47 protein-coding genes and 1 pseudogene are annotated in these 49,918 nt (G+C 63.8%); 22 read left to right on the top strand and 26 right to left on the bottom strand.

Translation table 11 applies throughout. The annotated features are described in order from the left end of the window. Positions 1 to 1,318, top strand: a 1,318-nt coding sequence (locus FH975_RS15405) for an aldehyde dehydrogenase family protein (protein ID WP_162322078.1), incomplete at its 5' end; no start/stop codon positions are given. After that, complete coding sequence (locus FH975_RS15400; RefSeq protein ID WP_162322077.1) at positions 1,318 to 2,403, top strand: zinc-binding dehydrogenase; 1,086 nt, start codon at positions 1,318 to 1,320, stop codon at positions 2,401 to 2,403. The genes FH975_RS15405 and FH975_RS15400, both read left to right, overlap by 1 nt. An 881-nt stretch (positions 2,404 to 3,284) precedes the next feature. Here FH975_RS15400 and FH975_RS15395 read toward each other — a convergent pair. The 8 genes from FH975_RS15395 to FH975_RS16830 form a co-directional block, all read right to left on the bottom strand. Then, positions 3,285 to 4,115: an enoyl-CoA hydratase/isomerase family protein gene (locus FH975_RS15395; RefSeq protein ID WP_162322076.1), complete on the bottom strand. Its 831-nt coding sequence runs from the start codon at positions 4,113 to 4,115 to the stop codon at positions 3,285 to 3,287. A 29-nt stretch (positions 4,116 to 4,144) separates the two neighbouring features. After that, entirely contained in the window at positions 4,145 to 5,704 is a 1,560-nt protein-coding gene (locus FH975_RS15390; protein WP_162322075.1) for a class I adenylate-forming enzyme family protein, read from the bottom strand. 73 nt (positions 5,705 to 5,777) lie between these two features. Beyond that, positions 5,778 to 7,922, bottom strand: a complete 2,145-nt coding sequence (locus FH975_RS15385) for a hydantoinase B/oxoprolinase family protein (RefSeq protein ID WP_162322074.1) — start codon at positions 7,920 to 7,922, stop codon at positions 5,778 to 5,780. Continuing rightward, entirely contained in the window at positions 7,919 to 10,027 is a 2,109-nt protein-coding gene (locus FH975_RS15380; RefSeq protein ID WP_162322073.1) for a hydantoinase/oxoprolinase family protein, read from the bottom strand. Before FH975_RS15380 ends, FH975_RS15385 begins: the two co-directional genes overlap by 4 nt. 770 nt (positions 10,028 to 10,797) lie before the next feature. Then, entirely contained in the window at positions 10,798 to 10,968 is a 171-nt protein-coding gene (locus FH975_RS15375) for a hypothetical protein (protein WP_162322072.1), read from the bottom strand. 716 nt (positions 10,969 to 11,684) lie between these two features. After that, positions 11,685 to 12,428: a DsbA family oxidoreductase gene (locus tag FH975_RS15370; RefSeq protein WP_235928784.1), complete on the bottom strand. Its 744-nt coding sequence runs from the start codon at positions 12,426 to 12,428 to the stop codon at positions 11,685 to 11,687. Between the two features lie 113 nt (positions 12,429 to 12,541). Beyond that, positions 12,542 to 13,714: an MFS transporter gene (locus tag FH975_RS15365; protein ID WP_162322070.1), complete on the bottom strand. Its 1,173-nt coding sequence runs from the start codon at positions 13,712 to 13,714 to the stop codon at positions 12,542 to 12,544. Beyond that, complete coding sequence (locus FH975_RS16830; protein ID WP_268896758.1) at positions 13,714 to 13,845, bottom strand: hypothetical protein; 132 nt, start codon at positions 13,843 to 13,845, stop codon at positions 13,714 to 13,716. Before FH975_RS16830 ends, FH975_RS15365 begins: the two co-directional genes overlap by 1 nt. Positions 13,846 to 14,056: 211 nt before the next feature. Between FH975_RS16830 and FH975_RS16375 the strand changes: the two genes are divergently transcribed. After that, the gene (locus FH975_RS16375) at positions 14,057 to 14,206 is read left to right on the top strand and encodes a hypothetical protein (protein ID WP_202923305.1); all 150 of its coding nucleotides are present in this window, start codon (positions 14,057 to 14,059) and stop codon (positions 14,204 to 14,206) included. A gap of 618 nt (positions 14,207 to 14,824) precedes the next feature. Here the strand turns inward: FH975_RS16375 and FH975_RS15355 are convergent. The 5 genes from FH975_RS15355 to FH975_RS15335 all read right to left on the bottom strand — a co-directional run bounded on the left by FH975_RS15355 (position 14,825) and on the right by FH975_RS15335 (position 20,249). Further along, the gene (locus FH975_RS15355) at positions 14,825 to 15,883 is read right to left on the bottom strand and encodes an AraC family transcriptional regulator (protein WP_202923304.1); all 1,059 of its coding nucleotides are present in this window, start codon (positions 15,881 to 15,883) and stop codon (positions 14,825 to 14,827) included. 200 nt (positions 15,884 to 16,083) lie between these two features. Next, on the bottom strand, positions 16,084 to 16,626 hold the full coding sequence (locus tag FH975_RS15350; RefSeq protein ID WP_162322069.1) for a VOC family protein: 543 nt from the start codon (positions 16,624 to 16,626) through the stop codon (positions 16,084 to 16,086). Between the two features lie 698 nt (positions 16,627 to 17,324). After that, complete coding sequence (locus FH975_RS16370) at positions 17,325 to 17,786, bottom strand: hypothetical protein (RefSeq protein ID WP_202923303.1); 462 nt, start codon at positions 17,784 to 17,786, stop codon at positions 17,325 to 17,327. Positions 17,787 to 18,303: 517 nt separating this feature from the next. Continuing rightward, positions 18,304 to 19,275: an alpha/beta hydrolase gene (locus FH975_RS15340; protein ID WP_328821923.1), complete on the bottom strand. Its 972-nt coding sequence runs from the start codon at positions 19,273 to 19,275 to the stop codon at positions 18,304 to 18,306. A 50-nt stretch (positions 19,276 to 19,325) separates the two neighbouring features. Then, positions 19,326 to 20,249 carry a LysR family transcriptional regulator gene (locus FH975_RS15335; RefSeq protein WP_162322067.1) on the bottom strand — a complete coding sequence of 308 codons (924 nt, stop codon included), beginning with the start codon at positions 20,247 to 20,249 and terminating at the stop codon, positions 19,326 to 19,328. Positions 20,250 to 20,321: 72 nt separating this feature from the next. On the opposite strand from FH975_RS15335, the pseudogene FH975_RS16700 reads away from it, so the two are divergent. Further along, positions 20,322 to 21,551 (top strand): annotated as a pseudogene (locus tag FH975_RS16700) (MFS transporter); the annotation flags it as partial. A 97-nt stretch (positions 21,552 to 21,648) separates the two neighbouring features. Here the strand turns inward: FH975_RS16700 and FH975_RS15325 are convergent. After that, positions 21,649 to 22,641, bottom strand: a complete 993-nt coding sequence (locus tag FH975_RS15325) for a LysR family transcriptional regulator (protein ID WP_162322065.1) — start codon at positions 22,639 to 22,641, stop codon at positions 21,649 to 21,651. Between the two features lie 84 nt (positions 22,642 to 22,725). Between FH975_RS15325 and FH975_RS15320 the strand changes: the two genes are divergently transcribed. From FH975_RS15320 to FH975_RS15305, 4 genes are all read left to right on the top strand, one after another. Further along, positions 22,726 to 23,568: a PhzF family phenazine biosynthesis protein gene (locus FH975_RS15320; protein WP_202923302.1), complete on the top strand. Its 843-nt coding sequence runs from the start codon at positions 22,726 to 22,728 to the stop codon at positions 23,566 to 23,568. 184 nt (positions 23,569 to 23,752) lie between these two features. After that, complete coding sequence (gene thiO / locus FH975_RS15315) at positions 23,753 to 24,967, top strand: glycine oxidase ThiO (RefSeq protein ID WP_328821922.1); 1,215 nt, start codon at positions 23,753 to 23,755, stop codon at positions 24,965 to 24,967. 106 nt (positions 24,968 to 25,073) lie between these two features. Beyond that, positions 25,074 to 25,787 (top strand): flavodoxin family protein, encoded by a 714-nt coding sequence (locus tag FH975_RS15310; RefSeq protein WP_162322062.1) that lies wholly within the window; start codon positions 25,074 to 25,076, stop codon positions 25,785 to 25,787. Further along, positions 25,762 to 26,256: a DUF3995 domain-containing protein gene (locus FH975_RS15305; protein ID WP_162322061.1), complete on the top strand. Its 495-nt coding sequence runs from the start codon at positions 25,762 to 25,764 to the stop codon at positions 26,254 to 26,256. Before FH975_RS15310 ends, FH975_RS15305 begins: the two co-directional genes overlap by 26 nt. On the opposite strand, the gene FH975_RS15300 is transcribed toward FH975_RS15305, so the two are convergent. Continuing rightward, positions 26,228 to 27,067: an SDR family oxidoreductase gene (locus FH975_RS15300; RefSeq protein ID WP_162322060.1), complete on the bottom strand. Its 840-nt coding sequence runs from the start codon at positions 27,065 to 27,067 to the stop codon at positions 26,228 to 26,230. The two genes, FH975_RS15305 and FH975_RS15300, sit on opposite strands and share 29 nt — an antisense overlap. Positions 27,068 to 27,078: 11 nt before the next feature. After that, positions 27,079 to 28,593: a succinic semialdehyde dehydrogenase gene (locus tag FH975_RS15295; protein WP_162322059.1), complete on the bottom strand. Its 1,515-nt coding sequence runs from the start codon at positions 28,591 to 28,593 to the stop codon at positions 27,079 to 27,081. A 169-nt stretch (positions 28,594 to 28,762) separates the two neighbouring features. Between FH975_RS15295 and FH975_RS15290 the strand changes: the two genes are divergently transcribed. Continuing rightward, complete coding sequence (locus FH975_RS15290) at positions 28,763 to 29,689, top strand: DMT family transporter (RefSeq protein WP_202923301.1); 927 nt, start codon at positions 28,763 to 28,765, stop codon at positions 29,687 to 29,689. Here the strand turns inward: FH975_RS15290 and FH975_RS15285 are convergent. Next, the gene (locus FH975_RS15285; protein ID WP_162322057.1) at positions 29,665 to 31,389 is read right to left on the bottom strand and encodes an ABC-ATPase domain-containing protein; all 1,725 of its coding nucleotides are present in this window, start codon (positions 31,387 to 31,389) and stop codon (positions 29,665 to 29,667) included. The two genes, FH975_RS15290 and FH975_RS15285, sit on opposite strands and share 25 nt — an antisense overlap. A 79-nt stretch (positions 31,390 to 31,468) precedes the next feature. Between FH975_RS15285 and FH975_RS15280 the strand changes: the two genes are divergently transcribed. Beyond that, positions 31,469 to 32,326, top strand: coding sequence for a UbiA family prenyltransferase (locus tag FH975_RS15280; protein WP_162322056.1), 858 nt, complete (start codon positions 31,469 to 31,471; stop codon positions 32,324 to 32,326). A 19-nt stretch (positions 32,327 to 32,345) separates the two neighbouring features. Here FH975_RS15280 and FH975_RS15275 read toward each other — a convergent pair whose 3' ends face one another. The 4 genes from FH975_RS15275 to FH975_RS15260 all read right to left on the bottom strand — a co-directional run bounded on the left by FH975_RS15275 (position 32,346) and on the right by FH975_RS15260 (position 36,087). Next, positions 32,346 to 33,458 carry an FAD-dependent oxidoreductase gene (locus tag FH975_RS15275; protein ID WP_328821921.1) on the bottom strand — a complete coding sequence of 371 codons (1,113 nt, stop codon included), beginning with the start codon at positions 33,456 to 33,458 and terminating at the stop codon, positions 32,346 to 32,348. Beyond that, on the bottom strand, positions 33,451 to 34,143 hold the full coding sequence (locus FH975_RS15270) for a methyltransferase domain-containing protein (protein WP_162322054.1): 693 nt from the start codon (positions 34,141 to 34,143) through the stop codon (positions 33,451 to 33,453). Before FH975_RS15270 ends, FH975_RS15275 begins: the two co-directional genes overlap by 8 nt. Before the next feature lie 8 nt (positions 34,144 to 34,151). Further along, positions 34,152 to 35,240: a type III polyketide synthase gene (locus tag FH975_RS15265; protein ID WP_162322053.1), complete on the bottom strand. Its 1,089-nt coding sequence runs from the start codon at positions 35,238 to 35,240 to the stop codon at positions 34,152 to 34,154. A gap of 172 nt (positions 35,241 to 35,412) precedes the next feature. Beyond that, positions 35,413 to 36,087: a haloacid dehalogenase type II gene (locus tag FH975_RS15260; protein WP_328821920.1), complete on the bottom strand. Its 675-nt coding sequence runs from the start codon at positions 36,085 to 36,087 to the stop codon at positions 35,413 to 35,415. A 110-nt stretch (positions 36,088 to 36,197) separates the two neighbouring features. Here FH975_RS15260 and FH975_RS15255 point away from each other — a divergent pair, with 110 nt between their 5' ends. The 7 genes from FH975_RS15255 (at position 36,198) to FH975_RS15225 (ending at position 41,653) form a co-directional block, all read left to right on the top strand. Then, complete coding sequence (locus FH975_RS15255; protein WP_162322052.1) at positions 36,198 to 36,911, top strand: TVP38/TMEM64 family protein; 714 nt, start codon at positions 36,198 to 36,200, stop codon at positions 36,909 to 36,911. Next, positions 36,904 to 37,524 carry a CDP-alcohol phosphatidyltransferase family protein gene (locus FH975_RS15250; RefSeq protein ID WP_162322051.1) on the top strand — a complete coding sequence of 207 codons (621 nt, stop codon included), beginning with the start codon at positions 36,904 to 36,906 and terminating at the stop codon, positions 37,522 to 37,524. Before FH975_RS15255 ends, FH975_RS15250 begins: the two co-directional genes overlap by 8 nt. Positions 37,525 to 37,578: 54 nt before the next feature. Beyond that, a complete protein-coding gene (locus tag FH975_RS15245; protein ID WP_162322050.1) occupies positions 37,579 to 38,226 on the top strand; it encodes a class I SAM-dependent methyltransferase in 648 nt (215 codons plus the stop codon). A 32-nt stretch (positions 38,227 to 38,258) separates the two neighbouring features. Continuing rightward, entirely contained in the window at positions 38,259 to 38,498 is a 240-nt protein-coding gene (gene thiS, locus FH975_RS15240) for a sulfur carrier protein ThiS (RefSeq protein WP_153079058.1), read from the top strand. 1 nt (position 38,499) lies between these two features. After that, the gene (locus FH975_RS15235) at positions 38,500 to 39,288 is read left to right on the top strand and encodes a thiazole synthase (RefSeq protein ID WP_162322049.1); all 789 of its coding nucleotides are present in this window, start codon (positions 38,500 to 38,502) and stop codon (positions 39,286 to 39,288) included. 88 nt (positions 39,289 to 39,376) lie between these two features. Then, positions 39,377 to 40,612, top strand: coding sequence for a molybdopterin-synthase adenylyltransferase MoeB (gene moeB / locus FH975_RS15230; protein WP_162322048.1), 1,236 nt, complete (start codon positions 39,377 to 39,379; stop codon positions 40,610 to 40,612). Between the two features lie 72 nt (positions 40,613 to 40,684). Continuing rightward, on the top strand, positions 40,685 to 41,653 hold the full coding sequence (locus FH975_RS15225) for a carbohydrate kinase family protein (RefSeq protein WP_162322047.1): 969 nt from the start codon (positions 40,685 to 40,687) through the stop codon (positions 41,651 to 41,653). Between the two features lie 6 nt (positions 41,654 to 41,659). On the opposite strand, the gene FH975_RS15220 is transcribed toward FH975_RS15225, so the two are convergent. Together FH975_RS15220 and FH975_RS15215 are read right to left on the bottom strand one after the other, a co-directional pair. Next, on the bottom strand, positions 41,660 to 42,421 hold the full coding sequence (locus FH975_RS15220; protein ID WP_162322046.1) for a CDP-alcohol phosphatidyltransferase family protein: 762 nt from the start codon (positions 42,419 to 42,421) through the stop codon (positions 41,660 to 41,662). Continuing rightward, entirely contained in the window at positions 42,385 to 42,582 is a 198-nt protein-coding gene (locus FH975_RS15215; protein WP_153079053.1) for a hypothetical protein, read from the bottom strand. Before FH975_RS15215 ends, FH975_RS15220 begins: the two co-directional genes overlap by 37 nt. Positions 42,583 to 42,601: 19 nt before the next feature. Between FH975_RS15215 and FH975_RS15210 the strand changes: the two genes are divergently transcribed. After that, positions 42,602 to 43,336, top strand: coding sequence for an ABC transporter ATP-binding protein (locus FH975_RS15210; protein ID WP_162322045.1), 735 nt, complete (start codon positions 42,602 to 42,604; stop codon positions 43,334 to 43,336). Next, the gene (locus FH975_RS15205) at positions 43,333 to 44,640 is read left to right on the top strand and encodes an ABC transporter permease family protein (protein WP_162322044.1); all 1,308 of its coding nucleotides are present in this window, start codon (positions 43,333 to 43,335) and stop codon (positions 44,638 to 44,640) included. The genes FH975_RS15210 and FH975_RS15205 overlap by 4 nt, the downstream gene beginning before the upstream one ends. Here the strand turns inward: FH975_RS15205 and FH975_RS15200 are convergent. The 3 genes from FH975_RS15200 to FH975_RS15190 all read right to left on the bottom strand — a co-directional run bounded on the left by FH975_RS15200 (position 44,637) and on the right by FH975_RS15190 (position 46,867). Further along, positions 44,637 to 44,960 carry a PLD nuclease N-terminal domain-containing protein gene (locus FH975_RS15200; RefSeq protein WP_162322043.1) on the bottom strand — a complete coding sequence of 108 codons (324 nt, stop codon included), beginning with the start codon at positions 44,958 to 44,960 and terminating at the stop codon, positions 44,637 to 44,639. The genes FH975_RS15205 and FH975_RS15200 overlap by 4 nt on opposite strands. Before the next feature lie 63 nt (positions 44,961 to 45,023). Beyond that, positions 45,024 to 45,917, bottom strand: coding sequence for a glycerophosphodiester phosphodiesterase (locus tag FH975_RS15195; protein ID WP_162322042.1), 894 nt, complete (start codon positions 45,915 to 45,917; stop codon positions 45,024 to 45,026). After that, on the bottom strand, positions 45,917 to 46,867 hold the full coding sequence (locus FH975_RS15190; protein ID WP_162322041.1) for a Cof-type HAD-IIB family hydrolase: 951 nt from the start codon (positions 46,865 to 46,867) through the stop codon (positions 45,917 to 45,919). Before FH975_RS15190 ends, FH975_RS15195 begins: the two co-directional genes overlap by 1 nt. A gap of 105 nt (positions 46,868 to 46,972) precedes the next feature. Here FH975_RS15190 and FH975_RS15185 point away from each other — a divergent pair, with 105 nt between their 5' ends. The 3 genes from FH975_RS15185 to FH975_RS15175 all read left to right on the top strand — a co-directional run bounded on the left by FH975_RS15185 (position 46,973) and on the right by FH975_RS15175 (position 49,879). Beyond that, complete coding sequence (locus FH975_RS15185) at positions 46,973 to 48,292, top strand: sensor histidine kinase (protein ID WP_153079047.1); 1,320 nt, start codon at positions 46,973 to 46,975, stop codon at positions 48,290 to 48,292. Between the two features lie 52 nt (positions 48,293 to 48,344). Beyond that, positions 48,345 to 49,046, top strand: coding sequence for a response regulator (locus FH975_RS15180; RefSeq protein ID WP_162322040.1), 702 nt, complete (start codon positions 48,345 to 48,347; stop codon positions 49,044 to 49,046). Between the two features lie 77 nt (positions 49,047 to 49,123). Further along, complete coding sequence (locus FH975_RS15175; RefSeq protein WP_162322039.1) at positions 49,124 to 49,879, top strand: ABC transporter ATP-binding protein; 756 nt, start codon at positions 49,124 to 49,126, stop codon at positions 49,877 to 49,879. Positions 49,880 to 49,918 lie beyond the last annotated feature (39 nt).

The raw sequence follows: 49,918 nt of genomic DNA, 5'->3' as shown, positions 1-49,918 counted from the left end.
CGGAGACGAAGTCGATGTCGATAGGGCAGCCGACGCGGCCCGAGCTGCCTTCCCTAAATGGTCAAGCACGAGCCGCACGGAGCGTGCTGACGTGCTGGCCAAGCTGGCCGACCGACTTGAGGCACGAGCTGACGAGATCGCCGGCCTGATCTGCGATGAGGTCGGCACCCCGCTGCGCACCGCCCAACGGATTCAGGCGAGCCTCCCGGTCACGGTGTTGCGCAGCTACGTGGACCTGCTGTCGGCGGGCGACGAGCCGGAACGTATCGCGAACACGATGGTGCTGCGGGAGCCACTCGGAGTGGTGGCAGCTATCGCGCCGTGGAACTATCCACTGCACCAGGTGGTCGCCAAACTTGCACCGGCGCTGGCGGCGGGCTGCACCGTGGTGGTGAAACCGAGCGAAGTCGCACCGCTCACGACCAGCATCCTGCTCGACGAGCTCGATCGGCTCGACCTTCCACCGGGCACCGTCAACCTCGTCAACGGAAGGGGTCACGAGGTCGGTGCGGCTCTCGCAGCACACCCCGAGATCGACGGAGTCTCGTTCACCGGATCGGTTCGCGGTGGGACTGCCGTGTCGATGGCCGCCGCCCCGACGGTCAAGCGCGTCACCCTCGAACTCGGCGGCAAGTCGGCCAACGTCGTGCTCGATGACGCCGATCTTGACCTGGCGGTCAAGGTCGGGGTCTCGAACGCGTTCCTCAACGGCGGGCAGACCTGCACCGCATGGACCCGGCTTGTCGTGCCGCGACCTCTCATGAGCCGCGCCCTGGAGCTGGCCGAGCAGTTCGCGGCAGCCTTTGCCCCCGGGGATCCTCGAGCCGCGTCGACGAAGCTCGGTCCGATGGCCAGCGCCTCGCACCGCGACAGCGTGCGCGAGTACATCCAGCGTGGCATCGATGACGGCTCCCTGCTGGTGACCGGCGGGCCCGAAGTACCCACTGGCTTCGAGAGTGGCTTCTACGTCAGGCCGACGGTGTTTGGAGACGTCGACCCGAACGCGGCCATCGCGCAGGAGGAGATCTTCGGGCCGGTGCTGTGCGTGCTCGGGCACGACGGTGACGAGGACGCGATCGAGATTGCGAACAATTCGCGCTTCGGGCTGCATGGAAGTGTCTGGAGCGCCGATCACGATCGAGCGATGGCCGTGGCCCGGGCCATGCGGACGGGGACGGTCGACGTCAATGGCGCGTCCTACAACCCGTTGGCGCCATTCGGTGGGTACAAGCAATCCGGCAACGGGCGCGAGATGGGCCGGTACGGCCTCGAGGAGTTCGAGGAAGTCAAGTCCATCCAGGTGAAGGAGACATTCTGATGGTGAAGGCACTCGTCGCGTTCGAGGTCGGCGTGCCGCCGGAGGTTGTGGAGGTGACACTGCCGGAGCTCGGTGCGGGGGATGTCCGTGTCCGCATCGAGGCAGCCGGTGTCTGTCACTCTGACCTGTCGATGGTCAACGGGACGATCACGCCGAAGTTCCCGGTGGTGCTCGGGCACGAGGCCGCCGGCGTCGTCATCGAGGTAGGCCAGGCGGTCGATGATGTCGAGGTCGGCGGCCGGGTCGTGCTCAACTGGGCGGCGCCGTGCCGGTCGTGCTGGTTCTGCCTACACGCTGAGCCGTGGTTGTGTCGGGTCGTCGAGGGCGCGGTGAGCAAACCGGGTGGTGTGTTGGAGGACGGCACGCCCGTTCACGTCGCGCTGGGAACCGGCGCCTTCGCAGAGGAAGCGATCGTCCCGCGGTCCGGTGTGGTCCCGCTTCCCGCCGTCGTCGGTTTCGATGTCGGGGCCGTTATGGGGTGTGCGGTGCTGACCGGTATGGGCGCGGTGCGGAACACAGCCGACGTTCGCTCGGGTGAGAGCGTGGTCGTCCTCGGAGTCGGCGGTATCGGGCTCTCAGCCATCGCGGGAGCTCGGTTGGCGGGTGCCTCTCGCATCATCGCCGTCGATGTCAACGAGTCGAAGGAGGCGTTCGCCCGTGACCTCGGAGCCACCGACTTCCTCCTGTTCGAGGAGAAGCTTCCGAAGGCCGTCCGCGCACTGACTGACGGGCGCGGCGCGGACCACGCCTTTGAGTGTGTCGGCAAGCCGGCAACCATCCGCGCGGCATGGGGAAGTGTGCGACGCGGGGGACAATGCACGGTCGTCGGGGTCGGTCGGGTCACCGACGAAGTGACCTTCAACGCCATGGAGATCTACCATTTCGCGCGGACGCTCACCAGCTCGGTCTTCGGTTCGTGCGATGCGGAGCGGGACATCCCGATCATAGCGGCCCATGCTGCTTCCGGATCAGTGGATCTTTCGCGTCTGATCAGTGACCGGACCCACCTGCAGGGCGTGGTCGAGGCGTTTGCTCGGATGGAGTCCGGTCAGGGTGTTCGCACGCTGGTGACTCCGCAGGGCTGACCCAACCCCGCGTTGTCGCCGCGAGACGAGTCTCGCCTCCGGCCGGCCGACTGGACCGCTCAGCTGTCACTCGGCGGCTGGTGGTTCGCTGGGCAACCACATCTGGGTCGAGCAGCGCCTGCAGTCGATGGTGGCCGGCTGGACGGGTTGGGCGCAGAGCCATTTCTTGAGGGTTGGTGGAACCGTTCGATGCTCCTATGTTCGTCAAGTGGCCCCCTGAAGGGTGGCTTGTGGAGGCGGCGGAGTTCGTGCTCGAAGGTGTTTCGGCCGGGCCTGCTGGCGAACCTCGTGTGGAGACCCTGCCGTTGTCGGTGAACGTTGAGGCTGGGATTCCGGCCTTCATGACGGCACCTCCCGCTTGCGGGGGAAGTCGGACGGCCAGGTCTGGTTCGGCAGGGGCATCGAAGCGGACGTAGGAGGACTTGGACCGCTTCTTGGGTTCAGGGGTGACGAGGCCGACCCAGGTGAGGGTTCGGGCGATCGTTGCCCTGGAGACGGTCGCTGAATGGTGGTGTTCGAGGTGCCAGGCGCTGGTGTGGGGTCCGGCGCTCAGGCCAGCCGTCGACAGCCGCTGCCGCAGGTCCACGATCAGATCGACGACCGCTGGCAGGATGGCGTTCGGTGAGGTCCTCGGGGGTCGAGATCCCGGTTCGAAGCGGCATCACCCTCGGCTCGGAAGTGGGCGACTAGCCGTGAGACCAAGGCTTGAGAAGCCGTAGGTGCGGACGACCTCCGGCTTGGGTGCGGCCCTCGAGAACGACGGCGGTGCTGGCCAGCTTGGCTTTAAACGCCCCAAGTGGCGACGACGAGGCCACCCGAACCGGACTGGAACCAGAGCTGCTGCTCAGTGCAGGTGGCCTCAGGTGCGTAGGTAGCGTCGGCTACCGGCCCAAGAACCGTGGTTCGCGCTTCTGAAGGAACGCATCGAGTCCCTCGCGCATGTCGTGTGATTGCGCGTTGAGTTCACACGCATCGATCTCCATCCGCAGAGCGACGTCCAACGGTGCTTGGACGGAGTCGTTGACCAGTCGCTTGGTCAAGCGGATCGACAGGGGGGACTTCGTCCCCATGCGGTGCATCAAGTCGTCGACGTAGGACTCCAGCTCCGCGGCGTCCACGACGGCGCTTAACAGGTCGGTGTGGGCCAGATCGCGCGCAGGGACCACGTCGCCGGTGAACATCATGCGCTTGGCCAACGACGATCCGACACGACGCGGAAGCCGGATCGACCCACCGGCACCCGGGATGAGGCCGTAGTTGGCGTGGCCATCACCGAAGGACGCGGCTGCCGATGCCACCACCAAATCGCAGCACAGCACCAGCTCGAGACCTCCGGCCACAGCGATGCCCTGCACCGCGGCGACGACGGGCTTGGGGAACTCCTCGAGTGCGTTGAACGTCCGGCCGACGCGATGAAGGAACCCCTGCTGACGAGAACTGAGACCGCGCGGTGTGGGCTCGTCGTCGGAGTTCAGCGACTGCACCAACCGGAGGTCGGAACCGGCGCAGAAGGCACGGCCGCGAGCGGCCACGACGACCCCGTGGACGCTGTCGTCCGCCTTCGCATCAGCCAGAGCAGCGTCCATCGCATCGAGCATCTCCGGGTTGAGTGCGTTCAGGACGTCGGGCCGGTTCAGCCAGACCCACAGGGCCGTGCCTCTCCGCTCGACCTCGATCGGCTCGCCGTGCTCCGTCGGGATGGTGTCATTCATGGTGGTGCCTTTCTCGGGTTTCCCCTGCGTCAGATCTTGCGATCGAGGTCCTGCCAGAAGGCGTCGCGGATTTCGCGCTTCAGGATCTTGCCGGTGCCACTGCGGGGAAGGTGGTCCCACTCCACGATCCGTTTCGGCGCCTTGACGCCCCCGAGCTTACTGCGGAGGTGTCGCGACAGCGCGTTGATATCGAGATCGGAGTCTGGGGTCGTTTCGATGACCGCGGTCACGCTCTCGCCCCATCGCTCATCGGGGATTCCGACGACGGCGCAGTCCATGATTCCGGGGTAGCCCCAGATCTGCTGCTCGACCTCTTGGGGGTAGACGTTGAAGCCCCCGGAGATGATCATGTCCTTCTTGCGGTCGACGAGATACACATAGCCGTCAGGGGCGATGTACCCGATATCACCGGTGTGGTGCCACCCGTGCGCCGACGCTAAGGTGGTCTGCTCCGGGTCCTCGAAGTATCCCTTCATGACGACGTCGCCTCGGATGACGATCTCGCCAGGGGTGTCTGGCTGGAGCAGGTTGCCTTCGTCGTCCATGATGGCGATCCGCGTGTATGGAGCCTCGGTGCCGACGCTGAACATCCGTCGGGACAGGGACTCGTCGTTGATCGCCTCGACGTACTGCGGCGGGGTCATGAAGGCTGCCGTGACCGGTGCCTCGGTCTGCGAGTAGTTGTTACAGAGCACGGGACCGAAGGTCTCGATCGCTTCACGTGCCTTGGTAGCGGACAGCGGGGCGGCTCCCATGATGAGGTATCGCAACGATGAGTAGTCGAAGGAACGGACGTCTGGGTGGTCGAGCATCCCGTACAGCAGGGTCGGAGGAAGAAAGAGCGTCGTGACTTGATGCTCCTCGATGGACCGGAGCACGTCGCCGGGGTCTGTGCTGCGGTGCATCACAATCGTGCCGCCACGGGGAATGAGTGTTCCGGCGAAGTAGCCGGCTCCATGGGTCAGTGGGGCGACGGCGAGTGTCACGGGTGCGACGTCGTATGGCATCAGTGCATCGAAGTTGGCGATGCCGGCGGAGAAGCTCGCATTCGTGAGCATGACCCCCTTCGGCCGCCCCGACGTTCCGCTGGTCGTGGGTATCGACACAACATCCCCGGGGCCTCTGGCATGGCGGCGTTGCCGGGGAGTCTCGGGCGATGGCAGCCAGGAGTCCAGCGATGGGTGGGACCCGGCTGATCGGTCGACGCAGACGGCCTGCTTCAGCGACGGGACTTCCGCGATGATGCGATCGGCCTGGTCGGCCAGTGTGCTGTCGAAGAACAGGAATCGAATCCGCATCCGTTTCAGGATGTCAATGTTCTCGTCGAGGCCGTTGCGGATGTTGACCGGCAGCCACGGAGAGCCTGACCTGATGACGCCCCACTGGCAGATGTAGGCTATGGCCGAGTTGGGAGCCATGGTGGCGACTGCGTCGTCCTTGCCCAGGCCGGCCAACAGGAGTCCATCGGCGACGCGGTGGGTGAGGTCGGCGGCCTCCTGGAAGGTGATGCGTTGCGCTTCGTCGACCAGGAAGTCACGGTTCGGGAACCGCGCGACGCCCTTGTCGAAGTAGTCGATGTACGGAAGCATGCGTCTCTCTCGTTCGTGTGTGTGGTGGGCCGGCTCCGCTCGTGGCGCAGCCGGCCCACCAACCATCGTGATGTCAGTGGGGGGCGAGTTCTGTCACCGCGAGCCGGGTGTCGAGAAGCGATCCGCAAACGGGTGAGTAGAACTGTTCCACCGTGACGCTGATGAACCCGTCTCCGCCCCGCACCTGGGTCCCGTTGTCGGAGAGCCAACCTTCGGCTTCATCCTGCTTGACGATGGCATCTTCTCGCCAGTCGTCCTTCTCGCTGATGACTGCACCGGAGGCTGGGCAGATCCACGCCCCGTCGCGGCGCACCGGCGCCGAACTGACGCCGGCTTCGCCGTTTGCGATCTGCGGTTCGCGCCCGATTCGATCACGTCGGATACTGGTGCGTCGCTCCGCCGTTGCGCCGTGGTCGACCGCACCGGTGGAGCCCAGCTCGACGCCATAGGTCTGTGAAGCGATCGTGGCGGCGAGGTATCCGTCGTGGACGTCCTTCGCGACCTTCTCGGGGTCGCGCAGGAGTGGATCGCCGAATCCGCCGCCACCGGCGATCCACTGGTGGAAGACCTCTCCGGAGGAGAGCTTCAGCCCGGAAGCGTTCAGCGCGGGAATGTCACGGGACTCGAACAACACCGTGCCCTTTGTCACCGCCGCTTTCGAGTTCCGAAGGCTTTCGACATTGGTGCCGCGCAGGATTGCATGGCCGCTGCCGCCCGCCGGCAGTCCGCCACCATGCCCTTCGGCTGGGATCCGAGCGATGGGGGCGAAGACCGTCTGCACGGCCTCGTCGACACCGTGCAAGGTCCATGCGAAGTCGAGGCCCATGCCGCCGCGGAACTGTCCGTGCCCAGCAGTGGTCGGCCCGACCTCCCGCCATAGGTACAGAATGGGGTAAAGCATCTCGTTCATCTCGACATCGGGAAGAACGTTGTTGATCTGGGTCATCAGCCCGGCGCAGTCGACGCCGTCCCCGGTTGGTTGTGCGCCTGCGCCGGATCCGCTGCCGTCCATGTTGAAGAAGACGAAGTACTCGCCGTCTGCCCCGACGCCGGCGGCGATGCCACCGGTCCAGGAGTCGGCCCACTGGCCCTGGGTGCGCTGCTGGATCACGGCGTCCTCGCTGCGCATGCACGCCTGGCTGAAAAGCTTGGCGACGACCCGGCTGACGCGGGACCCGGTCGTCAGATGCCCGTTGCTGACAGGCGCCGGGGACTCAGGATTAACAATGGAGCCGCGCGGCGCAAGGACTGTGAATGCGCTCATCACGCCTTCATTGAAGGGAACGTCCCACGCGAGCACTGGAACGATGACGGCCGCGATGGCGCCCATCAATGCGCCGTAGCTGCAGTTTACGAACCCGTCGGTCTGCGGCGCCGATCCCTCGAAGTCTAAGGTGACGCTGTCGCCCTCGACGATCATGGCGCAGGCGATCTCGAAGGCGCCGTCTCGGTGGCCGTTGTGTTCGGTGAAGTCCGATGTGCGGTAGACGCCGTCGGGGATCGCCGTGATCCGTGTGCGCACCAGACGCTCGGCCAGCTCGAAGTTTAGCGCGGTGTATCGCGTGAACTCGTCCAATCCGAACTCGTTGATGGTCTCCACCAGTCTGCGGATGCCGGTGTTGTTGCTGGCGACCAGGCTTCGTACATCGTTCCAGTAGAGCTTCGGTACTCGTACGTTGTTCAAGATGGTGCGCTTGACCGACTCGACCGGCTCGCCGCGGTCGTAGATCTTCACCCCTGGAGGCATGCGGATCGCTTCGCTGAAGCAGTCGGTCGCCGCTGGGGCGAAGCCCCCCGGGTTCATGCCCCCGACATCGACCAGATGTGCCTGGGAGTGAGCCCAGCCGACGTGCTTGGCTCCGATGAAGATCGGGGAGATGACCGTCGTGTCGGGAGCGTGGCTGGCTCCCGAGGAGTGCGGGTCGTTGCAGATGAAGGCGTCACCGGGGGACAACGGCTCGCCTTCGATGGCCTCCATGAGGAGCTTGACGGCCATGCTCCCGGTGCCGATATGCATCTGCACGAAGTCGGAGTAGGCGTAGATGCGCCCCTCGGCGTCGAACAGGGCGGTGTTGAAGTCGCCTCCCTCGGTGATCACAGGTGATCCGGAGGAGCGAATCATGGCGATCCCCATCTCTTCCACGATCGAGTCCAGGCGCATCCGGATGACCTCCAGGGTCACCGGGTCGTAGCCGGCGGGGATTTTGGCGTCGCTCATGCGCTTGCTCCTTCGAGCTCGAGTTCGGCGACGATCGCTTCCGGAGCGGAGCAATCGTCAAGGGTGATGAGGAGGTCTCCGGTGTCGATTACTCGCACGGTGGCGTCCCGGGGGATGTAGATGGTGGTGTCGGGCTCCTCAATGATCAGTGGGCCGCGGACGTTCTCGGTGCTGGTGAAGCCGCGATAGGCGTTCACCACGCAAGGCGAGGCTGCATTGGGCTCGAGAATGGTGCGCTCCCGGGTTGGAGCGACCTTCTGTCCCGTGCCGTCGTTGGTCGTCGACACCTGGATCTCGCTGCGGCCGACGGCCCGTACTCGCACGTTGACCACCACGATGTCGACCTCCGTCCACGCCGTGCCGGCGCCGAACTCCTTCTCATAGTCGCGAACGAAGGCCTCGCGGAGGCGGGGCTTGGCCTCCTCGTCGAACTCGCCGTCGTCGAGGTGCGTGGTCACCTCGAAGATCTGGCCGGCGAACTTCACATCGGCCTCGCGGTACACCTCCCGGCGCTCCTGCGGAGTCCCTTCCGCGTCGAACCACTGCTGAGCTGTCGCCTCGAGCTCGGCGAATTCGGCCTCGAGTGCTGACGCTGGCATGTCGACCGACCACGGGGTGGTCTTCACGCTCGAGAACACGGAGTCGGCGTGCATGAGCCCGTAGGCGGAGAACACCGCAGCACTGCGCGGTACGACAATCTCTCGCACCCCGGCCTCTCGGGCCAGCGGAGCCGCGAACAGGCCACAGGCGCCCCCGAAGGCGACCAAGGTGAACTCACGCGGGTCGTGGCCCCGGTTGACGGTGATCCGGCGGAGGGCGTTCGACATCTGCGAGGTCGCGAGCCGGTATACCCCTTGTGCTGCCTCGGCGGCCGAGAGCCCGAGTTCGATGCCGACGTGCTCGATGAGTGACTTTTCGGCCAGGGTCTGGTCCAACGACACGGATCCACCCAGGTAGTAGTCCGGGTCGATGAGCCCTAGGACGACGGCGGCATCGGTGACGGCCGGCCTCGACCCACCGTTGCTGTAGCAGGCTGGCCCCGGGTTCGAGCCCGCACTGTGCGGGCCGACGCGGAGCAGTCCGCGCCCGTCGACCCAGGCCAGGCTGCCGCCACCGGCGCCGATCGTCTCGATGTCGACCGCGGTCAGGCTGGTCGGGAACCCGCCGACCTCGGCGCGGGGAAGCAGACGGAGCTCGCCGTCAACGATAGCGGCGGCATCGAGGCTGGTGCCGCCCATATCAGCGGTCAGAATCCTGCTGCGCTGGAGGGTCTGGCCCAGGATCTTCGCTCCCGTGACTCCGCCGACCGGGCCGGAGTTGAACATCGAGATGGGGGCTTTGGACGTCTCCTGGACCGAGAGGAACCCACCGTGCACCTGCATGATCTGAACTGGCACCTGGAGTCCGTCCTCACGAAGCCGATCCGCGAGTTGGGCGAAGTGGTCCGCGACCAGGGGCTTGACCGCGGCATCGAGGACGGTGGTCACCGTACGCTCGTACTCGCGGTACACGGGAGTCAGTGAGCTGGACAGTGAGAAGGGGATCCCCGGATGATTCTCGGCCAGGAAAGCGCCCACTGCTTGTTCATGGACTGGGTTGCGAAATGACCAGAGTAGGCACACGGCGATGGCTTCCGCCCCGGCATTGACGGCCTGCTGGACTACGTCGGCGAGCTCCTCGTCCTGCAGAGGAGTGAGCACCTGCCCGACGGAGTCGATTCGCTCGTCGAGTTCCAAGATCATGTCGCGTCGGACGATCTCGGCTGCAGGGGCCATGGCGTGCGGGTCGCGCTCGTTGGTGCGAGCCGAGCGGGCGATTCGAAGCGTGTCGCGGAAACCCTTGGTGACGATGAGCGCCACCTTCGAGTACTTCTGCTCGTCCACCGCATTCGTCACGATGGTGTTGCCCAGGACGAACCGCTCCACGGTCGGCAGGAGCGTCGTCGTCGTGAGGTCCAGGCGTTCGCTGAGGACGTCCAGAGCGGCGAGGATGCCGGTTGTGACGTCTTTCGTGGAGAAGGCCTTGGCTCGGAAGGGGACGCCGTCGCGTACTGCGACTGCGTCAGTGAAGGTCCCGCCGACATCGATACCGACATGGGTCGTCATGAGTTCTCCTTGGAGCGCAAGTTCTGCCAAACGGTTGTTTGAACTACAAGGATAAGTGTGACACAGGTCATGGTGTGGCGCAAGGGGTGGGTGTATATTCGCGCGGGTAGGTTCGTGCCCTGGCGCGCTTTCCGGCGTTGAGAGGTGCGTGCCGCGAATCGATCCCACGTCGGCGGTTCCGACTTTCGCGGCTCGTTCCGGTCGGTCAGTCCCGTCCCGATTCTGGTGCTGAACCGGCTGCGTCTCCACTCTGAGTCACTTACGTAGCAGCTGCGCACCACAGTGCAATATCGAGCCGGTGCCTGCAGCGTCGGGGCATCTGCACCGGCCACCGCGAGTGAACCCGCTCAACTCAGGTGGCGTGCTCGCTGTGCTTGTTCTGGCGCATGCGTCTGGGGGTTCGCCGATCGGGACCCACACCGGTGGTCCGCGCCAGTCCCTTCAACTCGAGGCACTCACGGTCTTCCGCCCCGTGCTCAGTGCGTCCGCACCTCGGCAGAGGCCGGCGCGAAATCGATCACCTGAATGCGGCGGGATGGTGCGAAGGGACGGTCTGGTGGGGCCCGTCAAGGCCCAGACGTCCCTCATGTGTCGAACTTCAGGAGTCGGCACCGCGACGCGGGGCGCCACCGCCACTGGTCAAACCGAAGGTGGCGCCCTCCTGGTGCTCATCTGGCACCGTGGGTGTCAAGTAGCGCCACGGTGGGGTACTTCAGCATCCTGGTGCACTGGCAACCGGGGGTGCCCAGGCCTGGGATCCTGCTGTTGGCTCAGCGCGACAGCATCAATTGGTAGTCGCCATAGCCTGTCCCTCCGGTGGCATCGCCCCAATGCATCAGGCTGAGGTGACCGATCAAGTTCGGCCAGTACGGCATCGGTAGGCTGGACACCGCCGTGCCACGCAGTTGATGCTGCTCGCCGGTTTCGTCCTCGAGCCGCACGATAACCTCGTCGAGGTCTCCGTAGGGGGCCAGCAGGGTTGCTTGTCCACGCGAGTGAGCTTGAGCTCAGTTTCACCGTCCCAGAACACCGGTGTCCTCCAGGTGACCGGGGTGAAGGTCTTGCCCTCTGAGCGTGGTGAACCGAAGGACCGATTCGGTGTGAAGAAGCCATCGACGCGGTGTTTCCGGCCGCGGAGTTTCAGCCGGCCCGTCGTTGCCATGACTTGGGCGAAGTGTCCGCCTCCCGGTCGATAGAGCGGCGGGGAGACGGCCTCGAACGTGATCTCGAAGTCGGTTGCTCCGTCCCCTGATCGCTAGCGTGCCGTGATGCAGCCGACGTGACGCTTGATCTGGACCGCGACGCCGCTGGCGTACTCGACCTCGTCAAGATCTCCCTCGGGATACGGAAGGTAATTTCGATAGTCCACGTGGTCGGCGTTCCCAGTCCAGCGCGGGCGGCGGGAGCGGTTATCGACTGTTTCTAGGCCCCCTTCGCGGTACCGGGCCAGCAGCGGTACACGTACCCATCGAGGTGAGATGAGACTCCGAACCGCTGGGCGGCCTCGGGTAACAGAAGCTTCGCTTCAATGACGGCCAGGACGATAGAACGGTTCTTGGAACCGGCCATACCAGGAACCATGTCCTGGCACACCCCGGAACGATGTCCTCACACCAGACACCGTCAGCCGCTCTGCGCAAAGACCCCTGAATGGCATTCAGCGAGTTCTCACTCGCTCGGACCAGGCCTGTTCTAATACGTTCTCGATGGTGGCTGGACTCTTGACGCCAATCAGGGCGTGCGTACCGTCCACGATGAGGAACGGAACGCTGTTGACACCTAGCGAGCGGGCGAGATCGTTGTCGGCGCGGAATCCGGCGAGGTGCTCGTTCTCGGCGAGGGAGCGGGCCGCGTCTGCTCGGTCGAGTCCGATCTCATCGGCGATGTCGGCGAGCACCTCGACGTCGCCGAGGTTCCGTCCGTCCGTGAAGTACGCGGTGAACAGCGCCTCCTCCGCAGCGAGCTGCCTGCCGGCGGCCTTCGCGTAATGGACCAGCTGGTGCGCAAGCGCCGTGTTCGTCACGTGCATGGCATCGAAGTTGTACTCGATGCCGGAGCGGCGTCCGAGCCGTGTCATACGGTCCAGCGCATCTCTCGCCTCCTCGGCGGGCAGGCCCTGGCGGTTCACCTGGAACTCCATCATCGACTGGGTCTTTCCGACGGGGAGGTCGGGTGCGAGTTCGAAGCTGTGGAACTCGATCTCCACTGCCCGGTCATCATCGGACCCATTCCTGATGAAAGTCGCAACTGCGTGGTCCAGGCGCCGCTTTCCCAAGTAGCACCACGGGCACGCTATATCCGCCCAGATGTCGACCTTGATGTGATTTCCGGCATCGTGCAGATGCTTCACCTCCTCACGGCTCGAGCTCGTACCAGTATCAGTATCAGTTTGGTTCGTCATGCTCATCACAGACGTGACCTTTCAGTTCGTGTTTCGATTGATGTACTTCGGATTCCGTGTGCGCTACAGGTTTTGGATACTCGCGTGGAACAGGATCCCCGTTGCCCTTCCTGTCAGGGGCGGCGGCGCAGGTTCGCGACCAGCACGCCGCCAGCGATCGTCGCCATGCCTCCGGCGAGAAGCAGCGCGCTAACCGAGACACCGTCGACGAGAACACCGCCGACTGCGGCGCCGATCGCGATCGCGACGTTGAACATCACCACAAGAAGTCCCCCGATCTGTTCTAGTCGCGTTGGCTCGGTCCTGGCGCCCCAGGTCTGCAAGGATGTCGGCACTCCGCCGAACCCGAAGCCCCACAGTGCGACCGCGATGAACAGCCCGACGGTTGACCCCCCGGTTGCGAGCATGACCAGCATTCCCGCTCCCATCACTGTCGGGAACATCAGCAGGCCCAGTCGCAGCGCGCGGTCGGCGAGGGGGCCCGCCAACGCGGTGCCGAGGATGTTGGCACTGCCGAACATGAGCAGCATCAGTGCGACGCCACCGGCATCGATGTCGGAGAGACTCTCAGCGACCGGGCGTATGTAGGTGAACCCGGCGAAGTGGCCGCCGGCGATCAGCAGGGTCGCGAGGAGACCGAGTAGCACGATTCCCGAGCGAAGTGCGGCGCCGAGGGCGCGAAGTCCGCTAGTCTGACCGGGCATCATCCTTGGTAACGAGACGATCTGCAGCACTAGGGCGGCAACCCCAGCGGCGGCGCCGAGCACGAAGACTGCACGCCAGCCCCACACTTCACCCAGCCACGCCCCGAGCGGCACAGCAGCAATGGTGGCGACCGCGACTCCGGCGTTGACCACCATGAGCGCTCGGCCGAGGCGATTCGCGGGCACCAGGCTTGCGGCCACCGCGATTGCCAGCGCCCAGAATCCCCCGAGCGCGATGCCGAGCAGAACCCGCGCGGCCAGCAGTACGAACAGGTTAGGGGCGATCGCGACGATGAGATTGGAGACGATTGCAAGGATCATGAGGTTGATCATCACCCGGCGCCGGTCGGCACGAGGCAGGATGACCGAGATGAACAGCGCCGTCACTGCAGCGGTCGCGGCGGTCACCGAGACGCTCTGACCCGCAGCCCCGGAGGTGACTCCCAGAGTGTCGGCGATCCGCGGAAGCAGGCTCGCGGGGAGAAACTCCGCCATGACGATGGAGAAGATTCCTAGGCCGAGGGAGATAACGCCAGCCCAGTTCGCCGTTGTCTGCGGCGCCGTTTGGGTCGAAGTGGTCATCAGATCAACTCCTCCGAGGGATTCGGAAGGGCTCGTCGGCCAGCGGGCCCGGCTGTGATGTCTGTGGCGAAGGCGGGCGGGATGGTGGAATGGACCAGGGAGCTGGTACTCCCAAGGGCGTTGTGTCTCATTTCTGTTCTCCTTTGTTCGAGGATGTGAAGGGCGGCCGACCCGGACCTCCCAACTGTGGGTGTGTCGGTCATAGTTGTCATATCGAAATAGTCGGCTTGGGCGGGTCGTGGGAAACGATATGAGCCACGGCAGATCGCAACCAGACCCCTCCCTAGCCCAGGGTGTGACAGGGCCCCTCTGGCTCACCGGCCCGGGGGCCGCCCTGGACTCATGAAAGAGACGACGAACGCTCTGGGCTCCTATCTGCGGGCTCGGCGCGAGCAGGCCATCGCTCGCGTGCTCCGGCTCGACGACGAACACGTCGCATATTTGCGGACGCTCGCCGCGAAGCCTCCGCGCGCTCGCAGATGTCGACTGTGAAGGGAGACCGGACCGCCCGGCGCGGCACGGCCTTCACCGAGGCGCTGCCACGGATTGCCTCGTCTCAAGTCTGCGACAGACAGTGGGTCACGACATCGACGATCCGGGCTACATCGATCTCGTCGGACCACTCACCCTCGCCCGTACCCGCTTCCACCAGCGCTGGGGCCCGTCATGAAGTCGCCGCTCAACGCGGCGCATCGATCTGGATCGCCCACCCCAGGTCGGCGGTCTCACCCTCAACCGCTAACGGCTGAGTATCAACGGCGCTGAGGAGCTCATGCTCGTCGTCTACCACGCCCATGCAGGATCCAGCGATGCGGAGAATCTAGCCTTACTCGCATCAGCGGATCTTCCTGCAGCGTCCGCATTTTCACCGCGCCGGATACCTGGACCATCAGTGAAATCGCGGGGCGCTCCCTGTATCTTGCCCAGGCGAGGCTGCTACGACCGGGACCCTCTTTTGGACAGAAACCTTCAATCCTGAGCGGCGATCCTGCCCGCTGAGGAGCGTTGCGCTCTTCTTCCAGCTACTTCTGCGGGCACTTCTCGGCGTTCTCGCCTTGGCTGCCAGCGCATTGTTCAGGGAGGCGCCTATCGGGATGAAGGCCACACTCTTCAGATCCCTATGGCCGCGAGGTCCCCAGCCGGTGCTTCCGATTGTCTCCAATCCCCGAGGTCTTCGTGACCGACGCGTTCCGCTCCGTCACGCACGGTGGAGGCACGGTGGCGGGAATCATGGCGGTACTGGCTTGGGGTCTGACCGCGGTGACGGCGAAAGGCTCGACTGAACGCATTGGGCGAGATGTACCCGACGGAGTGCGCGATGTTCAGGACCGGCTCGTCGGTGTCGCGCAGGCGGAGCGCCGCAAGGTCCATGCGCCAAGTGGTCAGGTAGGCGCCCGGCGCCTGGCCGAGGGCTGCTGTGAAGTGCCGGTTCAGGCTGGCCCGGGAGACACCTGTGGCTGCCGCGAGTGAGTCGATCGTCCAATCCTTGTGCGGGGCACGGTGAATCAGATCCACGGCGTCCCGTGAGATCGGGTCGAGGCGTCCGTCCCAGGATTCTGGGTCGCCGGGGCCGCCCGTGGCGAGCAACGCCCGCATGAGGTGAACCAGCAGGAGGTCTACGAGGCTGTTGGCGGCTGCCGTTGTTCCTGTCTGCTGCTGGGCCAGCTCATGGTCCAGCAGCTGGTTGATTGCGGAAAGTGCCGGATAGTCCTGGGCGTCCAGACGCATCGGGGCGGAGAGCGCGAGGATTGCCGAGGAGCTCACCTCGGGGTCGTGAGAGTAGTGCAGAGTCAGTAGTCTCGTTGTGGGTGGCGCGTATCCCAGGCGCATTGCAATTCCGCTGCCGACGGAGTGTCGGGCAGCCGTGTGGTTGCACGCACGGTGCTTCGCATCGGGCCGACCCGCGAGCCCGTGAGGCAGATCCGGCGGTAGCCACATCACGTCCCCGGCGCGCAGGAGCTGGGCGCCCACCCCAGGCAGGTCGAGCCACACCTCTCCGGCGAGCACCGCATGGAGGGTGGCCCCGGGGTAGCCGGGCGTGCGCACCCCCCAGGTCCCACCCGCCTCGACCCTCACGCCGAGCGTCCTCCGCGCGCCAGCGACTCGGATGGCTTCGTTGAGTGCACTGATCGAGCCCGCCACGGGCGGGGCCGAATTCTCAGGGATCAATTGCCTGGTGCTCCTCTGCGGACCTGGACGTCATGAGACATGTCAGTGAGGGGCCAGTAATGGCCCGCTCACAACGGCAACTCCCATCCGGTCTTGTGCATTCCCTGGCTCATCTCTCCCGGTTTCACAAGACGGACCCCGGGGGTCCGCATTGCTCAGTGTCGCGGCGCTACGATCCTCGTCAGGAGTCAGGGCGTCCTCTACAGCGACAGCGCGCGGAACGCGTCGCTGCCGTCCCAGTTGATGCTCGCGTCCTCCACCATCTGGAAGAAGGCCTCGAAGTCCGGCGTCCGATGGTGGACCTCGATGTGGTGACCAAAGAGGTCCGAGGCGTCGTGGTAAGAGGTGTGCATCGTGCCGAATCTGGCCTGCATGTATGAGGGCGCGCCTTCGGCTTCGAGCGTGGCGACCACATCATCCCAGTCTTCGACGGCCCACGCGACGTGGTGCAGCCGGGGCGTGCCGGGTACAGCCAGAGCTTCTCGAACAGCACTCGGTGCAGAGTCGTGGATGATCATGAACTCGATGCGCACGTCACCGAGCTGACCGATGGCGCTGGAATGGTCGAAGAGGGCGGGTTTCCCCCCACTTGTCACTTCGCCGAGTTGGACGTGTTCGGCGAAGAAAAACGGGCCTGCTCCGGTCGTTCGTACGGCGTGATCGACAGCGACCTTTAGGTCGTCGACGACATAGCCGAAGTGGTGGACCTGATGCAGCAGGGGGCGGATGGGTGATTCAGTCATGTGGGGACTCCGATCTCGTGGAATTATCTGACTTCTCAAGCCTATGAACTGATGCGATAAACGGACCGTGAAATCGGTGCCGCCCGGCTCAGATGTGTGCCTGTTCTGCTCGCCGAAAGGTGGTTTCCTAGGCGCGTACCGTGAGCTGGAACCTGCCACCGACTTTGAGGCGGACACCAACAGGCCGGAGCCAGCCATAGTTGCATGGTTGCCTCTGACAATCCCCTTGATCTTTCCAGCGAACTCCACTAGATCCTTATCGAAGAAAAAGATATCTTCCGAGTGCTCAACTCGATCATGCAGCTGGCTGTGAAACACCTCTCCGTAGAACGTCGAGTGCGGTGCGGTATGGTCCTCAAGCGGACTTGGAGGAACATTGTCGTCGCCCGCGCTGCCATGATTTTTTACACCGTCGAACCCGGGCTTTCAAAATCACGATGCAGTTTCCGCCCAGGACCGCCGAATCGCGATGGAATCACCCACCACAACTGACCTGGCTGCGGGCATCATGATGGGGCAAACCGGCGCAACCAAGAGGAATCGATCGACATCCTGAAGAGAACGCCCAATCGCCGCAACATCAAACCACGCACACGGGCCCAGCAGATCATCACCTCCGCCGGCGGGAAGGCTCCAATGACTAGCTTCGACGTCCAAGAGGGCCGGTATTCGCAGCAACTTATGCTCTCGTCGACACGTCAGGTGTGGTCGCGGGGGATTCTTGAGTCCCAGGTCTTGGAGGCGCCGCGTCGCTGGCCCTCGTAAGCGTCCAGCTCGGCGTAGACGTGGTACTCCTTCGGTGTGGAGCTCAGGACCGTCTTGGTCCGGATCTCCACTTGCCAATCGCGACGTGCGAAGTCCATGATCCAGTGAGTCTCGCCGCGCACGGAGTTGAAGTCCCTGTCTGTAAAGCTGTACCGCTCATGTGCTCGGCGAGTCACATCGAGGTCGATGTCCTCGAAACGTACTACGCCGGGATCTTTGACCACTTCCAAAGTGCCCGAAAGCTCAACTAGGTTCGGTGAGACCGTCCAGTCCTGCTCTCCGGGGTGGATCTGATCGGTGTGCAGCGGCGGTGCTCCTTCGGGCTCTCCGGAACGTGGAATGAAAGATTTATCCTCGGGCGCGACATCGGAAAGCCGCACAGGAACTGGGGCCACGGGCTGATCCACTGATAACCTCAGCTCGACGAGGGAGCGCCTAACAGCTCGAGCCTTTCGGTCAACGGTTCGGTGTCGAAGATCATCGCCCCGCCGTCCTCCTCGCGCTGATCGTACGAAAGGTCTGGTGGCGCGTTGTAGGAGCACCATTTGCCACCGAACTGCCCCCTGAGAGCGGAAACTGGATGCTCACCTCAGGACTGGGTTTAGGGTCATCGGGCGGCCGGATGCTGTGCCGGCCCAGGGAATGCCGGACATGCTCGATGCGCGGACGGGGCCAGCACGGTTCGATCAATGACGACTTCTCTGCCGGGCTCCCGGGACCTGCTGCAGAGCCTTGTGGTTGAGGGCGTCAAGACCAAGGACAAAAATATTCTTGTTCATGTGGTTTCCCCCAGCCGAACGGTGGCTGGTGGTCCCCTCTGGGTAAATCCTTGCGTCGCTTGAACAGGCAGGCTCGACGCAGCGCGGACTCGACCAGGCACCGTCAGCCGCTCTCTCGCGCGGTCGCTGGCGCCTACTCTTTCAACGCTCTGCGGATGAATGCCTCACGCACGGCCGTCGCAGTCCGGGAAACCAGCGCCTCCGGTGCAATCGAGTCGAAACCATGGAAGCCACCGCCCCACATGTGCAGATCAACGCTGATTCCTGCCCCTGAGAGCCGCTGAGCGTAGGTGAGAATCTCGTCCCGGAACGTCTCAGAAGACCCGCAGTCAAGGTAGGTGCGCGGCAGACCCGACAAGTCCTCCGCCCGTGCTGGGGCTGCATAGGGAGAGACGTCCGGTCCGCCGCAGTGGGAGCCCAACAGGGCGGTCCACCCGACGAGGTTTTCATGCCGGTCCCAAAATCCTTCGCCGTCCAACATCTGACTGCTTGGTGTCTCCAATCGGTCATCGAGCATAGGGGCCATGAGCACCTGGTGGGACAGCGCCGGATAACTGAGGTCCCGGGCCATGAGAGCAGTGCCGGCTGCAAGGCCGCCGCCCGCGCTGGCCCCGACGATCATCAGACGATCTGCGTCAATGCCGAGCTCCGCAGCATTCTGCGCGACCCACACCAACCCGGCGTAACAATCCTGAACGGGTGCGGGGTGCGGGTTCTCCGGCGCAAGCCGATACTCCACTGATATGACGGTCGCGAGACCTTCGGCCGCAAAGCCAACCATGGCATCGACCCCGTTGCGGCGAGTCCCCATCATCATGCCACCACCGTGGACGTAGTAGATCCCGGCGCGGGTGGTGGGCGCGGCGGCTGGCCGGAGGATCAGCACGGTGATGTCCGGATCGCCATAGGGCCCGGGGACTGTACGGTCCTCCACCAAGACCCTTCCGCCGGCAGTGAGGTCAGGTACCGGCTCGTCGGGCGCGCCGTCCACCATGGTGCGGCGTTTCTCCTCGAGAGTCTCCAGCGAGATCGGAGGCATAGCGGCACGGGCGTTGGCCGCCTCAACCAGTTCCGGGTCCCATGGTGGTGTGGGATAGGCACTCACGGATGTCCTCCTCATGACATGACAGGTCTGCTCACTCTATGTGATGTCCATCAACTTTGGCTCGAGCCAGAAGCGCCCACTTTCGCCCGGGAGGCCTCCAAGGCGGCGATCGCCGCATCGATCCGCGGGTTGTTCCGGGAACCGGAGCGCAGGGTGAGCATGATCCGCCGATGCGGCCGGTGCTGTCCGGCCAGTGGGATTCTGCGCACCTGCGGATGAGTGATGTTCTGCGCGATGCGCGGCACGGCCGATATGCCCAGTCCCGCCGCCACAAGGGCGGAGGTGGCGGCGAGGTCCTGTGCGTAGTGACTGCTCCGGGGTGCGTATCCAGCGGAACGGGTGGCTGCGTAGAGCTCCTTATACGAATCCTGGTGCGGCAGTCCAGTGATCCACTCCTCGTGACGTGCTTGTTCCAGCTGGATCTCAGCATAATCAGCGAAGGGGTGATCCGCCGGCACCAGCAGATCGATGGGATCCTCCATAAAGTCGACCACCTCTAGGTAACTGGGCATCCGGCTGGTGGATTCATCGGCCACGAACAGTCCCACATCAATCACCCCCGTTTCGAGCGCCTTGGAAATGTCCTGTGAGTAGATCTCCTTAGCCACGGGTTTCACGAGGGGGTGAGCGGTACCCAGGCTAGCCACCGCAGGAGTGACCACCGAGGTCAGAACAGTGGCGAACCCCCCGATATTGATGGGCCCACATAACTGCGTAGCTGCGGCAGCAGTGTCGCTGAGCGCAGACTCCCACTGCGCATTCAACGCCCGGGTATGTTCTACCAGCCGCTGACCGGCAGGGGTCAACTTCACCCGGCGTCCCTCGTGCTCCAACAGGTCAAGATCCAACTCTGCCTCGAGCTGCTTGATCTGGCGGGAGACGCCTGAAGGGCTGCGGAACAGTACCTCTGCGGCCGCGGTCACGGTGCCGTACTCACAGACAGCCACCAGCAGCTGCAATCGCGAATCAATCATGCACTTATAGTGCACGATTACTTGGACTAAGTGAACCTGGACGTCAGCTTTGAGTCTCGGTGAACTGGGGGCATGGCACCTTCACCTCATACAGCGCCCCAGCCCCATCCGCCGCTCACAGTGAAGCGGCTGACCGCCATCCTGCTGATCTTCACAGTGGTGCTCACTCTGGGGGGAAGCGACATGACAAAGGTCGTGGTCGCGTTGCCGGTGATGAGCTCAGAGCTCGGACTGGGCCCACTACAGACGCTGTGGACAGCCGACATCTACGCGCTTGCGACCGGTGTGGCGATGATTCCCAGTGCCGTGCTCGCTGATCGGTTGGGGAGGAAACTCTGGTACTCCACCGGGCTTGCCCTCGCGGTAGTGAGTGCGGTCATCGCTGGTGCGGCTCCCGGTGCGGAGTTCTTGATAGCAGGAAGGATCGGACAGGGCATCGGTGCCGCAATGCTGATTGCGGGAACAGTCGCGATCATCCGCGTGTCATTTCCCACGGCCAGGTCCCGCGGTTTTGCATATGGCCTGTGGGTGGCAAGTTTCAGCGCCGGGATCGGCCTGGGCCCGCTGATCGGAGGGTTCATCGTGGAGAGCCTCACCTGGAACTGGGTCTTTTGGATGAATGTCCCCGTGCTTGGACTCGCACTTCTCGCCGCGCTTGCGGTGCTTCCAGAATCGAAGAACCAGGATCCGCCGAGCCTCGATCCCCTCAGCATGGTCGCTTCCACAATCACCATCATGGCGCTCATCCTGGCTCTGAAATCGGTGGCCCAGGAGCACTCAAGCGTCAACGCAGTGGCGCTCCTCGGCGTCGGACTGGTTGCTCTTCTCGGATTCTGTCTGCGGCAGAGGAGACTGAGCCGGCCCTACCTGGACATTGCGCTCTTCCGGAACCCCCTGCTGGCGGTCTGCGCCCTGAGCATCGCCGCTACGACAGGCCTGTTCAATGGGACTCTCTACCTTCTCAGTCAACAGGTGCAAGTGGTGGGCGGACAGTCGCCCACAGATGCCGGCCTCGCGCTGCTCCCACTGGCTGCTGCCAGCGTCCTCGGCGGCGTTCTTGCGCCTGCGCTGCGACGTTGGGTCTCCGGCGCGCACACTATGGTCGCCGGGTTCATAGTCGCCACCATGGGCGCGCTGGTCCTCATCGCCCTGCCGCCAACAGAGAACCCCTCCGGACTATTGCTCCTGGGCCTCGGTGCAGGAGCTGTCATGGCAGTCGCCTCTCATATGCTCATGAGTTCTGCGCCTACCATCCGGACAGCTGATGCTGGCGCGATCCAAGAGAGCGCCTTCGCGCTCGGAGCCGGAGCTGGCATCGCCGCGCTGGGGACGTTCGCGCTGCACCTCGAATCGATCTACGGGTACAGCCAGGCCGAGGCTATGGAATCCGCCATGGGGTTCAGCGCCTTCCTCTACGGCCTCCTGGCGCTTGCCGCTGGGCTGGTGGTTCTGGCTCAGGGGTCCCGCAGTCATGAGCAGGAACCAGGTCTTCCGTCGGCGCCTGGGTCGACGACGCCACCGCGGTGATGGTTTCCATTACGCGCTGCACCGCCAGGGGCATTGCTCGCCGCGGATCAGTGATCATCCGGAGAGGCTCCTCGGGCCGAGGGAGCCCAGAGACCCGGGCCACGCGATGTTCACGTTCGCTGGCGGTGCAGGCCACAGTCGGCAGAACAGTCAGACCCAGCCCGGCCTCGACGCATGCTCGAGCCGCCTCAATGCTGCCGAATCTGGTCACTCTCGGCGCTGCCGGAAGTGCCTCCGAGAGTTCCTTCAACAGTCGGTCTGAGTAGCTGCACCCCTCCTCCAACAGGTAGAACGTTTCCTTCCTCAGTGCCGCCCACTCCAAGCCATCGGCACCAGTAAGCGGATGGCCGAAGGGGGCGAACACCGCGACGCGCTCCTGGCCGATCTCCACGCTCTCCAGCCGTGATTCCTCCGAGGCCGCATCCAGCACTAACCCAATGTCAAGCCGCCGGTCAGAGACCCCGCGCGCCGCCGATGAGGTACCGGATGGCACCAGATGGATGTCGATCAGCGGATAGGAACGGCGCACCGCCGCCACCACGGCAGGCAGCCGATACGCGCATATCGACTCTGGTGCACCCACGACGACGCCGCCTTGAGCCTCTGTGCCCCTGCCCCGACTGCTGCGGACCATTGCCTGCTGCAGATCGAGAATGTGTTGTGCCTGATCGCGGATTCTCGCTGAGGCTTCTGTCAGATGTGTGCCCGTCGGAGTGCGTTCGAACAACTGCACGCCCAGTTCACGCTCCAGCAACTGCACCCGAGCCGTCACTGTTGATTGAGCCACATGGAGTTCCTCAGCTGCAGCAGTGAACGTGCGCCACCGCGCAACAGCGAGGAAGGTCTCAAGAAGTGCCGTATCCATCTCTACAGGCTATCGGTTTCTTCGATGACAGCCATCAAAAACTATCACTTGAAACGATAGGTATGTGGAGGGAGACTCATGAGCATGGTCGAAACACTTCGCTACTCCGCATTCACTACTGAGCCTGACGGAGGAAATCCAGCCGGCGTCGTTCTTGACGCTTTGGACATTCCGGTAGAGGACAGGCAACGCATCGCCGCAGAGGTGGGGTATTCCGAGACGGCTTTCGTCGAGCCAGGTTCGGGCCCCGCGGAATTTTCCCTTCGGTATTACAGCCCTTTGGCGGAAGTGGCGTTCTGTGGGCACGCCACCATCGCGACCGCCGTCGCGCTGGCTGAGCGCGAGGGGGTGGGTGATGTGGTGTTTGAAACCCGCGCTGGCCGCATAGAGGTGAAGACTGAGCAGGTCCATGGTGTGCTCCGTGCAGCGCTGACCAGCGTGGAGACCTGGAGCCGACCCGCGGAAGCGCAGCAGGTTCGCGCGGCCCTGGCTGCTCTGGGCTGGTCCGCCGGCGACTTGTCAGGCGAATTTCCCGCTCATGAGGCGTTCGGTGGGGAGAAGCATCTTATTCTGGTCGCGGCGACTCGCGAACGCCTGGCGGATTTGGACTATGACTTTGAAACGCTCAAAGCCGTGATGAGTGACCAGGGGTGGACCACGATGCAACTGATCTGGCCAGAAAACGGGCAGATCTTCCACTCACGGAACCCCTTTCCAGTGGGTGGGGTGGTGGAGGATCCGGCCACAGGTGCCGCGGCCGCCGCATTCGGTGGTTATCTGCGCTCACTTGGGCGTATCCAGGGCGTCCGGGAGCTTACGGTGTTGCAGGGTGAAGACATGGGGCGGCCCAGTCGGCTGGAGGTGCGGGTTGATGAGCACGCTGCTCGGGTCGTCGTCGCTGGCTCCGCAGTCCAGATTTCGCGCTAGGCCTCGGTTCCGTCGCCGCAGGGCCTCCACGGCCACCCGTAGCGCCAGTCATCGCCCGGGCCTGGAATGACCTCATCTTTTGGGCAGTACCCTGCGCTAGAGCGCGTGGTTCAGTCGGTAAGGCAGGGTAATCCGGTGGGGTACCCAGACGGAGAACGTAAGCTGAGGGGCTATGGCGCACTCTGTGGCATCGCAATCTGGCGAACTCAACACGGCAGTCATCGGGGGCGGTATCGTCGGGTTGCTGACCGCCTGGCAGCTGAGGCTCACCGGCCACACCGTGACCATTGTCGACCCGGAGCCGGGCGCGCAGGCGTCCTACGCTGCTGCCGGAATGCTCGCGCCGATCAGTGAGGTCCAGTACGGCCAACAGCAGCTCTGGGACCTCATGACTGCATCTCGTGCGGAGTACCCGGAATTCATGTCAGTACTTGAGCGCGCGGCAAACACCAGCTCCGGCTACCGAGAGAATGGGACGCTCCTGGTTGCGGCCGACCCAGGGGATCGGGCCGCGGTCGCCGACCTTGTGACTGTGCAGCAGGCACAGGGTATGGATGTCAGTCCGCTGACCAGTTCAGCGCTGCGCCGCCGGGAGCCCGCGCTGCGGCCGGGCCTGGCCAAGACCTGGGACGTTCCCGGTGATCACCAGGTCAACCCGCGTCAGCTCATCCGCTGCGTCACCCAGGCGCTGGAAGCAGAGCTCGCTGAAGCAGACTTCCCCGGCGCCGGCCAACCCGCTACGTGGGTCGCCCGCCGGGCCGCAGGCGTGGAGCGCAACGGTGACGGCAGCCTGCGCGTGGAGTACGACGACGCCGCCTCCGCCGACTTTGCCCAGGCGCTGGTGGTTCCGGGGTTGGGTTACGAGCACATTGCGGGGCTCCCTCAACGGCATCCGCTGAACCTGCGGCCGGTCTACGGTGATGTTATTCGGCTGCGGGTGGGCCGCGATCAGCTGGGTCCGGGGGAGGACCGCCTCATTTCTGCGACCGTTCGAGCCCGGGTGGGCGGCCGTTCGGTGTACTTGGTACCACGGGCCTCGGATGACCCGCTGGAGCCGGGGGGTGTGGTGGTCGGAGCCTCCTCACGTGAGGACGGCATGCCAGGTACGCATGCCGGCAGTGTGGCGGAACTTCTGGAGGACGCCGCCGCGGTGCTGCCGGGGGTGCGGGAGATGGAACTGATGGAGATCACCACCCGTGCACGCCCCGGAACTCCCGATGATCGTCCCTACCTGGGAGTCCCCGAGGCAGGAACCTCCCTGGTGGTCAGCACAGGGTTCCACCGGCACGGGGTGCTCTTGGCACCGCTGGCCGCGCGGTTGGGCGCGGCACTGCTCAACGGAGAGCAGCTCACAGCGCGGGATGCTCAGCTGGTGCAGGCCTGCGCACTGCGCCGCTGATTCTGCGATTCACCAGGCCCGCAGGCCAATTTCGACGCCGCCGCGCTACCATTCCTACAACCTTCCGGAACACGGCAGGTCTGATCAGACTCGGTGGAGGAACCCCATGACATCCGCACAGTTTTCTGGACTGAAGGCCATGATCTTCAACGGCACCCTCACCCGGGCTCCCGGGCTCAGTCATACCGACGGTCTGATCAGCGCCGCTGCGGGCCTGATGGAGCGTAATGGGGTTGAAGTGGAGGTGATCAGGACCATCGACTGCGACGTCGCCACCGGCGTGTATCCGGACATGAGAGACCACGGCTGGGACACAGATGAGTGGCCGGAGATATTTGACCGCGTCAGAGCGGCGAACATTCTCATTCTGGCCGGACCGATTTGGCTCGGAGACAACAGTAGCGAGACCAAGAAGATCGTTGAGCGTCTCTACAGCAACTCAGGTGATGTCAATGATGCCGGACAGTATGTGTACTACGGCAAGGTGGGTGGTGCGCTGATCACCGGCAATGAGGACGGCATCAAGCACTGCACCATGAACCTGCTCTACAGCCTCCAGCACATCGGATGTGTCATCCCGCCACAGGCAGACGCAGGCTGGATCGGTGAGGTTGGACCCGGCCCCAGCTACCTAGATCCCAACAGCGGCGGGCCGGAGAATGATTTCACCAATCGGAACCTGACGTTCATGACGTACAACCTCATGCATATGGCTGCGCTGCTGCGCGACCGTGGTGGCATCCCGGCATATGGAAATGTCCCGGAGCAGTGGCAGAAGGGTGAGAGGTTCGGGTTTGTCCCGCCGACGGCGCAGGCCTGAGCAAGCCTCCTCAGTCCTGTTATGGGTCGCCGCGGTGATCGGGCTGCTCAACGCCGCACCTAACGTGTACTGGGCATTCGGCGGTGACTTCCTTCTAGAGACGGTCGGTATGTGGTTGGTGGACCTGCGGGGTGACTCTCCGACGTTGACAGGTCTGGCGCTGGTGCTGATCTCTGCAGTGAAGATCGCTGTAAGTGTCCTGCCGCTGGTGCTTCCGGGATCGTTCCGGTATGGCCGGCTGGTGTGGTCGACCGCAGTGGCGGGGTCGGCGGGACTTCTGGTCTATGGGGCGAGCGGAGCGCTGGTGAACACTGCCCTGCTGCTGTTCACCACGGTCGAGGATCCCACCGCGCGGATGGGCCAGGCACTGATCTGGTACCCGATGTTGCTGATCTGGGGCCTCGTGCTGGCTTGTGGTCTAAGCCAGGTGCGGCAAACCGCTAGTCGGGGGAGTCTGGCTGGGGACTAGTGCGGCTGCGTTGTTCCCGACTGTTGAAGGAATCCATGGCGGTTCCTGCTCCGAAGAAGGACATCATCGCGTCGAAGTGCCGCACGTTCATCGCCCGGGCGACGGGGATAGTCCGCACCAGAGGAGGCATGATGAGCTGGGACCGGCGCCGCTCAATCCCACGCACGACCTTTTCCGCAACCCGAGTGGCTGACAGGCGAGGAAGTAGCAGCGGAAAGCGAGTCCGCACGCCGTCGAACTGCGCAGTGTCCAAATGGGATGGACAGACTGTCAGGGATGTGACCCCCGAGCGGTCCTGTCTGAGTTCGCCGCGGAGCGCTTCGGCAAAGCCGAAGGCTGCGAACTTACTCGCGGCGTAGTCGGTCAGCTGGGGGATGCCGACCAGACCCGCTGAGCTGGCTATCGTGACCACAGCGCCGTGGCCGCGGCTGTTCATTCCGCCGAGGAACGCCCGGGTGACCCAGAACAGGGCCAGAGTGTTCACGTGGAGGGTCTCCGAAATCTCTTCCTCCGTGGCATCGAGCAGGCGCCTTCCACTGATGATGCCGGCATTATTGATGAGCACGTCAATCTCTCCGCAGATGGCAGCAGCAGCGTGGACGGCTTCACGATCTGCTACATCTATGGTCGCTGCGGAGGCGACGCCGCCGGAGGAGAGGATCTCGTCAGCGGTGGCTCGGCCAGCTTCTTCGTCGGTGTCCCAAATGACTACCTCGGCGCCCCGGGCGGCTGTCTGCAGCGCCAGGAGCCGTCCCAGGCCGTTCGCTCCTCCGGTGATGAGGACCCGGCGGCCTTTGAGGTGATAGCGCACGATCGGACATGTTATCTGATGCTTCTGAGCGCCCGAACTCCCCGCATCATCATCCTCGCCCACTGCTTCTGTGACATTCCCGGGATCCGAGCCACCGGCGCCAGGCGCTGACGGGCGATCGTTTGTGATTCCGTGTACTTGGTGATGCCCTCATGACCGTGCCTTCGTCCGATCCCGGACTGCCCGAATCCGCCCATAGGGGCGTCCATTGAGGCCCATGCTGCGGTGTGTCCGTCGTTGATATTGACGCTGCCGGCCCGCAGCTGCTGAGCCACCTCGTCGCCGCGCTGACGCGACCATACGCTGGCCAGCAGGCCGTAGTCAGTGTCATTGGCGGCGTCGATGGCCTCTTCCTCGCTGTCCACGCGGTACAAGCTGACCACAGGTCCGAAGGTCTCCTCGCGGTGCACCCGCATGCCTTCGCTGACGTTGGTAAGCAGCGTGGGTTCATAGAAGTAGGGGCCAATATCAGGGCGTGCTCGGCCTCCCGCTAGCACCTCCGCCCCGGTGGCGACGGCTTCATCCACACGTTCAGAGACTCGGCTGAGTTGCGCCTGACCGACAAGACTGCCCACATCGGCCTTCCAGGTCAGTCCTGGTGCCAACCGAAGGGAGCGCACCCGTTTCAGCAGCGTGGAGGTGAACTCGTCCCACCGCGAAGAGTGGACATAGATCCGTTCGATGCTCATACACAACTGACCGGTGTTGGCGAAGCAGGAGTTCACCGCTGCGGTCGCGGCATGGGAAACATCAGCGTCCTCCAGGACCAGCATGGGGTTCTTGCCGCCGAGCTCTCCGGAGAACCCGACCAGGCGCTGCGCACAGCGTTGGGCGACGACCTTCCCGGTGGCAGAGGACCCGGTGAACATCACATAATCAGCGTGATCGACGACTGCGCCCCCGGCCTCTTCCCCTGACCCCAGGACAACACTCATAAGGTTCTGGGGTAGGTCTGCCTCCCGAAGAAGCTTCACCAGCCGCAAGGCTGTGTGAGATGTCTGTTCATCGGGTTTGAGAACGACGCCGTTGCCCGCCAGCAGTGCTGGCAGCGAGTCGGTCATGGGAAGGGTCAGTGGATAGTTCCACGGTGTGATCACCCCGACGACCCCCACCGGAACCCGGCGCTCATAGGTGCTTGTCAGCAGTGGAAATCCGCCTTGGCGCTGCCGGGTGCGCAAAGCCGCGCCACCTTCACGCGCCAGGTAGTGCGTCCAAAGCCCAATATCGGCCAACTCTTCGGCGGCGCTGATACGTGCTTTACCTGTTTCACGCTGGGCGAGGTCCAGGAGCTCGTCCTGGTGGTTGTCCACCAGAGCGGCGAATCGGCGGATGACCTCAATCCGCCGCTCAACGGGCACCTCAGCCCAGTGCCGCTGCGCCTGACCGGCGGCGGCGAAAGCTGCCCTGATCTCTTGCGGCGTGGACCTGGAGAGTTGACCCACTTCGGAGTCGTCGAACGGGCAGGTGACGGTGAAGCTGCGGGCAGTGAGTCCTGAATCGGCGTCGGGCTTTTCGCGGAGATCCATGCCCGTGATCGTAACCGCTGCGGCTCGACGCCTCCCTGGATAAGGATCTTCTCGCCTCGAGGACCGGCCGTGATATGCCAGGTCCGAAACCCGCCAGCACCCGATCATCGGTGGTGTTTTGATGAGGAATTGTTTGAAGCAGTTTCTTCCATCCGAAGGGCCTCACGCTGTGTCCAGCTCTACTCCGTCTGCTGCCTTGCCGGCTCAGTTCCTCGCCCTCTCCCTAGCCTGGGGGTCAAGTTTCCTCCTGATGTCAGTTGGGGTGGGTGGACTTTCCCCACTTCAGGTCGCAGCTGTGAGGATGGCATTGGGCGCAGCGACCTTGGGCATCACCGTCGTGATCCTCAGGATGCCCCTGCCTCGCTCGGGACGTGCTTGGGGGCATATCAGCGTGACAGCAGTCTTCCTATGCGTCATCCCGTTCTCACTCTTCGCCTGGGCTGGTCAGCACATCAGCTCCGGACTGATGAGCATCTTCAATGCCACCACACCGCTGATGACGCTCATGGTGTCGCTGGTTGCCCTGCGCGCAGAGCGTCCGCACAAGTTTCAGCTCGCAGGGCTGGTCCTAGGTCTCGCTGGGGTTCTGCTGGTACTCGCCCCATGGAAGCTCACACACGACGCCGCCACAACCACCTCAGCTGCGCAACTGGCCTGTTTGGCGGCCACCGTCTCTTACGGCATCGCATTCGTGTACCTCAGGAAGTTCGTTTCACCACTTGGTCTGCGCGCCCCAGCGGTGGCTGCCACCCAGGTATCGGTGGGCGCTGTGCTACTGCTGATGGTGGTGCTGTGTTTCGATCGTCAGCCGATGTCGCTGACGCCGGAGGTCGTGGTGAGCATGGTGGCGCTTGGTGTAGTGGGCACAGGCTTCGCCTATATCTGGAACACCAATATAGTGGCCGGTTGGGGAGCAGCTGTGGCGTCCAGCGTCACGTACACGACCCCAGTGATCGGAGTTGCCCTAGGTTTTGTGGTGCTTGGCGAGCACATCTCCTGGAATCAGCCAGTGGGTGCAGCGATCGTGATCGTCGCAATTCTGCTCAGCCGGCGCAAGGTGCGCCTGCCGGCTCAGGCCAAGGTCAGCCCCCGGTAACGGTTCAGGGCAGCGTGCACCTCATGCGGACGTGGCCTGGCCAAATGTCCCGGATGTCCGCGGTGCGGGGAGAGCACGTCGAGACCGTGGTCCTCAACCTTCGCCAGAACCTCCAGGACCAACTCGTGAACATTCCGGGTGCCGTCGGCCGCATCGGCGAGCCGATCCAGAACCTTAGCGATCGCCTCCGTCTGCGCAGAGTCGACCACCTGGGCCAAGGCGGCCAGGTCAATCATCTCCTTGCCGAACTGCACGGTGTCCCGGCCTTTGGCCCGGGCTGGCTTGGTTTTGCCGGAGGCGCGCAGGGATCCGGCGTCGAGCATGCGGACGTTGGCGTGAGAGAAGATGGGCTCAGCCGGGATCTCCTGGCCTGACTGCCGAGCGTTGTGAGCTGGGCTGGAATACTCGGCGGCGATGCGGCGAGCGCGTTCGGTGACCTCGTGCAGTGTGTAGTCCTGCAGAGCAATCACCTGATCAGCGACATCGAAGTAGGCGCCGGAACCACCTGCTACCAGCACAGTGGAAACGCCTCGTTCGGTGTACAGGGGCCGGACGCGTTCCACAAACGGGGTGATCGGTTCGCGGTCCGCGGGAATCAGCTGACGCATCCGCTCGTCACGAATCATGAAGTTGGTGGCGGAGGTGTCCTCGTCGATGAGCAGTGCTGAAGCCCCCGCCTCTACTGCCTCCACGAGATTGGCTGCCTGCGACGTCGATCCGGAGGCGTTGGTCGTGCTGAAATCTGCAGTATCTGTGCCTGAAGGCAGACCGGAGATGAACGGTGAGATATCGACCCCCGTCACAGCGCGGCCGTCTTCGGCCCGGATGGAGGCTGCCTCCGCCCGGGTGATGACCCATTCGCGTCCATCACCGGCGATATGCGGGTAGACCCCGCGCTCCATGGCCCGCAGCAGGGTCGATTTGCCGTGGTACCCACCGCCGACTATCACCGTCACCCCTTCAGGGACCCCCATCCCGTGCACCTGGCGGCCACTGGGCAGCGTGAAACGTGTGCGCAGCGATTCCGGGCTCGAGAACTCCACGACCCCTTGATCCAGGGGCTTGTCTGAATTCCCTGAGCGACGGGCCAGAACCGCGCCGTCGCCCACAAAAGCCACCAGATTCTTTTCCGCCAACTGGCTGCGCAGGGACTCCTGATCGCGGTAGAGCCGAATATGGTCCTCCAGGGCCTGGTGATCCAGTGAGGCGTGGAGCAGAGCGGCAGAGGCGATCTCTGGAAGCTCCTGGATGAGCAGTCGGGCCGCCTTCCGACCTAGTGCTTTGCGGCCTGCAGCAGGAAGCTCCACCGCGATACGGGCCTCCACCGCTTCGGCACTGATCAGCACACTGGAGCGTTCCAGGACCTGCTGGCCAGGAGTTCCGATGCTCACCGGGCTCCTACTTCCGCTGTCAGACTGCGCGGACCGGTTGCGCACGGCCTCCGCAAAGGCCCGGGTGATGAAATCTCCCACGGCGATGCGGCCAGCACGGTCCGAGACAAGATGTTCAGGAAGGTCGGCTTCAGCCCGCGGGATGCTGATCCGCATCAGGGATGGCGGAGCGAATGGATCCACCTGAACTTTGTCCACATTCAAGGTAAACGGTCCCAGACGGTGAGCACCGGCAATGTTCTTGTACCCTCCGTAGCCGCGCCCGTCGAGGGAATGCAATGTGCGCTCCAAAGTGGATCGGTCCGTCATATACCTACTGTCCTCATGTCAGCTGATCTGGTCGTTGTGTGTCATCCTCTCATCGGCTGTCCAGTGAGAGACTGGCTCCATGGTTGGAGCGGCTGTACGGCTATTGAGTGGTCTGTGGAGGTCGTCGCATCCGGGCCCCACATTGGTGGTCACCGCCTTGGCGGCCGCACTGGCGATCGCCAGCGGAGTCAGCTCTGGACGCGTCGGACTGCTGGCGGCTGCAGTGTTCGCCGGTCAACTTTCCGTGGGCATCTCCAACGACGCCCTGGATGCTGACCGCGACCGAGCAGTGGGCAGGACAGACAAACCCATCGCCTGCGGAGACATCAGCGTCCGGTCCGCTTGGATCGGGACTGCGACGATGCTGATCGCCGCCCTCGTGCTCTCCGCGCCCCTGGGAGTGGGCCTTCTGTTGGCACATGCGGCCTTCATCGCCTCCGCGTGGAGCTACAACCTGGGGCTGAAAGCCACGTGGTTATCGATCCTGCCGTACCTCTTCAGCTTCGGGCTTTTTCCCTCCCTTGCCACCTTGGCTGCGGCAGAGCCCCAGTTCGCCGCACCCTGGGCATGGCTGGCCGGGGCGGCACTGGGCGCAGCGCTGCACCTGACCAATGTGCTCCCAGATCTCGACGATGACGCCCGCACCGGCATCCGCGGCTTACCCCACCGGCTCGGTGGACGCATCAGCGCCAGCTGCGCCGCCGCCACTGTCATTACCGGCGGGCTGGCGGTGACCCTGGGGCCCACTCAGGGCAGTGTTGCGCAAGCCCCGGTGGTCGCCTGGCTGTTCTTCGGCGTCGTCGTCAGTGTTGCGGTCGTGACGCTGGGGATGGTGCGTGCTGGACGATCAGGAAGGGTCTTATTCCGGCTGGTCATGCTCGCCGCCTTCGTGCTCGCCGCCCAATTGGTGGCATCTGGCGGTTCACTCACCGGATGAGTTGCCGCTGGCCTAACGGTTAGGCGTGGTGGTCGAAACCCATGGCATAGGCGCGTGTCATCAGCCGGCCGGCGCCTGGACCGAGCATCAGCTGCACCACGTTGCTGCGCAGTGCGCTGAGCGCTCGCGGTGCGGGGCGTCCCAGCCGTGTGTTCAGTCCGGCCATTGCGGCGGCTCTACGGGCAGAGCCCACTCGTGCTCGCTCCCACCGGCGCAGCTCGGCCTCAGGGGCGTGACCCGAGCGCACCCAATCGGTCAGCAGTGGGGCCAGGCTCGCGGCATCGAGCAGCCCCAGGTTCATGCCCTGCCCCCCGATGGGACTGACTTCATGGGCGGCATCACCAATGACGAACACCCGCCCGTTGCGCAGGCTGGGGGCTACATATCGGCGTACGCCGAAGCCTCGTGTGGTGCCTTCCAGCCGATGGTCGCGAACTGCCAAAGTTCGTTCCATACGAGATTGTTGCGCTGTGGGATCCTGGTCGGCGTGGGGTGCGTCCCACGCCACGAACCTCCTGCGGCCGCCGGGGAGCGGGAACGATTCCAACACACCACCTTCATCCAGGTGAATCACAGCCGTGCTGCTGTCCTCCGCCGCAGCCACATGGGTATCCACCATCAGGTACCGGTCCGGATAGCTCTGGGCGGCGGAATTCGTATACACCAGGGCCCGGGAGCGGGAACCCCCAGCGAGAACCACAATGGGAGCACGTCGCTCACCCTCTGACGTCTGCAGGGTCACCTGCTGCTCGCTCTGCGTGATTGCAGTAACCGTCACTCCGCGCTGCACCCCTGGTGCCTCTGCGGCGAGGATCTGCTCGGTGGCTTCCTGCGGAAGGGTCGCGACGAACGGGAACCGTGTGGGCAGCTGGTCGAACCGCACCGCACCGAGCAGCTGGCCCTGGGACCTGGCCTCCCCGCGACTGACACGCACAGCGCCTTGGAGGAGGCGGTCTGTGACCCCAGAGCCTTCCAGCGCAGCCAGGGTTGGAGGGTGAATGCCGATGGCCCGGCTTCCGGGACCTGCCTGCTCGCGGGATTCAATCAGTGCGACGCCGATACCGCGGCGATTCAGTTCAGCAGAGAGCAGCAGCCCCACGGGCCCGGCTCCGATCACGATGACTTCAGGCACGGCCTGGACCCTGGGCGAGGAGCCGGAAGGCCGCGGGTGCGCTGACGGTCCAGTCATCTCCCAGGGCCGCGCTGAGTTCTGCGACTTGGTAGCTGCGCCGGATGGAACGTAACCCGTCCACCCGGAGGAACGTACCCGCTGCCAGAGGGGCGATTCCCACATTGTAGAGGGAGTAGGCGAGCCGGCTGCGCCGGATGTCATTGTGCAGCACGGCCGTCGTGGCCAGCTGTCGGGAGGCCTCGGTGAATCTGGTCAGCTCCTCGGGCTCCAGATGGTGCAGCACATGATTGGAGATCACCAGGTCGAAGGCCTGTCCCTGAGCGAGGAGTTCGTCGGCGTCAGCACACAGAAAAGTGCTGCCGGGCACGTGGGTGCGTGAGGCGACGTCGTGCGCTCTTGGGTCCGGGTCCGCGCCAGTCCACTCCACCTGCAGCCCGTCGCGGCGGGTGAGTGCTGCCAGGTGCGCTATGACGTCCCCACCGCCGGAACCCAAGTCCAGCACCCGCGCTGGACGCCCAAGACCAATCAGGAGCTCCTTGAGCCGGATGCGGTAAATGGTGCCCCATCCGGAGACCATCTTGTTGACCAGGCCGAATCGCCGCAGGGTCGCGTGGAGACGCTGCGGGTCGCAGTCGGGGTCGTCCATAAGTTCACGCAGGTGCTCATCGCGCTTCGACAAGTCCATGATGTGCCTCAGATGGAGGGGATCTTGTGCAGCAGGGCGGATTCCACCGTCAGGCCGGGACCGAACGCCAATGCAGCGATGCTCCCTGAGACAGCAGGGTCAGCCATCATCTGACGCAGGATGAACAGGATCGTGGCGCTGGACATATTGCCGTAATCGCGCAGGACCGACCGCGAGGCGGCGAGCGCCTCTGCTGGCAGGTCCAACCCCTTCTCCACCCGGTCCAGCACACTGCGTCCGCCAGGGTGCACGGCCCAGGTGTCAGGTGGTTGGTTTCCGCCCAGGAACGTGTCGACGGCGTGCCGAATTTCACGTCCGATAATGCGCGGAACTTCGGCAGAGAGTCTCATTTCGAATCCGTGATCGCCGATCGTCCAGACCATGTCTGATTCACCTTCATCAGTCAGGGCGGAGGCAAAACGGTCCAGCCGGATTCCACCGGGACGGCCGGTGTGTTCCTTGGCTGTGACTACTGCGGCTGCTGCCCCGTCAGCGAATACGGAGGAGGCGACAATCTGCTCCGGGTCGGAGCTCTCCCGAACGTGGATTGAGCACAGTTCCACGCAGACCACCAGCACGACGGCCTGGGGCCGGGCCTCGGTGATCTGGGTGGCGAGCCGAAGCGCCGGAAGGGCAGCTGCGCAGCCGATGAATCCTAAGTGGCTGCGCTCCACTGTGGCAGACAGGCCAAGGTCGCGGATCAGGTGGTAGTCGATCCCTGGGGCGAAGAACCCGGTGCAGGACACGGTGATCAGGTGGGTGATCTGCTCCGCTGCGATATCAGCCTCCACGACGGCTGAGTGTGCCGCCTGCGCCGCCAATTGGGGCGCGACGGCGCGGTAGAGCGAGTTTCGAGTGCCTGTGGTGGGTTTCAGCAGAGTGCTGTCCTCGGCGATGAACACGCCGTCGGGTGTGCCGCCTAGGCCAGCGAGGGCGGTGTGCCTGTTGCGGATCCCCGCGGCGTCGAACGCGGCGGAAATGTAGCGGCGAGCAAGCCGGTCCCGGCCGGGTTGCTCTGCGAAGAAGTCGCGCAGATAGTCCTGAGAGGCGGCCGTCTTCGGGACTGAGGTGCCGATGGATGCGATGCGCGTGGGCATGAGTCCACTAAACCATGATTGGCTTCTGCGCGTGTTCGGCTGCCGTCTCAGAGACACCGCAGGTCAGACCCTAGCCGGGGGCTATCAGGCGCTCTGCGGTGAGCGCACCGGCAGTCTCATCTGAGGCAGCGGCAGCCTGGGTCCTCCATGGCGGATCCTGACTCCGCTTGTTCTAGATGTCTTCGCCCAACTGGTGTGCCAGGTCTTCGAAATCCTGAGCGATGATGTCTGGCGAGGCAAAGTACCTGGGATACCTGCCGTCATCTCGATTGATCCAGGCAGTGCGCATACCCGCAGCGTGCGCTCCGTGGATATCCCAGGGATGCGACGCGACGAGCATCATCTCTGACGTGTTCTGCTCAACCATCCGGGCGGCGTAGTCGTATGCCTCTTGGGCAGGCTTCCACCGCGGAGCGTCTTGAACGGAGAGGATGTGGTCGAAACACTCCGCGAGTCCCGCGCGGCCCAGCAGTGACTCTGCAACGGCAGCCGGTCCGTTGCTGAGCGTCGCTAGGCGAGTCAGCCGCCGCAGGCTCGGGATCCCTTCAGCAGCGTCAGGGTGCAACGTCAAACTTCTGAAAACCTGCAGAATCTCCTCCCGAGCCTTCTGCGCACCCTCGGACCCGAGGAAGTTCTCACATCTGCGGTCGAGACTGTCTGCAGCAAGCTCTGTAAAGTCCGGATTCTCTCCAGCAGCGGTGAGCGCGAAACCGTCCCGGAGCAGCTCCTTGAACCAGAGGTCAGCTTCAACGGCAGCCACACCTTGCCGCTCAAAAGCGCGCCCGAGGGGGCCCATGTCGGATAACGTCTCGTTGACGTCGAACACCATGAATGTGGGCAGAGTCACTTGATGCACCTCTCCTTCGGGGATTCCGGCAGATCGCGCAGTCCTCAGAGCATATCCGTGCCACACATGGTGCCTCGTAGTCGAACCCCCAGTTCCAGTACGCTCAATACGTGGAAGGCCCGGAGGAGTCGAGCGTCAGGTCAGGGGACTCAGAGGCGGAAAAGACGCGGGAGTCCCGCAAACCTGTGATCGCTAAAGCCGTGGCGCTGATGATTGTTATCGGTATCTTCACGGCATTGGCTCTGGCGTTCCCTATCCCCTCGGTGGAGCAGCTGCGGAGCATGATCGCAGAAATTGGCTGGTGGGGTCCGGTCGGTTTCTGCATTGGATATGCCGCTCTCACCTTGGCGCCGGTGCCCAAAAATGTGCTCTCCATTACCGCCGGCGTTCTCTTCGGGTTCGGCCCAGGGCTGCTCATCGTGTACATCGCGGCCGTAGCCGGAGCGGCGAGCGCCTTCTGGCTCGGACGTTTCTTGGGCCGGGCGGCTGTAGAGCGGTTTACCGGTGCCCGGGTCGCCCGAGTCGACGACATACTCCGAGGGCACGGTTTCGCGGCAGTGGCGGGGGCTCGCCTGATCCCGGTGCTGCCGTTCACCGCGATCAACTACTCAGCAGGGCTGACTTCAGTCGGCTGGTGGCCCTATCTGGCGGGCACGGCACTGGGAATCATCCCCGGCACAGCCAGCTACGTCGCGCTGGGAGCCTACGGGTTTGACCCCGGATTTCGTGCCGAAGCTGCGCTGGCAGTGCTTGGCCTCCTGACCATAGGTGCCGCAGTATTCGCAGTCCGGAAAAGAAGACAAAGCAGGAGAGACAATGTTTGATGTTCGGCTACGCTCAGCGCTCGCCCCTGCGTTAGACGCCATAACCCGTCGCATTGATTATCCCTGGGTCACCCCGAACCGCCTGACCGGGTTGAACCTCGCCGCCGGTCTGGCCAGCGCGGTCATGGCCGCTACCCAGCAATGGGCCCCTGCGCTCATCCTGTGGTTGCTCTGCCGGCTTGCCGACGGTCTCGACGGACCACTGGCCCGACGCCGCGCGGAAGGCTCCGCTCAAGACTCCGGGCAGGGCGGATTCTGGGACATCTGCGCGGATTTCGTCGTCTACGGCGCCACGGTCACCGGGGTTGCTATCGGCGCGACCGCCGCCTTTGGAGCCCCCTGGCTGCCGTTTCTGCTGGTGCTCTTCGCCTACTACATCAACGGAGGCTCATTCTTGGCGTTCTCTTCCCTGGCCGAGCGAACGGGAAAACAACTCGACGACGGCAGGTCGCTCTCTTTCCTCGGAGGCTTAGCCGAAGGCTTTGAAACAGTTGTCGTGCACAGCCTCTGGCTGCTCTTCCCCGCCGCCGCGGCGTATATTGCCACGGTGTGGGCGGGGTTGGTCACCATCAGCGCTTCTCACCGAATCATCGCAGGCTATCGCGCGCTGTGATGACGCATTCTCCGCCGTCTCAGCTCAACCCCACAAATCCTGAAGGGGCCCACCATGGCGAAATACAACAGAATCGCTCCACTGTACGATCTGCTCTCGGCTGAGCACCCCGTCTATGGTGCCGGCCGGCGTGGGTTGGCCCGTCTGCTGGATCTGCAGTCAGGTGACCAGGTCCTCGACATCGGGTGCGGCACCGGGTTGAACTTTCCGTGGCTCAGCGAACGCGTGACATCCACGGGAACTGTGATCGGTATTGACCGCAGCGCCACTATGCTCGCCCAAGCTCGACGCAGAGCCCAGCGCAACGGCTGGACCAACGTCATCCTCATCCAAGCCGACGCCACCGGCCTCGAACCCGCAGATATCTCAGCGCGGACCATCAGCGCCGGTGGGCGGGCGCTCTCCGATGCTGCCCTCGCCACCTACTCGTTGTCCCTCATGGGTGCCTGGCCCTGCGCCTGGCAGTCCATGTGGAATCTCACCACACCCCGGGCGCGACTAGGGATCCTGGACATGCAGAAACCTCACGGCGCAGCAGCTGTCTTCAGCCCGTTGGCTCAGCTCGCCTGCAGGCTCGGCGGCTCAGACATCAACGCCCATCCCTGGACAGCACTCGAACGCGACTGCGCTGAGGTGAACAGTGCCTCCGCACGGGGCGGCCACCTGCAGGTCAGAGTCGGGTCCAAGCCTCCGGCGACCTGAGAAGTGCCCCCGGTCCGGCGTATGCTGGCAGCATGACCTCAGTCCGCATCAACGACAGTGACGTAGAGCTCCCAGACCAGGCCAGCGTGGTCGACGCCGTCGCCCACACCACCGGACGCGAACTCACCTCCGCAGGAGCCCCTGTGGACGGAGGCCGCCTGGGAGTTGCCGTGGCACTCGACGGGGAAGTGGTGCCCCGCAGCCGCTGGGCAGTCACCGAGCTCAGCGCCGGTCAGGACCTGGAGATCGTCACTGCGGTCCAGGGAGGTTGAGATGGAGATTGCACCGCTGAGCATCGGCGACTACTCACTGCAGTCCCGCCTCATTATGGGCACTGGGGGCATTACTGACCTCAGTGCCTTGGAGAAGGCTCTGGTGCAGTCGGGGACCACGCTGACTACTGTGGCTATGCGTCGCTACAGCCCCGACACCAAGACCTCGGTGTTCTCCATGCTCGAGCGGCTGGGAATTGACGTGCTGCCCAACACCGCCGGTTGCTACACCGTCAAAGACACCGTGCTGACCGCGGAGCTGGCGCGGGAGGCCCTGGAGACTGACCTGATCAAAGTGGAAGTCATCGCTGATGAGCACACGCTGCTGCCAGATGTGATCGAAACCTTGGAAGCCACCGAGCAACTCGTCGACAGAGGGTTCACCCCGCTGGTCTACACAAGCGATGACCCCGCGGTTGCACTGCGCCTGGAGCAGGCGGGTGCCGCGGCGGTGATGCCGCTGGGCGCACCAATAGGCACGGGCCTGGGAATCTTGAACCCACACAACATTGAACTCATCTGCTCCCGCGCCGGAGTGCCGGTGGTGCTCGACGCCGGAATCGGCGCCGCCTCACAAGCGGCCCTCGCCATCGAACTGGGCTGCTCGGCAGTCCTTGTGGCCTCCGCGGTGACTCGGGCTCAGGACCCTACAGCCATGGCTGAGGCAATGCGCCTCGCCGTAGAAGCAGGCCTGCACTCCGCCCGCGCCGGACGCATCCCCAAACGCGAACATGCGCTCGCCTCATCCCCCGCAGAGGGCATCATCAACCCCCTGGAGGACCTCACCTAGGGCTTTATCAGTCAGCTGTTGGGCGTTCAGCATCCTATAAGAGCCTGAAATCCCAACAACCTCCTGAAGATTGATCAGAAGGAACACCATGAATACCTTGAGCATGTTCAACCGCAGCCAGGCCGAACGTTTTCAGCGGCACTTTGCGCTGGCCGGATTCGGGATAGACGCGCAGGCGAAGCTGATGAACTCCAGGGCAGTCGTCATCGGCGCCGGGGGGCTGGGAGCGCCCATCCTTACCTATCTCACTGCGGCCGGAGTGGGCTCCATCGACATCATTGACCATGACGTGGTCGACCGCAGCAATCTGCACCGCCAAGTGATCCACTCTGAGGACACCATCGGCCAACCCAAGACAGCCTCGGCTGCGGCGACGATGCGCGGGCTCCATCCAGAGGTGAAGATCACCGAACACCAGGAGGCGATCACCGAAGCCAATGCGCTGCGGCTGATTGAACCCGCAGACATCGTCATTGACGGCTCAGATAACTTCACCGCCCGCTACGTGGTTTCCGACGCTTGCGAAATCGCTCATAAGCCATTGGTCTCTGGGTCCATCCTTCGCTATTCCGGGCAGGTGAGCCTCTTCTGGTCTCGCCTGCCTTCCGGCGAGCGTGGCCCCACCTACCGGGACCTGTACCCAGAAGCCCCCGACCCAGGTGAGGTGCCCACATGTGCGGAGGCCGGTGTGCTCGGTGTGCTCCCAGGCGTCGTCGGATCCCTCATGGCCACCGAAGCCATCAAATTCTTAGCTGAAATCGGCGAACCGCTCATCGGCAGAGTCATCACCTACGATGCCCTGAATTCTCATTTTGGGGAGTTCCGGCTTCGACCGGATCCGGAACGCGAGCCGGTCACCAGCATGGATGGCGGCAGGGTCCCCGAGCCTGGCCCGGTGCCCACGCCTGCCCCCGCCGCGCACGACGACGCCGCCAGCAGCTCTGACCCTGAGGAGTCTGCTGTGCCGGGTGACCTCGACTTCAATCCCTTCACCGGTGAACCGAAGCAGCATGACGACTTCTCCCCGGCAGAGTTCCAGCAAGCCGCCGCCACCGGCAAAGTCGGGCTGATCCTCGATGTCCGCGAACCGCATGAGCACAATGCTGGCAGCATTGAATCCGCCGTGAACGTCCCCCTGATGGAGCTCTGGCGTTCGGAGGAGCCTCCGGCCGGTTTGGAAGACGCCACGGAGGAGGCACCGGCAGTGGTCTATTGCGAACATGGAGTCCGCTCCCGGCAGGCGTTGGCCATGATTAGGCAGCGTTTCCCCGATGCGCAGGTGAAGAACCTGTTGGGGGGATACGCCCTCTGGCAGCAGCGCTGAGCGGCGGAACTTTCCACCTTCACCTGGAACCCCGGCCTGCTCAAGTGCGGGGTTGTGGGGTAGCTTAGAGGGGTGGATCAGTACCTGGCAGTCATAGGCGAATGCTTGGTAGACGTTGTCGAATCAGAGACGTCTGCCCCAAAGTCGCACGTGGGGGGCAGCCCGTTCAATGTTGCCGTGGGACTGGCTCGCCTGGAGCACAACGTGGTCTTCGCAGGTCGGCACGGTAACGATGACTACGGCCGTATGATTGCCCGGGCGCTGAGAGCTCAGGGCATCACTTCAGTACTGGACCCCGACGAGCACCCGACATCGGTCGCAATTGCCACCCTGGACCCGACCGGCCAAGCCAGCTACGAGTTCTCTCTGGACTGGTCGTTGCCTCCTGCTGACGAGCTGACCAGCAAACTGATGAAGCCCACCAGCACCATGGAACATCTGCACACCGGCTCGCTCGCGGCCATGATCGAACCCGGAGCGTCCGTGGTCAAGACGGTGCTGCGCCAAATGAGGGAAACCTCCACCATCTCTTATGACCCCAACTATCGGCCCACTCTGGTGCCGAATCGGGACCTGGCACGCGAGCAGACCGAAGAGTTCGTGGCACTGGCAGACGTCATCCAGGCCTCCACCGATGACCTGGAGCTGCTGTATCCAGAACGTAGTTTCGAAGACACCATGAGTGCTTGGCTGGAGCTGGGTCCGGCGTTGGTCACGGTAACCCGCGGCGCCTCCGGGGCCATGGCGCTGGCCCGCTCAGGGTTCGCTGAACAGAGTGCCTTCCCGATCGACGTCGCCGATACCGTCGGCGCCGGAGACTCGTTCATGGCTGCCACACTGTCCAGCCTGCGTGAGCGGGGCCTGCTCGGTTCGACTCACCGTGACGCGCTTCGCAGCATCTCGGAACGCGACGTCGCCCAGGTGCTGCACACTGCCGCGCAGGCGGCGGCTATTACATCTTCCCGCTTCGGAGCGCAGCCACCGACCGCCGCAGAACTTGCCGCCGCCTTGGCTGATCCGATCGCTCCCACAACACCCTGAACAAGGTCACGAGTCCGGGGCCCCGGCCTCTGATGATGACGACGGCAGCTCCTCAGCGCTGCGCCGTGTCAGCGTCAGATGCAGGCTCAGGGCGGCGTAGTAGAGGACATATCCACCGGACAGGCTGATCAGCCACAGGCTCGGTGAGGGGAACTGCACCAGGATCAGTGCGTACAGCCCCAGCCACAGAGTGGTGAGTGTCATGGTCGGCCACCACGCGGTCTCAGTCCTGGAGGGGTAGACGTACTTGATGGGGACGAAGACAAGCACCGTCAGTGCCAGCAGCGTGGTGACGGTGGCTGCCGTACCGGCGCCCAGGACAATCAGGTAGAACGCCGCAATGTTCCAGTAGCTCGGGAACCCAAGGAAGAAGTGGTCGTCGGTCTTCGCGTCGCTGCGGCAGAACTGGTAGCAGGAAGCGAGTAGGACCACCGATGCCACTGCACCGCCGACCCACCCACCGGGCAGGTACCCGGTGCTCCAGAGGAGCACCATGGGAGCGAAGGCATACGTGATGTAGTCAATGATGTTGTCCAGCAGGGCACCGTCGAAACCGGGAACCACTTCTTTGACCCGGAAGCGCCGAGCCAGGAAGCCGTCTGAGCCGTCAATGATCATCGCAGCCAAAAAGAGCCACAGCACAATTTCGACTTCGCCGGCGTAGGAAAGGTGCACCATGAGCAGGGCAAGGACCACCCCGAGCGCGGTATAGGCATGGACCGACAGCGCTGCTAGGCGATGCCGCCTACCTGTGTGGGGTGCAGACATGGCCTCACCTTACCCGCGTATGGTCCGCTTGCGGCGATGCGGAGCTGCGGGTCTCGGTCAGGATGTGCATCGGCAAAGCCCAGAATGACCTGCTGGAGTACGATCTCAGACCACAGGATGGGGTGAGAATCCTCCTGTACTCCGATGTCGGCTCCCTTCATTCGGGAAACCATGGTGTGTATGAACACCGCACCCTTCATTACCGCGACCCAACTGAGCAAAAGGTACGGCGCCACTGAGGCCCTCCGCGGGGTAGATGTCACTATCCATCATGGAGAGTCGGTGGCCATCATGGGGCCATCTGGCTCAGGAAAAACCACGCTGATGCACGTACTGTCCGGGATCATCACCCCACATTCCGGCTCCGTTCAGTTCCAGGCACTGAACCGTCCCGTAGAGCTCTCCACTCTCAACTCGGAAAAGCGAGCAAAGCTGCGCCTTCAGCACATAGGCTTCGTGTTCCAAGAGGGTCTGCTGATGCCGGAACTGACAGCTCTGGAGAATGTGGCCGTTGCTCTGATGCTCTCCGGGGTACCCCGTCCAGCTGCGGAGTCAACAGCCGCTGGGTGGCTCCATGCCCTGGGACTCGAGGGAATGGAGGACCGTCGGCCCGGTCAGCTCTCTGGGGGGCAGGCGCAACGGGTCGCCATCGCGAGAGCTCAGGTGAACAACCCGCAGATCGTCTTCGCGGATGAGCCCACCGGAGCGCTGGACTCCGCGACGTCCGATCAAGTGCTCAGTGCCCTCCTCGATTCCACTTCAGGACGCGGAGCACCCTTGGTGGTGGTCACCCATGATGAGGCTGTCGCAGCGCGCTGCTCACGAATTGTCCGGCTGCAGGATGGGCGTCTCGTCCACGATTCTGCCACCAGTGGTGCCCTGCCAGAGGGTCACAATGCAGGGGGCGGGCGATGATCCGGCTCTTCCTTGAGAAGCTCTTCGCGGATCGGGCGGTTTGGGCACTGCCTGTTGCAGGATTCGGCCTCACGAGCGGCATCGGACTGATGGTCTTCGCAGGGGCAATGTACTTCTACACACTGGAACACTCCGCGTTGCAGGACGTGTACTTTCTCTACGCCACCGTTGCCCTGATCCTGCTGGTGATCCCCATGTTGGCGTTGATGAGTTCGGCAGCGAGGCTCCTGGCCCGTCGTCGGGACGAACGCCTCTCAGGACTTCGACTCCTCGGTGCCAGCTCAGGACAACTGCGCCGGCTGGTGTTGGCGGAATCGGTGGTCCTTGCGGGAGCTGGGATTCTGGCGGGATCCCTGCTCTACGCGCTGCTGATGCCATTAGTGGGCCTGTTGGTTTTCGCGGGTCAGCCGATGGGTGTCTCTGGGCTATGGCTGGGGCCAGGCCTGTTGGCTGCCACCTGCGCCGTCCTGCTGCTTTTCGCGGTCGCGGCAGCCGTTGCTGGACTGCGTCGGGTGGAAGTTACCCCATTAGGTGTCCGCACCCGGCAGCTACCGCAGCGAGTGAAATGGGTCCGGGCGGTGATCGCGCTGCTCGCCGTTGCCGTGGTGTTCATCCTCCACAACATGGTGCCGATCCATAATGAAGTGCTACTCCTGGTGGTGGCGTTTGCGTTCCTGGCGGTGCCTCTGCTGGCTGTGCAGCTCGTCGGACCATGGGTGCTGAAACTCATCGCCAGACGGCAGGCGAAGCGTGCTGCCACTGCTGAGCGGCTCATTGCGGCAAGGAACGTACTGGAGTCCCCCCAGCAGATGTGGCGACAGGTCGGAGGGGTTGCCATCGCTGCATTTGTGGGCGTGATCGCCGGCAGTGGGGTAGCTCTGATGAGCTCATTGGAACCCATGACTCATCCAGAGGATGTGATGCTTGTCGGTGATATCCAGCGCGGAGTGTGGCTGACTCTCTTCGTGGCGTTTCTGATGACAGCCTGCTCAGTGGGGTTGAATCAGACAGCACAGGTCTTGGATCGGAAGGATCTCTACAGAGGACTGGCCACGATGGGGCTCAGTGTGCGCCAACTGAACCGGATCCGCGTCCAATCAGTGATGCGCCCGCTTGCGGCAGTCCTCACAGTGGCGGTTGGGAGCGCATGTGTTGTGGCGCTGCCCATCGTGGGGTTGACGATCCTCACGGCCCCGCTGACGATCCTCCTTCTGGCACTGGTGCTCGGTACCGGAGTGCTTCTGATCTACTTGGGTATGCTCGCTACCCGACCCACTATGCGAGTCGTGACTGGGCCTGCCTAACGAGGAGCTTCGCTGCCACCCGCTCCGTACTCTTCCGGCGCCATCGTTTCTGCCCGGCCCTTGACGGGCTTGTCGTTCTGCCGACGGTAGTCGACGGACTGGACGACGAAATAGCACAGGGCGCCCAGGATTGGAACGAATGCGATGACCAGAACCCAAAGGACATTCCATGGTCTTTGGTGCGTAGTCTGGGCGTAGATCATGAATGCCGCGACCAGCAGAACCCCGTAGACCAGGACGCCGAAACGCAACCACCAGGGCACTGTCACTGAACCAGCAGGTGCCCCCTCGGCAAGCATGGCGAGTAGCTCGGTGATCATGGGGTGAGTCTAGGCGCTGGGGCTGACCGCCACCTTGACCTGACATGGAAGGACCGTGGGGTCCTAGTCCTCGTGGGGCACGGTTTGGGGCCACACTGAGCGTGCGCGCATCACCGCGGCGAGCGCCTCGGCGTCGTCGGTCATAATGCCATCCACACCCATGTCCAGTAGCCGGTGCATCTCTGCCGGGTCGTCGACTACCCACACGTGGACCTGCAGCCCCGCTCGATGGCAGCGCTCCACAAATCTCGGGCGCACAATCGGCACCCGAGTTTGGCGAATCGGCACCTGGACACAATCGAAGTGCGCGAGGCGCTGCGAGAGCTTGCCGAAACCGCCCAACGGGCCCAAGAAAACCATCAGGGCAGTGGAAACCCAGCCGCCTGAGGAAGCGACCTGCTTGGTGACCAGCCGGCCGACTCGCTGCCTGCGGGCATCATTAAAGCTGGCGGCGAGCACTCGGTGATGTGCTTCATGCCGATCAACGATCTCTGCGAAGTGCCGCGCAGCTTCCGAGTCTTTGAGGTCAACATTGAAATGGGTGTCTGGAAGGGCCAGCAGCGCCTCCTCAAACTTCACCAGTGGTTCACCAAGTCCAGGCTTCGGGTCATCTGCGGGGTTGGTTTCCGTGGCGGCCGTGACGCGCAGCTGGCTGAGCTGGTCCCAGGTGTGGTCGCCGAGCCGTCCGGCACCGTCGGTGACCCGGTCAAGGGTTTCATCATGAAAGACGACCAGCACTCCATCAGCGGAAGTCCGTACATCGATCTCGAGATAGCGGAATCCGAGGTCCACTGCTCGGCGGAATGCTGCCATTGTGTTTTCCCGTGCCGGGTCAGCTCCGCGGTGGGCGAAAGCCAAGGGCGCATGATGCAGTCGTCCCGGGGTCGAGTTCAGAAGGTAAGGAACCTCTCGGTATGGATAAGCGCGGTATGGGCTCTGTGCGGCTTGGTTTTTCATCAGGGCAGCGTCCCCTTCAGCAGCAGCTCCAAAACCTCAGCCACCCCGTCATTTTCGCAGGTCCCAGCAATCCGGTCAGCGGCGGAGCGGGCCATAGGGTGGGCGGAACCGACAGCCCAGGAGGTCCCTGCCCACTGAAGCATCTCAACATCGTTGGGCATGTCTCCGAATGCGATGGTGTGTTCGGCGTCGATGCCCAGAGAGTCGGCGTATCGGCGCAGTGCCTGGGCCTTGTTGACGCCCTTAGCCGATATTTCGAGAAGGCTGACTCCCGGGGCCGAATGCGTCACTGTGACCATATGGCCGATCCGCTCTTGTGCAGCGGCAATAAACGCATCGGCTTCCATCGCGTGGGTCTTGGCCAGCAGCTTCAGCACCGGCACCTTTGGTGCGAAACCCTCTGCGGAGACTGGCCGGGCGGTGTGGCGTTCGAGGGTTTCATCCAACGGGCCCATAGTGATCTCCGCGTCGCGGATCCCCGCAGCGCGTCGCCGCTCGTCGTCGAACCACAGTGACCCGCGGGCGAAGGACTCCTCCATGTGGAGCATCTGCGGAGTCTCTGCAGCGAAAGCCACCGTGGGGTCCAATTCTTGAATGAGGTCCTTAGCGTCGAACAGCGACTGCGTCGCAAGCGGTTGGTGATCCAGGGGTGTATTCGCCGCCAGGTCATAGGTCATCGCACCATTGGAGGCGATCACCGGACCCATCAGTCCTAACGCGCTGCTGATCCCACGTAGGCCCCGCACTGGGCGGCCCGTAACGAGCACCACAGCGATGCCCGCTTCGCGAGCAGCCTGAAAGGCCTCCACGGTCCGGGTCGAAACCTTCCCGGAAATCGACTGCGCGTAGGAGAGAATCGTGCCGTCCACATCAGTGGCGACCAGTTTGACTGGAGCGTCGCCCACTGCGGGTCTCCCGAATGAGACGGGAGCGACGGGCTGAGAGTTCATTCAACTAAAGTACCGAAGAAACCTGGCTAACACCGGCACCCTCGGGATGTGACGTCATCCTGTGGTCTGAGGCTTCTTTCCGAGCTCCTCTTTAGACTGGGTCTCATGCCTGACCGCCTACTCGACGCACCGCCTGTCCATGTGCGGATAGTCCGGCACTTCGAACGACGGCCGTGGTTGGGCGACACCCTTTTTAAGGTCATTCCGCTGCTGCTGCTCAGTGCCCTGTTCTGGGTGGTGAGCCCCGGGCTTTCCCCATCTCCGTACAGTACGGGGATGTTCGGCACCTCGGTGCTGCTGCCCGCCATGGTGGTGCTGGAGTTCCTGGCGATCGCCCCCCTGGCGCTGTCTCGCATACGCCCAGGTCTGGCTGCTGGGATCATCGCTTTCGCTGCGCTGTGCCAAATGTTGGCCATGTACGGTCCGGGTTTCTCCGCAATCTCTGTGCCCTTAGTTGTCTACGCCTGCGCAAAGTACGGCACCCGGTCAGTCAGCCTGACCTACCTGGTGACAGGTCTCATCGGAGCGGTGCTGCTCGGGCTTCTGGTGGTGGCCTCTGCCGGTGGACTGACCGGTGCGCCTGCTGGCGGGGACTGGGGTGCGGCCCTCTTCATCGCTGCGCTCTTCACGGGTTTCTCCGCTGCAGTGGTGCTCAGCGCGTGGCTGTTCGGTGATCTGGCGGGGCGGCGGCGTCGTGAGCGGGAGGCGATCAAGGAGAAGAATGTACTGCTTGAACGGGAACGGGACCAGGAAGCACGGTTGGCTGCTGACGCAGAGCGGATGCGCATCGCGCGGGAGATGCACGACATCGTCTCCCACTCAATGGGGGTCATGATCGCTCAGGCTGACGGTGGCCGCTATGTCCTGGACCAAGACCCTGGGCGTGCGGGTGAAGCCTTCGAAACGATCGGGGACACCGGACGCCAGGCGCTCACCGAGCTGCGCCGTATGCTCGGGGTGCTCCGGGAGGAGGGAACTCTGAAGAAACGCCCGGCCCCGGGAGTGGGTGACATCCCCCGGCTTGTGGACGATGTCCGCGCATCCGGATTGGAGGTTGAACTCAACATCGCCCAAGAGTCGCTGCCTCCGCTCGGTGAGGGGGTCGAGCTGGCGCTGTACCGGATCATCCAAGAGGCCCTGACCAACACGCTTAAGCACGGCGGTCCTGAGGCGAAGGCATATGTCTGGTTGGGCACCGACTACCGTGCGGGGGAACTGGCCTTGGAGATCAGTGACACAGGCCGCGGAGCGGCAGCACGGAACGACGGTGCCGGCTCGGGTCTGCTGGGAATGGCGGAGCGGGCCCGGCTCTATGGTGGGTCGCTGAACGCCAAAGCCAAAGGTGAGGAATCATTGGAGTCAGGATTCAGCGTCGAAGCGCGGTTCCCGTTGGAGCGGGTGCGGCCCCACAGGAGGGGACGTTGAGAATGGATAAGAGCCCGGAGCCGGTCCTCAATGGCCAGGAAGCGAGTCGGTCATGAATGACACCACCCAGCAGATTTCTGTTCTGCTGGCCGATGATCAGGCGCTGCTTCGCGCTGGATTCGCCATGGTTATCGACTCCCAGGCCGATATGGCGGTCGCCGCGCAGGCCGGTGACGGCGCCCAGGCTTTGGATCAGCTGCGCAAGCTTGCCGCTGCGGGGCAGGGACCTGATGTCGTGCTGATGGACATTCGCATGCCGGTGCTGGACGGACTGGAAGCCACGGCCGCGATCACCAAGGACCCGGTGCTGGCGGGAACGCGGGTGATCGTCCTGACGACCTTCGACACTGATGAGTACGCCCTGCAGGCGCTGCGATCCGGAGCAGCGGGGTTTGTCCTGAAGGATGTTCAGCCGGAGGTCCTGCTGGACTCCATCCGTACAGTGGTCACTGGAGGCGCTGTGGTCGCTCCGACCACCACGCGGCGGCTGCTTGACTCCACCCTGTTGGGAGAGGGACGACGCCGCGCCCCCACCAGTGAACAGCAGAAGCGCCTGGATCTGTTGACCAACCGGGAGCGGGAGATCCTCGCTGAAATGTCCACCGGTGATTCCAATACTGAGATCGCCGCGCGGCTGTACCTCTCTGAGGCGACCGTCAAAACCCATGTGGGGCAGGTGCTGGCAAAGCTCAGTTGCCGGGACCGCGTTCAGGCTGTGGTGTTCGCCTACGAATCAGGCATCGTCGGCGACTGAACTCATACCGCAGGATGAGGTGAGGTTGGGCCTATGGGCCGATGCTGTGCCGTCGCCGGTTCCGTAATGTCAAGGGTATGAAGACAGCTACCACTACTCGCGCGGCGCTCCGCGCTGAATCCCTCACCAAGACCTATGGCTCAGGAGAGGCGACTGTGCACCCATTGCGCAGGCTGAGCGTTGAAATCCCCGCGGGAGAGTTCACCGCGATCATGGGCCCTTCCGGGTCTGGAAAGTCGACACTCCTCCATGTTCTTGCGGGGTTGGACAGCGCCGATGAAGGCAGTGTGCTGCTTTCCGTGGGGGAGCGCCACGTCGAGCTCACCGGCCTGTCGGAACGGGACCTGACACTCGTTCGTCGCCAGCACATCGGGTTTGTCTTCCAGGCCTATAACCTGGTGCCCGCCATGACAGCCCGGGAGAACATTCTGCTGCCGAGTTCACTGGGTGGGCCGGAACCGGAGCGCCACTACTACGACATGGTCATTGATCGACTCGGGCTGACCGACCGCCTGGACCACCGGCCCTTCGAGCTCTCTGGCGGACAACAGCAACGGGTCGCGGTGGCCCGGGCGTTGGTCTCCAAACCTGCGGTGATCTTTGCCGATGAGCCGACCGGAAACCTGGATTCACGCACCGGAGCGGAGGTGTTGGCGCTGCTGCGTGCCGCCGTGGACGAGTTCGGACAGACAGTCGTTATGGTCACCCATGATGCCAATGCCGCCGCGGAGGCTGACAGAACAGTCGTTCTCTCCGACGGTCGAGTGTCAGAGACCCTTAGTCGCCCCACTGCTCAGTTGTTGGCCGCCAAGATGATCGGAGCAGCTCGTTGATGCGGGGTAGCTTCGAGCGCCTGACGGTGCTTCGGGCCC

Source organism: Nesterenkonia haasae (assembly GCF_010119385.1).
GTDB classification, from domain to species: domain Bacteria; phylum Actinomycetota; class Actinomycetes; order Actinomycetales; family Micrococcaceae; genus Nesterenkonia; species Nesterenkonia haasae.
This window is presented reverse-complemented; position numbering and strand designations above follow the sequence as displayed.

Excerpts from the sequence above, each read along its gene's own strand:
- FH975_RS15235 (WP_162322049.1), top strand. The coding sequence starts at position 38,500 with ATGGAGATTGCACCGCTGAGCATCGGCGACTACTCACTGCAGTCCCGC.
- FH975_RS15265 (WP_162322053.1), bottom strand. The coding sequence starts at position 35,240 with ATGCCCACGCGCATCGCATCCATCGGCACCTCAGTCCCGAAGACGGCC.
- thiS (WP_153079058.1), top strand. The coding sequence starts at position 38,259 with ATGACCTCAGTCCGCATCAACGACAGTGACGTAGAGCTCCCAGACCAG.
- moeB (WP_162322048.1), top strand. The coding sequence starts at position 39,377 with ATGAATACCTTGAGCATGTTCAACCGCAGCCAGGCCGAACGTTTTCAG.
- FH975_RS15270 (WP_162322054.1), bottom strand. The coding sequence starts at position 34,143 with ATGGACTTGTCGAAGCGCGATGAGCACCTGCGTGAACTTATGGACGAC.
- FH975_RS15380 (WP_162322073.1), bottom strand. The coding sequence starts at position 10,027 with ATGACGACCCATGTCGGTATCGATGTCGGCGGGACCTTCACTGACGCA.
- FH975_RS15325 (WP_162322065.1), bottom strand. The coding sequence starts at position 22,641 with ATGGATACGGCACTTCTTGAGACCTTCCTCGCTGTTGCGCGGTGGCGC.
- FH975_RS16375 (WP_202923305.1), top strand. The coding sequence starts at position 14,057 with ATGAAAGAGACGACGAACGCTCTGGGCTCCTATCTGCGGGCTCGGCGC.
- FH975_RS15395 (WP_162322076.1), bottom strand. The coding sequence starts at position 4,115 with ATGAATGACACCATCCCGACGGAGCACGGCGAGCCGATCGAGGTCGAG.
- FH975_RS15190 (WP_162322041.1), bottom strand. The coding sequence starts at position 46,867 with ATGAACTCTCAGCCCGTCGCTCCCGTCTCATTCGGGAGACCCGCAGTG.
- FH975_RS15280 (WP_162322056.1), top strand. The coding sequence starts at position 31,469 with ATGGTTGGAGCGGCTGTACGGCTATTGAGTGGTCTGTGGAGGTCGTCG.
- FH975_RS15250 (WP_162322051.1), top strand. The coding sequence starts at position 36,904 with ATGTTTGATGTTCGGCTACGCTCAGCGCTCGCCCCTGCGTTAGACGCC.
- FH975_RS15195 (WP_162322042.1), bottom strand. The coding sequence starts at position 45,917 with ATGAAAAACCAAGCCGCACAGAGCCCATACCGCGCTTATCCATACCGA.
- FH975_RS15365 (WP_162322070.1), bottom strand. The coding sequence starts at position 13,714 with ATGACCACTTCGACCCAAACGGCGCCGCAGACAACGGCGAACTGGGCT.
- FH975_RS15200 (WP_162322043.1), bottom strand. The coding sequence starts at position 44,960 with ATGATCACCGAGCTACTCGCCATGCTTGCCGAGGGGGCACCTGCTGGT.
- FH975_RS15210 (WP_162322045.1), top strand. The coding sequence starts at position 42,602 with ATGAACACCGCACCCTTCATTACCGCGACCCAACTGAGCAAAAGGTAC.
- FH975_RS15220 (WP_162322046.1), bottom strand. The coding sequence starts at position 42,421 with ATGTCTGCACCCCACACAGGTAGGCGGCATCGCCTAGCAGCGCTGTCG.
- FH975_RS15285 (WP_162322057.1), bottom strand. The coding sequence starts at position 31,389 with ATGACGGACCGATCCACTTTGGAGCGCACATTGCATTCCCTCGACGGG.
- FH975_RS15245 (WP_162322050.1), top strand. The coding sequence starts at position 37,579 with ATGGCGAAATACAACAGAATCGCTCCACTGTACGATCTGCTCTCGGCT.
- FH975_RS15400 (WP_162322077.1), top strand. The coding sequence starts at position 1,318 with ATGGTGAAGGCACTCGTCGCGTTCGAGGTCGGCGTGCCGCCGGAGGTT.
- FH975_RS15310 (WP_162322062.1), top strand. The coding sequence starts at position 25,074 with ATGACATCCGCACAGTTTTCTGGACTGAAGGCCATGATCTTCAACGGC.
- FH975_RS15390 (WP_162322075.1), bottom strand. The coding sequence starts at position 5,704 with ATGCTTCCGTACATCGACTACTTCGACAAGGGCGTCGCGCGGTTCCCG.
- FH975_RS15385 (WP_162322074.1), bottom strand. The coding sequence starts at position 7,922 with ATGAGCGACGCCAAAATCCCCGCCGGCTACGACCCGGTGACCCTGGAG.
- FH975_RS15215 (WP_153079053.1), bottom strand. The coding sequence starts at position 42,582 with ATGAAGGGAGCCGACATCGGAGTACAGGAGGATTCTCACCCCATCCTG.
- FH975_RS15370 (WP_235928784.1), bottom strand. The coding sequence starts at position 12,428 with ATGACGAACCAAACTGATACTGATACTGGTACGAGCTCGAGCCGTGAG.
- FH975_RS15185 (WP_153079047.1), top strand. The coding sequence starts at position 46,973 with ATGCCTGACCGCCTACTCGACGCACCGCCTGTCCATGTGCGGATAGTC.
- FH975_RS15335 (WP_162322067.1), bottom strand. The coding sequence starts at position 20,249 with ATGATTGATTCGCGATTGCAGCTGCTGGTGGCTGTCTGTGAGTACGGC.
- FH975_RS15320 (WP_202923302.1), top strand. The coding sequence starts at position 22,726 with ATGGTCGAAACACTTCGCTACTCCGCATTCACTACTGAGCCTGACGGA.
- FH975_RS15175 (WP_162322039.1), top strand. The coding sequence starts at position 49,124 with ATGAAGACAGCTACCACTACTCGCGCGGCGCTCCGCGCTGAATCCCTC.
- FH975_RS16830 (WP_268896758.1), bottom strand. The coding sequence starts at position 13,845 with ATGAGACACAACGCCCTTGGGAGTACCAGCTCCCTGGTCCATTCCACC.
- FH975_RS15205 (WP_162322044.1), top strand. The coding sequence starts at position 43,333 with ATGATCCGGCTCTTCCTTGAGAAGCTCTTCGCGGATCGGGCGGTTTGG.
- FH975_RS15180 (WP_162322040.1), top strand. The coding sequence starts at position 48,345 with ATGAATGACACCACCCAGCAGATTTCTGTTCTGCTGGCCGATGATCAG.
- FH975_RS15295 (WP_162322059.1), bottom strand. The coding sequence starts at position 28,593 with ATGGATCTCCGCGAAAAGCCCGACGCCGATTCAGGACTCACTGCCCGC.
- FH975_RS15350 (WP_162322069.1), bottom strand. The coding sequence starts at position 16,626 with ATGACTGAATCACCCATCCGCCCCCTGCTGCATCAGGTCCACCACTTC.